The following is a 55,392-nucleotide window of genomic DNA, read 5'->3' as shown; positions in this document are numbered from 1 at the left end:
GGTCCCCCTGCCCACGGATTAGGATGGACGCCATGGCCAAGACCAGTACGACGACCCAGGGGCTGCGCGTCGCGATCGAGCGCAGCGGCTACTACCCGGCCCTCGTGGCCGAGGCGGTGGAGGCTGCCGTGGGCGGTGAGCCGATCCGGTCGTACCTGGTCCACCAGGAGACGACGTTCGACCAGAACGAGGTCCGGCGGCATGTGACCGTGCTGGTCCTCACCGGCAACCGCTTCATCGTCAGCCACACCGACGAGCAGGCCGCCGACACCACCTCCCCGACGCCGTACGCCACCACCTCGACGGAGTCGGTCAAGCTCGGCCGGATCTCGTCCGTCGTGGTGAGCCGGGTCGTCGCCAACCCGGAGCAGTACACGCCGGGCACCCTGCCCCGCGAGATCGTGCTGACCATCGGCTGGGGCGCCGTCTCCCGGATCGACCTGGAGCCCGCCGCCTGCGGCGACCCCAACTGCGAGGCCGACCACGGCTACACGGGCAACTCGACGGCGGACGACCTCAGCCTGCGCGTCAGCGAGGCCGGGGACGGCCCGGAGACGGTGCGCCAGGCGCTCGCCTTCGCCCAGGCCATCTCTGAGGCGACCGCGGACGTCACGCGCTGATGGCGTACGCCGCCTGGGACCACCCGGAACCCCTCACCCTCGCCTCCGCGCCGCTCCCCGAGTACGGCAGCGGCTCCCTCGCCGACCTGCTGCCCACCCTGGCCGCCGGCATGGCCGTACCCGGAATGACCGCGTCGATCACGGAACTGACGCCCGCCGACCGCAACTGCGTCTTCCTGATCGACGGCCTCGGCTGGGAGCAGCTCAAGGCCCACCCGGACGAGGCGCCCTACCTCACCGCGCTGCTCGGCAGCTCGCGCGGCGGCACGGGACGGCCGATCACCGCCGGCTACCCGGCGACCACCGCGACCTCGCTCGCCTCCGTCGGCACCGGCCTGCCGCCGGGCGCGCACGGCCTGCCCGGGTACACCGTCCGCAACCCGGCCACCGGCGAGCTGATGAACCAGCTGCGCTGGCAGCCGTGGTCCGACCCGGCCGCCTGGCAGCCGTACCCCACCGTCTTCCAGCTCGCCCAGGACGCGGGGGTGCACGCCGCCCAGGTGTCCTCCCCGCACTTCGAGCACACCCCGCTCACCAAGGTCGCGCTCAGCGGCGGAACGTTCCACGGGCGGTTGACGGGCGAGGAGCGCATGGACCTCGCGGCGGAGCAACTGGCCGCCGCCGACCGTTCCCTGGTGTACACGTACTATGCCGAGCTGGACGGCGCCGGGCATCGCTACGGCGTGGACTCCGACACCTGGCGCGGCCAGCTCATGCACGTCGACCGGCTCGTCCAGCGGCTCGCCGAGCAGCTGCCGCCGCGCAGCGCGCTGTATGTCACCGCCGACCACGGCATGGTCGACATCCCGTTCGACGAGCAGCACCGCATCGACTTCGACGAGGACTGGGAGCTGCGGGCCGGGGTCGCCCTGCTCGGCGGCGAGGGCCGGGCCCGCCATGTGTACGCGGTGCCGGGCGCCGGGAACGACGTGCTGACCTGCTGGCGCGAGGTGCTCGGCGAGCAGTTCTGGGTGGCCTCGCGGGACGAGGCGATCGCCGCGGGCTGGTTCGGCCCGCCGGACCGGTTCGAGGGGCGGGTGTACGACCGGATCGGTGACGTGGTCGCGGCCGCGTACGACGACGTGCTGATCATCGCCTCCGAGCGGGAGCCCAAGGAGTCGACGATGGTCGGCAACCACGGCTCGATGACCCCCACCGAGCAGCTCGTACCCCTGCTCGAAGTACGCTCCTGACGCCTCCCCCTCCCGACGACTCGCCGAAAGGTGCTCAACTCCTCATGCCCGAGCTGGTGTTCTTCTCCGGAACGATGGACTGCGGGAAGTCGACCCTGGCTCTGCAGATCGAGCACAACCGGTCGGCCCGCGGTCTCGTCGGCATGATCTTCAGCCGCGACGACCGCGCGGGCCACGGCAAGCTCTCCTCCCGCCTCGGCCTGGTCACGGACGCGGTCGAGGTCGAGGACGGCCAGGACCTGTACGCCTACCTGGTCGACCATCTCTCCCAGGGCGGCCGCGCCGACTACGTCATCGCCGACGAGGCGCAGTTCCTGGCGCCGGAGCAGATCGACCAGCTCGCGCGCGTGGTCGACGACCTGGGCATGGACGTGTACGCGTTCGGCATCACCACCGACTTCCGCTCCAAGCTGTTCCCCGGCTCCCAACGGCTGGTGGAGCTGGCCGACCGGGTCGAGGTGCTCCAGGTGGAGGCCCTGTGCTGGTGCGGCGCCCGCGCCACGCACAACGCCCGTACGGTCGGCGGCGAGATGGTCGTCGAGGGCGCCCAGGTGGTCGTGGGTGACGTCAACGGTTCGGTCGGGAAGGTCGGCTACGAGGTGCTGTGCCGACGCCACCACCGCAAGCGCATGACGAGCGCGACGGCCCGGGCGGCGGCGCTGTCCCCCGACGTACTGCCGGTCACATAAGCCCGTCCGGCACGCCTCCGCCCGGTCCGACACGACAGGGCGGAGGCGTCCGGGTCAGCCCAGTTGCCAGAATCATCGGCTTGAGATCGAGGACGACGGCCTGAACGTAACGGCACCTGACGTCTTCATCGGCTTCTGGAGGAGTGTCCTGCCCATGGGCCCGGATGGCGAGGCCGGGCGCTATTTCGAATCCGTCCTGGTGGCCGCCGACGAGGCATGGGACGGCGGCGTCCGCACCGTCCCACGCCGAAGCAGCCGCGGCTGACGGCTCACCGTGGGCTCTCGACGACCGAGAAGACCGCGCCCTCCGGGTCCGCCACCGTCGCGACCCGTCCGTGCGTGCTGTCCCGGGTCGGCTTCAGCACCTGCCCGCCGAGTTCGGCGACCTTGCGCAGGGTCGCGTCCGTGTCGGCCACCTCGAAGTAAGTCAGCCAGTGCGGCCCCCGGTCCCGGGGCAGTGAGAGGCCGACGCCGTGGATGCCGGCCACCGGGCGGCCTTCGACGTGCAGGGTCACGTAGTCGAAGTCGGCGGAGACCAACGGCTCCTCCGCGTAACCGAACACCGTCTCGTAGAACTTGGCGACGGTCGTGGTCTCGAAGGTCAGCAGCTCGTTCCAGGCGGGGGAGCCGGGGACGCCGGTGACCGCCGGGCCGAGGTGGGCCGAGGCCTGGCAGATGCCGAACACCGCGCCCGAGGGGTCGGAGCCGATGGCGAGCCGCCCCGCCTCGGCCGCGTCCAGCGGGCCGACGCCCACCGTGCCGCCGCACAGCCGGGCCGTCTCGGCCGTCAGGTCCACGTCGTCCGAGGCGAAGTACGGGGTCCAGGCGATCGGCAGATGGAGGTCCGGCGGCAGCTGTCCGACGCCCGCGACCTCCCGCCCGTCGAGCAGCGCCCGGACATAGGGGCCGAGCTGGTGGGGCCCGGGCTCGAACTCCCAGCCGAACAACGCTCCGTAGAACTCCTCGGTCGCGGTCAAGCCGTGCACCATCAGGCTCACCCAGCAGGGGGTGCCGGGCGCGCGCCGAGCGTGCGTGCCGCCGTTCGCGCCCGCCGATCCCCGTACCTCGGTCATCGTCACTCTCTCCTCGGCCCCTCGCGGTGGCCGTGTCGCTTCCGCTGCCCGGACCGGTTGTGCCGCAGTCGCGGACACGCCCCGTGCCGATGCTCGCACCCTGCGTGGCGAATGTTGTCCACGACTGTGGGGGCGGCTTCGCCGCGAGGATGCCTGGTCTGCCGCTTCTCGCCCGTTCCCGGTCGATTGCCGTCGGGTGTCCATCAGCCGTACAGCATGTGCCCGATCCCGTACGCCCGGTGATCGAGGCTGTCCGGCCGAGCAGAGTAGTCGTACCTGGACGATGCGGCCACCCCTGGCGTAAGGATGGGGCCATGGAAGCCATCATCACCGCAACCGAACTCGCCGAAGACCTGAGCGGGCCGAACCCGCCCGTCCTGCTGGACGTCCGCTGGCAGTTGACGTTGACCCCGCCCGGCACGCCGGCCTTCGACGGCCGGGCCGTGTACTCGGCCGGGCATCTGCCCGGCGCCGTCTATGTGGACCTGGACCAGGAACTGGCCTCGGCGCCCGGCGCGCGCGGCCGCCATCCGCTGCCCGACCTGGCCGTCTTCGGTGCGGCGATGCGCCGTGCGGGCGTGTCTGCGGGCCGGCCGGTCGTCGTGTACGACGGCGGACAGGGCTGGGCGGCCGCACGCGCCTGGTGGCTGCTGCGCTGGACGGGTCACCCGGACGTGCGGGTCCTCGACGGCGGGTTGCCGACCTGGGAGGGCGCTCTTTCGACTGACGTGACCGAGCCCGCCGAGGGTGACTTCGAACCGGTGCCGGGTGCGGAGCAGTTGCTGGACGCGGACGGGGCGGCCGCGCTCGCCCGCTCGGGTGTGCTGCTCGACGCCCGTGCGGGGGAACGGTACCGGGGTGATGTGGAGCCGATCGACCGGGTCGGCGGCCATATCCCGGGTGCGGTGTCGGCGCCGACCACCGAGAACGTCGGTCCGGACGGCCGCTTCCTGCCCGCCTCCGAACTCCACGACCGCTTCAAGGGCCTGGGCGCCTCGGAGGAGGCCCCGGTGGGCGTGTACTGCGGCTCCGGTGTCTCGGCCGCCCACGAGGTGCTGGCGCTGGCCGTCGCGGGCATCCCGGCGGCGCTGTACGTGGGTTCGTGGTCGGAGTGGTCCTCCGACCCGTCCCGCCCGGTCGCGGTCGGCCCGGACCCGCAGTAACGGCCCCCGGACGGCAGCCGGAAGAGGGGCACGCACGCGTGCCCCTCTTCCGTATGGATTCCTTGAACGGGTCGTACGGCCGTACGACCCGTTCTTAGTCCTGCTTCTTGCGCCGCGTACCGAAGACGATCTCGTCCCAGCTCGGCACGGCGGCCCGGCGGCCGGGGCGGACACCGTCGGCCTCGGCCTGGCGGTCGGTGGCGCCGATCAGCCGGTCGCGATGGCTGCCGACGGAGCGGGGCATGAGGACGTCCGCGTAGGCGGAGCCCGCGGAAGCCGCCGGAGCCGGAGGCTCCTCCGTCACCGGTTCGTCGACGGGCTCCTCCTGGGGCTCCACCGGGCGCTCCGGGACCACCATGTCGCCCCGGAAACTCGGCACCGCCTCCAGCAGGCTGGTCAGCGAGTCCCGTTCGGCGATGCTCTCCTCGGCAGGTTCCGACGACTGCGCGGGCAGGCTCGGCCGCTCGCGGTCCCGGTCGGCGGAGCGGTCGAGCGGGCGGTCGCGCGGCAGCCGCGCGATGCGCGGCACGAACGGAAAGCTCGGCTCCGGTACGGCGAGGTCGTCGGACTCGCCGATCAGGGAGCGGGCCTCGTCGTCGACCGCCTGGACCAGCCGTCGGGGCGGGTCGTAGGTCCAGCTCGCCGAGTGCGGTTCGCCCGCGACCCGGTAGACGAGGAGGACCTCCCAGGTGCCGTCGTCGCGGCGCCAGGAGTCCCACTGCACGGTGTCCTTCTCGGCACCACGCAGCACCAGCCGCTCCTGTACGGCCTCGCCGAGCAGCGGACCGGAGTTCTCGCCGGGCCGGCGGACGGGCGTCTTGCGGGCCCGCTCGGCCATGAAGGCGCGCTCGGCCAGTACCGGACCCTCGAAGCGCCGCACCCTGTCGACGGGGATCCCGGCGAGCTGGGCGACCTCTTCCGCGGTCGCGCCCGCCCGTATCCGCGCCTGGATGTCCCGGGGCCGGAGATGGCTCTCGACCTCGATCTCGATCTGTCCGAGCCGGGGCCGGTCGCCGCGCACGGCGGCACGGAGCCGTTCGTCGATCGGAAGGGTGTACTCCGTTGAGTCGGCAGCCTTGAGCACCAGCCGTGTGCCGTCATTGGAGACGGCCACGACACGCAGTTCGGGCATGGGGACCTCCCGGGTGGTGCCTGCCGACGTCACGTGCGTCGCTGCTTCCGCTAGTCGAGTGTGGCCTGCCCGGGTGCAGCCTGCCACAACCTTGCCGAGTTGCCCGGCGTGTCGGGCACGGGCCCTGGAACGCCGTTATGGCACGGTTACCTATTCGCAACGCTAAGTGACCAACTCTGTCACCCTGTGCAACTAGCCCCCTCCCGGCGGTCCTGCAAGGCCCCGGACGCCCTGGCGGGAGACCGGACCCAGGGCTCGAAACAGTACTCCATTCGGGCCACGTGCGTGGATTGGCGCGCCGCCCAACTTCTGGCAACAACCTTTCCCCGGCCGCGCTTTGCCCATGCCGACCGATCTTGAACGTGGCGCACTTCACGCAATCACCAGAAACGGAACTAATGGTTTCGTGCGTACGTCCCCTTCTTGCGCGGCCGGTCGAACAAGTAGGGGACGATCCGCGGCTACTGGCCCAGAACCCTCCGCAAGTAGTCGTTCTGGAACAGCCGGTTCGGGTCCAGCCGGTCCCGCAGCGCCGTGAACTCGCCGAAGCGCGGGTAGACCTCGGCGAAGTAGTCCGCGTCCCGGGTGTGCACCTTGCCCCAGTGCGGGCGGCCCTCGTGCGCGGTGAAGATGCGCTCGGCGGCGGTGAAGTACGCCTGGTAGGGCGTACCCCGGAACATGTGCACGGCCACATAGGCGCTGTCCCGGGCGGAGGCGGTGGACAGGGCGATGTCGTCGGCGGGGGCGGTGCGGACCTCGACCGGGAAGTTGATCCTGAGACCGGAACGGTCGACCATCGCCTTCAGTTCCCGCAGCGTGTCCACCAGCGCCTCACGCGGGACGGCGTACTCCATCTCCACGAAGGGCACCCGGCGCGGGGATGTGAAGACCTTGTAGGGAATGTCCGTGTAAGCCCGCGCGGACAGTGCCGTGCTGGAGATCCGGGCGATCGCCGGCACGGCGCCCGGCATCGCGCGGCCGACCAACTGGGCCGCGTGGAAAACCCCGTTGGAGAGGAACTCGTCCTCGAACCAGCCTGCCAGCTGCCCGACCGGCTGGGGCGGCCCCGCGCTGCGGTTGTTGCGCTTGGTGTTGGTGTTGTCGGTGTGCGGGAACCAGTAGAACTCGAAGTGTTCGTTCTCGGCCCGGAGTTGATCGAACTCGGCGAGCACCCGGTCGAGCGGCATCGGCTCCTCGCGTGCGGCGAGCAGGAAGACCGGCTCCACGGCGAAGGTGATCGCGGTGACGATCCCGAGGGCGCCGAGACCGACCCGCGCCGCCGCGAAGACCTCGGGGTTCTCCTTCTCCGAGCAGGAGAGCACCGAGCCGTCCGCGGTGACCAGTTCGAGCGCGGTGATCTGGGCGGCGAGCGAGGCGGACTCACGGCCGGTGCCGTGCGTACCCGTGCTGGTGGCCCCGGAGACCGTCTGCTCCATGATGTCGCCCATGTTGGTCAGCGACAGGCCCTCGCGGGCCAGGGCGATGTTGAGTCTCTTGAGCGGGGTGCCGGCCTCGACCGTGACGGTCATGGCTTTACGGTCGATGTTGCGTATGCCCGTCAACAGTTGAGGGCGGATCGAGACGCCGTCGGTCGCGGCGATCGCGGTGAAGGAGTGGCCGCTGCCGACCGCCTTCACCTTCAGGCCGTCCTCCGCCGCCTGCCGTACGGCCGCAGCCAGCTCGTCCACGGAGGCGGGCGTGACCTCCCGTGCGGGGCGGACGGTGACGTTCCCTCCCCAGTTACGCCACGTGCCGCTCTTCCCGCTCGCTGTGCTGCTCAACGGTGCCTCCCCGACGCGTGACCGGCCTGTTGAGCCGGCGGTACCCGAGGAAACCGACCGCGACCGCGACAGCCCCGGACACGGCCGGAACCCCGTACCCGGCACGGGCGCCGGCCGCGTCGATCACCCAGCCGGCGACCGAGGAGCCGAGCGCCACCCCGACCGCGAGGCCGGTGCTCACCCAGGTCATGCCCTCGGTGAGCTTCGCGCGAGGTACGTGCTCTTCGATGAGGGACATCGTCGTGATCATCGTCGGCGCGATGGACAGGCCCGCAACGAACAGTGCCACGGCCAGAAGCGGCAAGTTTCCGACCAGTAGGAGGGGGATCATACTCACGGCCATCGCACATATGCCCAGCAGCCACCTGCGTTCCGGCTTCCCCGCGAACCGCATCAGGCCGAAGATCACCCCGGCCAGGCAGGAGCCCGCCGCGTACAGGGCCAGGACGACGCTGGAAGCACCCTTGTGGCCGCGTTCGTCGGCGAAGGCGACCGTCACCACGTCCACCGCCCCGAAGATCGCCCCGGTGGCCACGAAGGTCGCCACCAGCACCTGGAGGCCGGGTGCGCGCAGCGCCGAACCGCTGCCGTGGTGGTCGCGCGGGTGCGGCTCGGGCTCGGTGGCGCGCTGGGCGGTCAGCCAGAAGACACCGGCGGCGAGGAAGCAGGCGGCCAGCAGCGGCCCGGCCTCCGGGAACCAGGTGGTGGACAGGCCGATGGAGAGGATCGGCCCGAAGATGAAACACACCTCGTCGACGACGGACTCGAACGAGTAGGCGGTGTGCAGCTGTGGGGTGCCCCGGTAGACGGCGGCCCAGCGGGCCCTGATCATCGCGCCCAGGCTCGGCACCGCGCCGATCCCGGCGGCGCACATGAACAGCACCCAGTCCGGCCACCCGTAGTGCGCGGCGAACAGCAGCCCGGCCGCGGCCACCAGTGCGAGCAGGGTCGCGGGGCGCAGGACGCGGCGCTGGCCGTACTGGTCGACCAGCCGGGACACCTGCGGTCCGATCGCCGCGGCGGACAGCGCCATGGTGGCCGAGAGCGCGCCCGCGAGCCCGTACCGCCCGCTGATCTGGGAGATCATCGTGACCACGCCGATGCCCATCATCGACAGCGGCATCCGGCCGACGAAGCCCGCGGCGGAGAAGCCCTTGCTGCCGGGTGCGGCGAACAGGGCGCGATAGGGGCTGGGCACGGAGGTCTCCGACGGCTGAGTAAGGCGTGAGTGCGGCTGATACAGCTTACGAGTAAGGGGAACCTAATGCACCCGCCCGGTGCTGGGGATAAACCTCCCGAATCCGACTCTTCACGCTCCTGTTTCCGGGCCGTCAGCGCCGGGTGGCAGGATCGGCACATGTCAGACGCGCTCGATGCCACCCCCTACGACGCCCTGCTCCTGCTCTCCTTCGGCGGCCCGGAAGGCCCGGACGACGTGGTCCCGTTCCTGGAGAACGTGACACGCGGGCGCGGTATCCCGAAGGAACGCCTCAAGGAGGTCGGGCAGCACTACTTCCTGTTCGGCGGGGTCAGCCCGATCAACGACCAGAACCGCGCCCTGCTGGACGCCCTGCGCAAGGACTTCGCCGAGCACGGCCTGGACCTGCCGGTCTACTGGGGCAACCGCAACTGGGCGCCGTACCTGACGGACACCCTGCGCGAGATGGTCGCCGACGGCCGCTGCCGCATCCTGGTGCTCGCCACCAGCGCCTACGCCTCCTACTCGGGCTGCCGCCAGTACCGCGAGAACCTCGCGGACTCGCTGGCCGCGCTGGAGGCCGAGGGCCTCGAACTCCCGAAGATCGACAAGCTGCGGCACTACTTCAACCACCCCGGTTTCCTCGACCCGATGATCGACGGCGTGCTGGCCTCGCTCGCGGATCTGCCCGAGGACGTCCGCGCGGGCGCCCACATCGCGTTCACGACCCACTCCATCCCGACCGCGTCCGCCGACACCTCCGGGCCGGTCGGGACGCACGGCGAGGGCGGCGCGTACGTCGAGGAGCACCTGGACGTGGCCGAGCTGATCGCCGACGCGGTCCGCGAGCGCACCGGCATCGACCACCCCTGGCGGCTCGTCTACCAGTCCCGCTCCGGCGCCCCGCAGATCCCGTGGCTGGAGCCCGACATCTGCGACCACCTGGAGGAGCTGCACGGCGCCGGGGTCCCGGCCGTCGTGATGGCCCCCATCGGCTTCGTCTCCGACCACATGGAGGTCCTCTACGACCTCGACACCGAGGCCACGGCCAAGGCCGAGGAACTGGGCCTGCCGGTACGGCGGTCCGCGACCGTGGGGGACGATCCGCGGTTCGCCGCCGCGGTCCGCGACCTGGTCCTGGAGCGCGCGGCGGCGGAGAGCGGGCGCGAGGTCACCCCGTGCGCCCTGGGCACGCTCGGCGCGAGCCACAACCTCTGCCCGGTCGGCTGCTGCCCGGCCCGCGCCGCCCGCCCGGCCGCCGCGGGCGCCGACAGCCCCTACGCGTGAGGAACCCCGTGACCGACACCCTGCACACCGACCTGCTGGAGCTCGCCCGGGAGGCGGCCGCCCTCGCGGGCGAGCTGCTGCGGGACGGGCGCCCGGCCGATCTCGCCGTGGCCCGGACCAAGTCCAGCCCGATCGACGTCGTGACCGAGATGGACATCGCGGCGGAGAAGCTGATCACCGACGTGATCTCCGCCCGGCGGCCCGACGACGGCTTCCTCGGCGAGGAGGGCGCGTCCACCGAGGGCACGAGCGGGGTGCGCTGGGTGATCGACCCGCTCGACGGCACGGTCAACTACCTCTATGGGCTGCCGACCTGGGCGGTCTCCATCGCGGCCGAGCAGGACGGGGAGACCGTGGTCGGCGTCGTGGCGGCCCCGATGCGCGGCGAGACGTACCACGCGGTGCGCGGCGGCGGTGCCTGGGCGACCGGGGCATGGGCGGGCGAGCGGGAGCTGACCTGCCGGCCGGCGCCGCCGCTGGACCAGGCGCTGGTCTCCACGGGCTTCAACTACGTCACCGCGGTCCGCACCCATCAGGCCGGGGTCGCCGCCCGGCTGATCCCGCTGCTCCGCGACATCCGGCGCAGCGGGTCGGCGGCGATCGACCTGTGCGACGTGGCCTGCGGCCGGCTGGACGGGTACTACGAGCGCGGGCTGAACGCGTGGGACTGGGGAGCGGGGGACCTGATCGCCCGCGAGGCCGGCGCACGCACGGGTGGCCGCCCCGGAGAGCGCCCGTCCCGCGACCTGACGATCGCCGGCACACCCGGCGTCTTCGAGCCCCTCCAGCGCCTGCTGGAGGACTTCGGAGCGTGGCACGACTGAGGAAGGGCCGCACGCGGGGGCTGAGCGGGCACGGCACCGCCGGAGACCGCCGTCGTGGCAGACCGCCGTCGCGGCGGGGCAGAACGTCGGCGGCGGCGTGCTGGGGTGCTGGTGGCTGGTGCGGCTGCGCACCGCCGGACGGCGCCGTCTCGGCCGGGCGCCGTGGCGGCGGGGAGAGGATCGGAAGCGGGGAGCGGGACAGAGCGGCGCGAGAGATCGACGGCGAGCAGTGGGACAGAGCGGCGAGCCCTGCCGCCTGCCGTTCGCCGGTCTGTGGTCCGTCGGTCTGTGGTTCTGCCTTTCCTGAAAAAGATCTCGTTCGTCGGCCGTCGGCTGGAATCGAACGCTGTTGCGGTGGGAAGGGATCAGGTACGGACAGGGCCCCGGCGCTGGATTCGCCGGGGCCCTGTCCGTGTGCAGGATCAGACGCTGGTCGCGCCTACTTCCACACCGTGTTCGGCGGCGAGACGACGCAGGTCGTCGAGTTCGGCCTGTTCCACCTCGACGAGGAAGTCGTCGCCCTCGTCAAGAGCTCGCGTGAGGTCGGACTCGGTCGCCTTTATGCGCTGCAGAAGTCCCGTCGTGAATGCGTCCATGCTGCGCCCCCTCGTCCTGGGTCGTGGGTCGGTGGCACGGGGGTGTGCCGTTGGGAAGGGGCGATCACGTCTCTCGCGGGTGCCCAGCGCTGCCCTGCCGGGCGGCGACGGTGCCGGACACCCCCATCGTCCACTCTGCTGTAGCGGCGAAGTACGTACCGCATGGTGCTGCGGCACATGCAGAGCGTGATCGCGGGGTGTACATGCCGTCCTCCCCCCGCTCCCCTCCGTGGAAACCTCAACCGGAAGAGAAAATCTCGCATTCCCCGCCCGGCACCGCCGATCCGGCCGTCCTTCCCCCGTCTTACTGCCGACTTATGGCCGAAAAGGGCAGGATGGAGGTCACACACCCCACGGAGACCCCTGCCCGCGTGCGCCGGTTCGCGCTGCGCGGGTGGACAGAGGAAGGACAAGCGACGTGCGCGTACTCGTCGTCGAGGACGAGCAACTGCTCGCCGATGCGGTGGCCACCGGACTGCGCCGGGAGGCCATGGCCGTCGACGTCGTGTACGACGGTGCGGCCGCCCTGGAGCGCATCGGCGTCAACGACTACGACGTGGTCGTTCTCGACCGCGACCTCCCCCTCGTGCACGGCGACGACGTCTGCCGCAAGATCGTCGAGCTCGGCATGCCCACGCGCGTGCTGATGCTGACCGCGTCCGGAGACGTCAGCGACCGGGTGGAGGGACTGGAGATCGGCGCCGACGACTACCTTCCCAAGCCCTTCGCCTTCAGTGAGCTCATCGCGCGCGTGCGCGCCCTCGGCCGCCGTACCAGCGTGCCCCTGCCGCCCGTCCTGGAGCGCGCCGGCATCAAGCTCGACCCGAACCGCCGCGAGGTCTTCCGCGACGGCAAGGAGGTCCAGCTCGCGCCCAAGGAGTTCGCGGTCCTGGAGGTGCTGATGCGCAGCGAGGGCGCGGTGGTCTCCGCCGAACAGTTGCTCGAAAAGGCGTGGGACGAGAACACCGACCCCTTCACCAACGTCGTGCGGGTGACCGTGATGACGCTGCGCCGCAAGCTCGGTGAGCCTCCCGTCATCGTCACCGTCCCCGGCTCGGGATACCGGATCTGATGACCGTGGCCACCACCCCCGCACCTCCGCAGGCACCGCCCAAGCCCACCTGGGACCCCCGGAGGCCGCAGCCGGTCTTCCCGTGGCTGCGGCCGACCATCCGGATACGGCTCACCCTGCTGTACGGCGGCATGTTCCTGATCGCCGGCATCCTGCTGCTGTCGATCATCTACCTGCTCGCCGCCCAGGCGATCAGCACCGGCAACCAGCCGCTGTTCAAGATCGTCAACTTCTCGGGGCTCAAGGTCTCCAGCGACAGCTGCCCCACGATCAACACGTCCAGCCTGCCGCTCTCGGACTTCAACGACGCGATCGCCCAGTGCGTGGACCACCAGCGCCAGGCGGCCCTGGACAACCTGCTCAGCCGTTCGCTGCTGGCCCTGCTGGGCCTCGCCGTGATCGCCTTCGCGTTCGGTTACGCGATGGCCGGCCGGGTGCTGTCCCCGCTGGGCCGCATCACCCGCACCGCCCGTGCGGTGGCCGGCTCGGACCTGTCCCGCCGGATCGAGCTGGACGGCCCGGACGACGAGCTCAAGGAGCTCGCGGACACCTTCGACGACATGCTGGAGCGGCTGCAGCGGGCCTTCACCGCCCAGCAGCGCTTCGTCGGCAACGCCTCCCACGAGCTGCGCACGCCCCTGGCGATCAACCGCACGCTCCTGGAGGTGCACCTCTCGGACCCGAACGCGTCCGCGGAGCTGCAGCAGCTCGGCAAGACCCTGCTGGCCACCAACGAGCGCAGCGAGCAGCTCGTGGAGGGCCTGCTGCTGCTCGCCCGCAGCGACAACCAGATCGTCGAGCGCAAGCCGGTCGACCTGGCCGAGGTGGCCTCCCAGGCCATCGACCAGGTGAACGGCGAGGCGGAGGCCAAGGGCGTGACCATCAGGGGGCAGCGCAAGCAGGCGGTCGTCCAGGGCAACGGCGTGCTCCTCGAACGGATCGCCCTGAACCTGGTGCAGAACGCGGTGCGCTACAACGTCCCCGAGGACGGCTGGGTCGAGGTCGACACGGAGATCCAGCACGGCCAGGCGGTACTCTCCGTCGCGAACACGGGACCGGTGGTGCCGGCGTACGAGATCGACAACCTCTTCGAGCCCTTCAGACGGCTCCGTACCGAGCGCACGGGCAGCGACAAGGGTGTCGGCCTCGGCCTGTCCATCGTCCGGTCCGTGGCGCGGGCACACGGCGGTCACATCGCGGCCCAGCCCCGCGAGGGCGGCGGGCTCGTGATGAGGGTCACTCTGCCGATTTGACCTGAATTCAAGATCGTGACACTCGCGGAGGATGTTCGCTTTGCGCGGAATTTTCGGGCGGCGTGGCGGGCTGACCCGTGTGTGATCGATCACATGGGCGGATTTCCGGCCATCTACTCTCTGTGATCATGGCCGGGGGAATAAAGTCGGGAAAATCCCTGTTTTCAGGGGTCTTGATCACGGGAAGTACAGGGTGAGGCGCCTTTGAGGTGCTTCAAGTGGACCGTGTACGGTCCCCATCGCCATTCAACCTGATCGCTCTTGAGGGGTCCGGTTGGGTGTCGATTGAGTAACAGACCTTGATGTGAGGCAAAATCTCCGCCTCGGGTCGGGCACAAGTCCGGCCTCTCACGCGTTACGTGCGCTGGAGACACCGCAGACACCCAGAGGGGGAGAGCGACATGGCAACCGACTACGACACTCCACGCAAGACCGACGATGACGTCGACTCGGACAGCCTTGAAGAGCTGAAGGCCCGGAGGAACGACAAGTCCACGTCCTCGGTGGACGTCGACGAGTTCGAGGCCGCCGAAGGCCTGGAGCTGCCCGGCGCAGACCTCTCGAACGAGGAGTTGGCCGTCCGGGTGCTGCCCAAGCAGCAGGACGAGTTCACCTGCATGAGCTGCTTCCTGGTGCACCACCGCAGCCAGCTGGCCCGGGAGAAGAACGGTCAGCCGATCTGCCGCGACTGCGACTGAGGACGGGTCGGGCATGACTGGCTCGACCCCACCTCGGAAGCGCCGCTTCCCCCTGCGGGGGGCGGACTCGGGGCCGTCCGACGGCCCACGTGCGCGTGATGACGAGCGAGGCTCGCCCGATCCGGGAGCCTCGCTCGAACCGGCGGCCGGCCGGGGTGACCTCCCGGTACCGGCGGACGAGCCCGCGCCCGTCGCCAGGCGACGGGCCGCGGTCATCCGCGGCAAGGCCGTGGACATGGCCCGGGAAGGCGCCCGTATGGGCGGCAGCCGGGCGAAAGCGGGGCTGGCCTACCTCGCGGACCGGATCATCGAGATCGCCCCGCGTGTTCCCGTACGTGACCTCGCGGCCCTGCGCCGGCAGTTCCCGGGCCTCGGGCCCGAGCAGCTCGCCGACAAGCTGGTGGCGGGTGCCGCGGGTGCGACCTCGGCGGTCGGGGCCGGGATCGGTGCCGCGGCGATGCTGCCGGTGCCGCCGGCGATGCCGACCGAGCTGGCCGCGGAGATCACCGGGGTCGCGGCGATCGAGCTGAAGCTGATCGCCGAGTTGCACGAGGTGTACGGCGTGCGGCCGCCGGGGAGCCTGAAGGCCCGCAGTACCGCGTACCTGTCCTCCTGGTCGGGGGAGCGCGGGATCGACGTGATGAGACCGTCGACGATCAACAACGCCCTCGGCGGGCAGATGAAGCGCGAGCTGCGCCAGCAGATCATGAAGCGGGTGGTGCGGGACCTGCCGAACCTGATGCCGTTCATGGTGGGCGCCGCGGTGGGGGCGGTCATGAACCGCCGGGACACCAGAAAGCTGGCCGCGCGGATCCGGACGGACCTGAGGAAGATCCAGGTGCCGTGGGAGGAACTGCCGGAGCTGCCGCCGCTGGAGAAGCCGGCGGAGCCGTTGCCGATCGCGGAGCTTCCGGAGGACTTCGGGGGCTGAGGGGCGCTCCGGGCGCACCCGGGTCCGGCACCGCCGAATCCCGCCGCCGTGGCCGAGCGCCGTCGCGGCGGACGAATGCGAAGATCAGCAGCTCAGATGAGTGCGCAGATCGGCAGATCAACCGCCGGGGTCGAGATCAGGTCAGCTGCCGGACGCGACGCGACCACGCGACGGGACCAGTCGTCCGGGAGCGATCGGACCGACCCTCGGTGCGCGGCGAGACCGGCCGTCCGTCGCGGCGAGTGCAGCTCAGCTGCCCCGCGGAAGCCCAGAAGGGTTCGCTAGGCCTTTGCCGCTGTCCTGGCCGCCTCGATCGCGGCCGCCAAAGCCTCCGGCTCGCGCGTCGACAGGTACAGGTACGGCGTCGGGTCGTCCGGGTCCGTGACCTCCACCCGCAGGGCCCTGGGGATGTAGGCGCGCAGCAGCAGGAAGGCGCGGACGTCGGCCTTGTACGTGCGCCAGGCGCGCGCCTCCTCGGGGTCCAGCACCTCGGACGCGCCGAGGGCCGACACCGGGATCTTCGCCTCCCCCGCGATCAGCGAGTCACCCACGACCCGGATGCGCGGGGAGCCGTACGAACTGGCCACCACGGCGGCCGCCGCCGTGCCGCCGACCAGGCCGCCCAGCGCCGGCAGAGTGCCGAAGGGCAGCAGTATCAGGGCGAACGAGACGCCGACCAGGAAGCTGATGAACCACCACGACCGGGGGGCGGTGAGGCGTTCTTCGTACGGGGTGGCGGAAAGCTGCATGGAGCCAAGCTTGGCACGGTGTCCGGATTCACTGGACGCGCGGGTAAGGTCTGCGGCTGTGAGTGGTAGTTCCGCAGCTCTTCAGCCTCCCGCCAGTGCCCGGAAACCGGTGCGGCACCCCGATGCGCCCGCGCCCGGGGAGCTCCTCGGCGCCCACTACGAACACTGTTTCGGGTGCGGTCATGAGCAGTCGCACGGGCTGCAGCTGGAAGCGCGGGCCGGTGACGGGGTCTCCCTCACCGCGGAGTTCACCGTTCGGCCCGCCCATCAGGGCGCCCCGGGCCTCGCGCACGGCGGAGTCCTCGCCACCGCCCTCGACGAGACGCTGGGTTCGCTGAACTGGCTGCTGCGGAAGATCGCCGTCACCGGACGCCTGGAGACCGACTTCGTACGGCCGGTGCCGGTGGGCACCACGCTGCACCTGGCGGCCGAGGTCGTGGCGGTGGCCGGCCGGAAGATCTACTCGACCGCCACCGGACGCATGGACGGTCCCGAGGGCCCCGTCGCCGTTCGCGCCGACGCCCTCTTCATCGAGGTCCCGGTCGAACACTTCGTCGACAACGGCCGCGGTGAGGAGATCCGGGCCGCCATGAGCGATCCGGACCAGGTCCGGCGCACCCGCGCCTTCGAGGTGAACCCATGAGCCCGATCGACGTCCTCATCCGCCGCGTCGACCCCGATGTACCGCTTCCGGCGTACGAGCACCCCGGCGACGCGGGGGCCGATCTGCGGACCACCGAGGCGTGCGAGCTGAAGCCGGGAGAGCGGGCCGTCCTGCCCACGGGTGTGTCGATCGCGCTCCCGGACGGGTACGCGGCCTTCGTGCACCCCCGTTCGGGTCTCGCCGCCCGGTGCGGTGTGGCCCTCGTGAATGCCCCGGGGACGATTGATGCCGGGTACCGTGGGGAGATCAAGGTGATCGTGGTGAATCTCGACCCGCGCGAGGATGTGCGGTTCGAGCGCTTCGACCGGATCGCCCAACTGGTCGTCCAGCAGGTCGAGAAGGTTCGCTTCCAGGAGGTGGCGGAGCTTCCCGGCTCGGCGCGGGCCGAGGGGGGCTTCGGGTCCACCGGCGGTCATGCCGCGGTGGGCGATGTGAGCGGCACAAGCGGTCAGGCCGCCGAGGGCGGTCCGACGGGTGGGAATCGATACGCTTCGGTCGTATCCGACCGGGAAGGACAGTGACGTGTTCGGACGTCGCAAGAAGAAGGGTGCCGCCGAGGACGCGGCCGGCGAGGCCGAGCAGGTCGTCGACAGCGTCGACACCGAGGCGGACGAGGAAGAGGGCGAGCGCGAGCGCGTACGCCTGGAACCGGAGCCCCGGCCCGACGGACCGTGGGACGACTCCGAGGTGCGGGAGCCGGGCGAGGGCCGGGTGGACCTCGGCGGTCTGTTCGTGCCCGGCGTCGACGGTATGGAACTGCGTGTCGAGGTCGCGGGTGACGCGATCGTCGCGGCGACCGTGGTGCTGCGCGACAGCGCCATCCAGCTGCAGGCCTTCGCCGCTCCCAAGCGTGAGGGCATCTGGGGCGAGGTGCGCGAGGAGATCGGCTCCGGGATCACCCAGCAGGGCGGCATCGTCGACGAGGTCGAGGGTCCGCTGGGCTGGGAGCTGCGTGCCCAGGTGCCGGTGCAGCTGCCGGACGGCACGGGCGGCTTCCAGGTCGTCCGGTTCGTCGGTGTGGACGGGCCGCGCTGGTTCCTGCGCGGTGTGATCTCCGGGCAGGGCGCGGTGCAGCCGCAGGCCGCCGGGCTCCTGGAGCAGATCTTCCGGGACACCGTCGTGGTCCGCGGCGAGGGCCCGATGGCGCCCCGCGACCCGATCGTCCTGAAGCTGCCGAACGACGCCCAGATGGTCCCCGAGGGCGTCCAGCAGGAGGAGTCCTCGCGCTTCTCCGGCGGCATGGGCCAGCTCCAGCGCGGACCGGAGATCACCGAGGTCCGGTAAGAACACACAGCAGGCGACAAGGGCCGCACCCCTCACGAGGAGTGCGGCCCTTTCATATGTGTGACCTCTTGACGGCGCATTGGTCTGTACCTACCGTCACGGCTCAACGCGCCCGTTCATAAAGGCGCCTCACGTTCACATGGAAGAACGGAAGGCCCTCAGGTATGCGCAGAACCGGACTCTTGGTGGCCGTCGTCGCCCTCGTCGCCACAGCCCTCTCCTGGCCCGCCCAGGCCGCCCCCGCCACCTTCGTGCACCCCGGAGTCACCGTCTCCCGGTCCCAGCTGGACTTCGCCCGCTCCGAGGTGCTGGCGGGCGCCCAGCCCTGGAAGACGGCCTACGACCAGATGATGGCGAGCAGGTACGCCGACCTGAACCGCACGCCCAAGCCATGGGCCACCGTCGAGTGCGGGCCGTACTCGGACCCGGACTACGGCTGCACCGACGAGCGCGAGGACGCGATCGCCGCCTACACCGACGCGCTCGCCTGGTACATCACCAAGGACGCCCGCTACGCCGAGAAGGCCATCCAGATCATGGACGCCTGGTCGGCCACCCTCACCGGTCACACCAACAGCAACGCGCCCCTGCAGACCGGCTGGGCCGGCTCCTCCTGGCCCAAGGCCGCCGAGATCATCAGGTACACGTACACCGGCACCTGGGCGAACGAGGCCCGCTTCGCCACCATGCTGCGCAACGTCTACCTTCCCACCGTCATCAAGGGCTCCAACTCCAACGGCAACTGGGAGCTGACGATGATGGAGGCCGCCGTCGGCATCTCCGTCTTCCTGGAGGACAAGGCGTCGTACGATACGGCCATGGCCAGGTTCCGCACCCGCACGGCCGCCTATGTCTACCTCGCCTCCGACGGCTCGGTGCCGAAGACCGTGCCCAGCCAGAACCTCGACACCACCGCCAAGATCGTCTCGTACTGGCAGGGCCAGTCCACCTTCGTCACCGGCCTCACCCAGGAGACCTGCCGGGACTTCGTCCACACCGGGTACGGGATCTCCGCGATCTCGCACGTCGCCGAGACCAGCCGGATCCAGGGCGAGGACCTGTACGGCACCGACGTGGGCGAGCGGCTGCGGCAGGCGCTCGGCTTCCAGTCCAAGTACCAGCTGGGCACCGCCGTCCCCAGCTGGCTCTGCGGCGGCTCCCTGAACCTCGGCCTCGGCCCCGTCACGGAGGTCGGCTACAACGCCCTCCACAACCGCCTGGGCATCGCCATGACCAACACCCAGACGCTCACCCTGGCCAACCGCCCCGCCGGCAGCAACAACCTCTTCGTCGCCTGGGAGACGCTCACCCACGGCGACAACCCCAACTGAACCCGGCCCGAACCCGACCGGATCCGACGAACGCTCGGACGGCCGGGCGCCGGCCCCCGATACCGGCGCCCGGCCGACCGGGGGAGCGGGGCATGAGCCGAGTGATCACCGAGACGATGGTGCGTGTCGAGGACGTCCACAGGTCCTACAGCCGCGGCACCGCCGCAGTGCACGCGCTGCGCGGGGTCTCCTTCGAGGTGGCACGCGGTGAGCCGGTCGCCCTCAAGGGGCGCTCGGGCTCCGGCAGGACCACCCTGCTGAACATCGTCTGCGGCCTCGACACGCCCGACCGGGGCAGTGTCACGGTCGACGGGCGCAACCCCGCCGAGCTGGGCGAGAACGGGCTGCTGGAGCCGCGCCGGGACCGGATCGGCTTCGTCTTCCAGTCCTTCGGGCTCATCCCGATCCTCACCGCCGCCGAGAACGTGGGCGTGCCGATGCGGCTGCGCCGGGCCGACGCCCGCGAGCGCGAGGAGCGCGTCGAAACGCTCCTCGGTCCGGTCGGCCTCGCCGAGCACGCGGCCCAGCGGCCCGGTGAGCTGTCCGGCGGCCGGCAGCTGGGGGTCCCCCCAGGCCCTCAAGGCACTGGGGGGAGCGTCGCCGTGGCCCGTGCCCTCCCCAACCGCCCCGCGCTGATCGTCGCCGACGAACCGACCGGCCGGCTGGACGCCGAGACCGGGCACGCCGTGATGGAGCTGCTGCGCGCGGTCGTACGGAGCGAGAACGTCACCGCGCTGGTGGCGACGCACGGCACGACCCTGCTCGACCTGGCCGACCGGGTGCCGGGACTGGCCGACGGGGAGATCGCCGAGCACTGACGACGTCGGACGATGCCATCCGCGCCGAACGCACCGGCCCGCGCCATCAGAGTTGCGTCAAAGATGCCCGCCGACCGGCCTTCCGCCCCGTTCGCCAGGATTGTTGGCCGTAAGGTCGACGCTGCGTAGGCGGCAGTTACGGGAAGACAATAGGACCATGGCACGCGGCAAGCTTCGGATCTATCTCGGTGCGGCACCGGGTGTGGGCAAGACCTACGCCATGCTCTCCGAGGCGCACCGGCGCGTGGAGCGGGGCACGGACTGCGTGGTCGGCTTCGTCGAGCACCACGACCGGCCGCGTACCGAGGTGATGCTGCACGGCCTGGAGCAGATTCCGCGCAGGGAGCTGGAGTACCGGGGCGCCACGTTCACCGAGATGGACGTGGACGCCGTACTGCGCCGCGCCCCCGCCGTCGCCCTGGTCGACGAACTCGCCCACACCAACATCCCCGGTTCCCGCAACGCCAAGCGCTGGCAGGACGTCGAGGAGCTGCTGGCCGCCGGGATCGACGTGATCTCGACGGTCAACATCCAGCACCTGGAGTCGCTCGGCGACGTCGTGGAGTCCATCACCGGCGTGCGCCAGCGCGAGACGGTGCCCGACGAGGTGGTACGGCGTGCGGACCAGATAGAGCTGGTCGACATGTCGCCCCAGGCGCTGCGCCGGCGCATGGCGCACGGCAACATCTACCAGCCGGACAAGGTCGACGCGGCCCTGTCCAACTACTTCCGCCCCGGAAACCTCACCGCCCTGCGCGAGCTGGCGCTGCTGTGGGTGGCCGACCGGGTCGACGAGTACCTGAAGCAGTACCGCAGCGAGCACCGGGTCTCGGCGATCTGGGGCTCCCGGGAGCGGATCGTCGTCGGCCTCACCGGCGGGCCCGAGGGCCGGACGCTGATACGACGGGCCGCGCGGCTCGCCGAGAAGGGCGCCGGCGGCGAGGTGCTCGCCGTCTACATCTCCCGCAGCGACGGGCTGACCTCCGCCTCCCCGAAGGAACTCGCCGTCCAGCGCACCCTCGTCGAGGACCTCGGCGGCACCTTCCACCAGGTCCTCGGCGAGGACATCCCCGCCGCCCTGCTCGACTTCGCACGCGGCGTCAACGCCACCCAGATCGTCCTCGGCTCCTCGCGCCGCAAGGCCTGGCAGTACGTCCTGGGGCCCGGCGTCGGCGCCACCGTCGCCCGCGAGTCGGGGCCCGACCTGGACGTCCACATCGTCACCCACGAGGAGGTCGCCAAGGGACGCGGCCTTCCGGTGGCCCGGGGCGCCCGGCTCGGGCGCGGTCGGATCATCGCGGGCTGGCTGGTCGGTCTGGTCGGCCCGGTCGTCATGGCGCTGCTGCTCAACACCGTCGAGCTCGGCCTCGCCAACGACATGCTGCTGTTCCTGACCTTCACGGTCGCGGCCGCACTGCTCGGCGGGCTCTTCCCGGCCCTGGCCTCGGCGGCCTTCGGCTCGCTGCTGCTGAACTACTTCTACACCCCGCCCCTGCACCGGCTGACCATCGCCGACCCGAAGAACATCGTCGCCATCGTGATCTTCTTCGGGGTCGCGCTGTCGGTCGCCTCGGTCGTGGACCTCGCCGCCCGCCGCACCCACCAGGCGGCCCGGCTGCGCGCCGAGTCGGAGATCCTCTCCTTCCTCGCCGGCAACGTGCTGCGCGGCGAGACCAGCCTGGAGGAAGTGCTCGAACGAGTCCGGGAGACCTTCGGCATGGAGTCCGCCGCCCTGCTGGAGCGGGCGGGCGACGTCGAGCCGTGGACCTGCGCCGGGCGGGCCGGCTTCGGACCCGCGCTGCAGCGCCCCGAGGACGCCGACGTCGACATGCCCGTGGGCGACCACATGGCGCTCGCGCTGACCGGCCGGGTGCTGCCCGCCGAGGACCGCCGGGTGCTCGCCGCCTTCGCCGCCCAGGCCGCCGTCGTACTGGACCGCAGACGCCTCCAGGAGGAGGCCGAGCAGGCTCGCGCGCTCGCCGAGGGCAACCGGATCCGTACGGCCCTTCTGGCGGCCGTCAGCCATGATCTGCGCACCCCGCTCGCCGGGATCAAGGCGGCGGTGTCGTCACTGCGCTCGGACGACGTGGCGTGGTCCGAGGAGGACAAGGCGGAGCTCCTCGAAGGCATCGAGGACGGCGCCGACCGGCTGGACCACCTGGTCGGCAACCTGCTCGACATGTCCCGCCTGCAGACCGGCACCGTCACCCCGATCGTCCGCGAGATCGACCTCGACGAGGTGGTCCCGATGGCCCTGGTCGGCGTCCCCGAGGGCAGCGTGGACCTGGACGTCCCCGAGACCCTGCCCATGGTCCGGGCCGACGCCGGGCTCCTGGAGCGGTCCGTGGCCAACCTGGTCGAGAACGCCGTCAAGTACAGCCCGTACGACTGCGCCGTGCTCGTCTCCGCCAGTGCCATCGCGGACCGCGTGGAGGTACGGATCGTGGACCGCGGGCCCGGCGTGCCCGACGAGGCCAAGGACCGCATATTCGAGCCCTTCCAGCGCTACGGCGACGCCCCGCGCGGCGCCGGGGTCGGACTCGGGCTCGCGGTCGCCAGGGGCTTCGCCGAGGCGATGGGCGGCACCCTCAACGCCGAGGACACGCCCGGAGGCGGGCTCACCATGGTCCTCAGCCTCCGCGCGGCAGGATCGGTCACCGCAGTGGCACATGCCGTGGCGGACGGCGTGGCAGAACCGGAAAGGCAGGCCTCATGACCCGTGTGCTCGTGGTCGACGACGAGCCGCAGATCGTGCGCGCCCTCGTGATCAACCTCAAGGCGCGCAAGTACGAGGTCGACGCGGCCCCCGACGGCCGGACCGCCCTCGAAATGGCCGCCTCCCGCCACCCCGACGTGGTCGTCCTCGACCTCGGCCTGCCCGACATGGACGGCGTCGAGGTGATCAGGGGGCTGCGCGGCTGGACCAGGGTGCCGATCCTGGTGCTCTCGGCCCGTCACTCCTCCGACGAGAAGGTCGAGGCGCTCGACGCGGGCGCCGACGACTACGTCACCAAGCCCTTCGGCATGGACGAGCTGCTGGCCCGCCTCAGGGCCGCCGTACGCCGTGCGGAACCCGTCGCCGGGGGCGACGAGGACGACGTCCTGGTGGAGACCGAGGGGTTCACCGTCGACCTGGCCGCGAAGAAGGTCAACCGGGCCGGCCGGGACGTCCGGCTCACCCCGACCGAGTGGCATCTGCTGGAGGTGCTGGTCCGCAACACCGGCCGGCTGGTCAGCCAGAAACAGCTGCTCCAGGAGGTGTGGGGGCCGTCGTACGGGACGGAGACCAACTACCTGCGCGTGTACATGGCCCAGCTGCGCAGGAAGCTGGAGGCGGACCCGTCGCACCCGAAGCACTTCATCACGGAGCCGGGGATGGGGTACCGGTTCGAGAAGTGAGCTGCAGGGCCGGCCGGGGGTCCGGGGGTTGTCCCCCGGGGGATGCGGCATCACCGAGCCGGGGATGGGCTACCGGTTCGAGAAGTGATCCGGGCTGTCGGTCCGGGAGGCGAGCTGGACTACGGCGGTGTCGGCGGGCCCCGGTACGCTTTCAGACATGAGTGCTGTTCCTCGTTCCGAAAGGCCGGTCGGCCGGTTCCGGCGCATGCTCGACCGGCTCTCCTCGTCCCAGGAGGACCTGGAGTCGGAGGAGCTGCGCGAGGATGCCGACATCGCGGGCTGTATCCGGATCGGCGACTGCCAGGACCGGCAGATCGTCACCGTTACTGGTACCTTGCGCACGGTCACCCTGCGGCCGCGGGCCGGAGTCCCGGCCCTGGAGGCGGAGCTCTTCGACGGCTCCGCCGCGCTGGACGTGGTGTGGCTCGGCAGGCGCTCCATCGTGGGCATAGAACCGGGGCGCAGGCTGATCGCATCTGGCCGGATCTCGATGAGCCGGGGCCGCCGGGTGCTGTTCAATCCCAAGTACGAACTGAGACCCCTCGGTAGGGAGTAGCCGGTGACGTCGCTCGACAAGCCGACCGAAGACACGCAGGCGCAGGCCGATGCGCGGGCGGTGACCGAGGCCGCGCTGTTCGAGGCGTTCGGCGGCGTGCGCGGCATGGTCGAAACCGTCCTGCCCGGCCTGCTGTTCGTCACGATCTTCACCATCAACAAGGACCTGCACTGGTCGGCGATCGCCGCCCTCGCGGTGTCCCTGGTGCTGGTCGTGGTCCGCCTCGTCATGAAGGACACCGTCAAGCACGCCTTCAGCGGTGTCTTCGGTGTCGCCTTCGGTGTCGTCTTCGCGATGATGACCGGCAACGCCAAGGACTTCTACCTGCCCGGCATGCTCTACACGCTGGGCCTGGCACTGGCGTACATCATCACGACCTTGTGCGGGGTCCCGCTGATCGGCCTTATCCTCGGCCCGGTCTTCAAGGAGAACCTCTCCTGGCGCACCCGCAACCCCGGCCGCAAGAAGGCCTACGCCAAGGCCAGCTGGGCCTGGGGTCTGATCCTGCTCGCCAAGTGCGCGATCCTCTTCCCGCTCTACTGGTGGGCCAACACCGCCCAACTGGGCTGGGTGCTGGTCGCGTTGAAGATCCCGCCGTTCCTGCTCGCCGTCTGGCTGACCTGGGTCTTCCTGGCCAAGGCACCGGCGCCGATCGACGTCTTCGCGGAGATGGAGGCGGCGGAGAAGGCCGAGGAGGAGCGCAAGGCGGCACTGGCCGCGGAGAGCGGCGAGGCCTCCGGCGGACGCCACCGCAGGTAGCACACGAGAGAAGGGCGCCCTCCGCAGCGGAGGGCGCCCTTCTTCCTTGCCTGCGTCAGCTGTCCCGGCGCTTGCCCGCGTCAGCTGTCCTCGCGCCGGACCGACAGCAGGTCCTCCAACTGCTCCTCTCGGGCCTGCGCGGCCACGAAGAGAAGTTCGTCACCCGCCTCCAGGGAGTCCTCCCGGGAGGGGGTCAGGACCCGGTTGCCGCGGATGATCGTGACCAGGGAGGTGTCCTGGGGCCACTCCACGTCGCCGACCTGGGTGCCGGCCAGGGCCGACTCCTCGGGCAGCGTCAGCTCGACGAGGTTGGCGTCGCCGTGGCTGAAGCGCAGCAGGCGGACCAGGTCGCCGACGCTCACCGCCTCCTCGACGAGGGCCGACATCAGACGCGGCGTGGAGACGGCGACGTCCACGCCCCAGGCCTCGCTGAACAGCCACTCGTTCCTGGGGTTGTTCACCCGGGCGACGACGCGCGGAACGCCGTACTCCGTCTTCGCGAGGAGCGAGACGACCAGGTTCACCTTGTCGTCGCCCGTCGCGGCGATCACGACGTTGCAGCGCTGCAGCGCCGCCTCGTCCAGCGAGGTGATCTCGCAGGCGTCGGCCAGCAGCCACTCCGCCTGGGGGACCCGCTCCACCGAGATGGCGGTCGGGGCCTTGTCGATCAGCAGGACCTCGTGGCCGTTCTCCAGCAGCTCGCCCGCGATCGAGCGACCGACCGCGCCGGCTCCGGCAATGGCGACCCTCATCAGTGACCGCCCTCCTCTTCCGGACCCCCGGCGAAGGCGGCCTCGACCTTGTCGACGTCGTCCGTCCGCATCATCACGTGCACCAGATCGCCCTCCTGCAGCACCGTCTGCGAGGTGGGCAGCATCGCCTCGCCGAGCCGGGTCAGGAACGCGACCCGGACGCCGGTCTCCTCCTGCAGCTTGCTGATCTTGTGGCCGACCCACTTCGGGGAGGCGTGCACCTCGGCGAGCTGGACCCCGCCGGTGGGGTCGCGCCACAGCGGCTCCGCGCCCGAGGGCAGCAGCCGGCGCAGCATCTGGTCGGCGGTCCAGCGGACCGTGGCGACGGTCGGGATACCGAGGCGCTGGTAGACCTCGGCGCGCCGGGGGTCGTAGATCCGGGCCGCGACGTTCTCCACCCCGAACATCTCACGGGCCACCCGCGCGGAGATGATGTTCGAGTTGTCACCGCTGGAGACGGCGGCGAAGGCGCCCGCCTCCTCGATGCCGGCTTCGCGCAGGGTGTCCTGGTCGAAGCCGACCCCGGTGACCCGACGGCCCCCGAATCCGGGGCCCAGCCTGCGGAAGGCGGTGGGGTCCTGGTCGATCACGGCGACCGTGTGCCCCTGTTGCTCCAGGGTCTGGGCGAGAGCGGAACCCACTCTGCCGCAGCCCATGATGACGATGTGCACGACCGTCCTTCCGGTGTCCCAAAGTTACTGCTCAGCCACATCAGGGTCTCAGACCGAGGCCCAAGCTACACACGCACCGTCCCCGCCGGGCACCCCTCGGCCAAGCTCATCTCCGAGTGATGCTGCGCACGCTCCAGGCGGTGAGGATTCCGAGGCCGACGAGGGCGACCGTGGCGCCGATCAGCTCTGCGGTCGCGGGCATGGGACCTCCGAAGTGCGAAGACAGGCGGGGTCTGCCATCTAGGCACGGATGGGGCGTAAGCTGCGGAATCCGCAGTTCCATCCGTCACCTTTTTCACTCGGGAGGCAGATCCGGCACTGCGGCTGGAGACCTGCCAGGTGGAAGGCCTACGATCCTCTCTCGTGTCCAAACTGACCGACGTGCCCAAACGGATCCTGATCGGGCGCGCACTGCGCAGCGACCGGTTGGGCGAAACGCTCCTGCCGAAGCGCATCGCACTCCCCGTGTTCGCTTCCGACCCGCTGTCCTCCGTCGCCTACGCGCCGGGGGAGGTCCTGCTGGTCCTGTCCATCGCGGGCGTGTCGGCGTACCACTTCAGCCCCTGGATCGCCGTCGCGGTCGTCGTGCTGATGTTCACGGTGGTCGCCTCCTACCGGCAGAACGTGCATGCCTACCCGAGCGGCGGCGGTGACTACGAGGTCGCCACCACCAACCTCGGCGCCAAGGCGGGCCTCACCGTCGCCAGCGCCCTGCTCGTCGACTACGTCCTGACCGTCGCCGTCTCCATCGCCTCCGGCATCGAGAACCTCGGCTCCGCGATCCCCTTCGTCGTCGAGCACAAGGTGCTGTGCGCGGTCACCGTGATCGTGCTGCTCACGCTGATGAACCTGCGCGGTGTGAAGGAGTCCGGCAAGCTCTTCGCGATCCCGACGTACGTGTTCGTCGGCGGCGTCTTCATCATGATCGCGTGGGGTGCGTTCCGGGGCCTGGTCCTCGGGGACACGATGCACGCGCCCACGGCGTCGTACACGATCAAGGCCGAGCACCAGGGCCTGGCCGGCTTCGCCCTGGTCTTCCTCCTCCTCCGCGCCTTCTCCTCCGGCTGTGCCGCGCTCACCGGAGTCGAGGCCATCTCCAACGGCGTCCCGGCCTTCCGCAAGCCCAAGTCGAAGAACGCCGCGAGCACGCTGGCCGCGATGGGCCTGCTGGCGGTCACCATGTTCTGCGGCATCATCGCGCTCGCCATGGCCACCAAGGTCCGCATGGCCGAGAACCCGGCCACCGACCTGATCCACAACGGCGTCCCGATCGGCTCCGGCTACGTCCAGAACCCGGTGATCTCCCAGGTCGCCGAGGCGGTCTTCGGCAAGGGCAGCTTCCTGTTCGTCGTGCTCGCCGCGGCCACCGCCCTGGTCCTGTTCCTGGCCGCGAACACCGCGTACAACGGCTTCCCCCTCCTCGGCTCGATCCTCGCCCAGGACCGCTACCTGCCGCGTCAGCTGCACACCCGCGGCGACCGCCTCGCCTTCTCCAACGGCATCGTGCTGCTCGCCGGCGCCGCCGCCCTGCTCACGGTCATCTACGGCGCGGACTCGACCCGCCTGATCCAGCTCTACATCGTCGGCGTGTTCGTGTCCTTCACGCTCAGCCAGACCGGCATGGTCCGGCACTGGAACCGCCACCTGGCGGTGGAGCAGGACCCGGCCAAGCGCAGCCACATGATCCGCTCCCGCGCGATCAACGCCTTCGGCGCCTTCTTCACCGGCCTGGTGCTGGTCGTCGTCCTGGTCACGAAGTTCACCCACGGCGCCTGGGTGGCGCTGCTCGGCATGTGCATCTTCTACGCGACGATGACCGCGATCCGTAAGCACTACGACCGCGTCTCCGAGGAGATCTCCGCTCCCGAGGAACCGGACGACGACCTCGTCCGCCCCTCCCGCGTCCACTCGGTCGTCCTGATCTCCAAGATCCACCGCCCCACCCTGCGCGCCCTGGCCTACGCCAAGCTGATGCGCTCGGACACCCTGGAGGCGCTCACCGTCAACGTCGACCCGGCCGAGACGAAGGCGCTGCGCGAGGAGTGGGAGCGGCGCGGTATAGACGTACCGCTGAAGGTCCTCGACTCGCCGTACCGCGAGATCACCCGGCCGATCATCGAGTATGTGAAGAGCCTGCGCGCCCAGTCGCCGCGCGACGCGGTCTCCGTGATCATCCCGGAGTACGTCGTGGGCCGCTGGTACGAGCACATCCTGCACAACCAGAGCGCGCTGCGGCTGAAGGGCCGGTTGCTGTTCACACCCGGTGTGATGGTGACCTCCGTGCCCTACCAGCTGGCGTCCTCCGAGGCGGCCAAGATCCGGGCCCGCAAGCGGCAGGAGTGGAACGCGCCGGGTGCGGTGCGGCGTGGTCCGGCGGAGGCACGGCCGAAGGAGCCCAGCGGCAGTAACTAGGGGTTTGCGGGACCACGTAGACTGGTGGGCTGTCGTCGGCCCACGCGCGGCCGCTCCCCCCTCTCTCTGATCTGGAGTCACCCCGCCATGCAGGCAGAACCGAAGAAAACGCTGGTGGGGACGGAGTACGAGGTCGAGGTCGGCCCGGTCGCGCACGGCGGGCACTGCATCGCCCGCACCGCCGAGGGCCAGGTCCTGTTCGTCCGGCACGCGCTGCCCGGCGAGCGGGTCGTGGCCCGGGTGACCGAAGGCGAGGAGGGGGCCCGCTACCTGCGCGCCGACGCGGTCGAGATCCTGGACGCGTCCAAGGACCGGGTGCCGGCTCCCTGCCCCTACGCCGGTCCCGGCCGCTGCGGCGGCTGCGACTGGCAGCACGCCAAGCCGGGCGCCCAGCGACGTCTCAAGGGCGAGGTGATCGCCGAACAGCTCCAGCGGCTCGCCGGCCTCACGCCCGAGGACGTCGGCTGGGACGGCACGGTCATGCCCGCCGAGGGCGACAAACTGCCGGCGGGCGAGGTGCCGCAGTGGCGCACCCGGGTGCAGTACGCCGTCGACGCCGACGGCAACGCGGGGCTGCGCCGGCACCGCTCGCACGAGGTGGAGCCGATCGAGCACTGCATGATCGCGGCGCCGGGGATCAGTGAGCTGGGCATCGAGGAACGCGACTGGTCGGGCATGGTCTCGGTCGACGCGATCGCCGCGACGGGCTCCCAGGACCGCATGGTGATCCTGGAGCCCCGCCCCGGCGCCCGCCTCCCCCTCGTCGAACTCGACCGGCCGGTGTCGGTCATGCGGGTCGACGAGCACGACGGCGGGATCCACCGCGTCCACGGCCGCGCGTTCGTGCGCGAGCGCGCAGACGGCCGCACCCACCGGGTCGGCAGCGGCGGCTTCTGGCAGGTCCACCCGAAGGCGGCGGACACCCTGGTGACGGCGGTCATGCAGGGCCTCCTCCCGCGCAAGGGCGAAATGGCCCTGGACCTCTACTGCGGCGTCGGCCTCTTCGCCGGCGCCCTCGCGGACCGCCTCGGCGAGAAGGGCGCGGTCCTCGGCATCGAGTCCGGCAAGCGCGCGGTCGAGGACGCCCGGCACAACCTCGCCGACTTCCCCCGGGTCCGCATCGAACAGGGCAAGGTCGAGTCGGTCCTCCCGCGCACCGGCATCACCGAGGTCGACCTCATCGTCCTCGACCCGCCCCGCGCGGGCGCGGGCCGCAAGACGGTCGAACACCTGACGTCCCTCGCCGCCCGCCGCATCGCCTACGTCGCCTGCGACCCGGCCGCCCTGGCCCGGGACCTGGCGTACTTCCGGGACGGGGGGTACCGCGTGCGGACATTGCGGGCGTTCGATCTGTTTCCGATGACCCACCATGTGGAGTGTGTCGCCATCCTCGAACCGGCCGGAAAGGCCGCCTGACCTGCGCGTTCGGGTGGTGTGCGGTGTGGGCTTTACGGGCGATGTCCTGACGCTGGAATGACGCTCTCCGAGGTGTCTTGACGCTCATTTGAGAGTGTCAAGGTGGCCAACTTCGATGGGCGCCCAGGGCAGGCGACGTTGAGCGCAGACCCACTGGCTCCTGCTGGTCAGATGCCCCCGGAAGAGACCGGCGGACGCGGTGACCTGCTGCGATGGACGGTGGCAGGTCGTCGACCTGGAGGAATGGTCTTTCGGCTGCTTCACATGCTTACTCGTCGATGCGGACGGAAGTCCCGTCAGCCGGGTGGCCCAGTAAGTCAGCGGCCTCCAAGGACTTTCGGATCCGACCACTCAATGCTCCGGAGACGGCCTGGAGGTCGAGCGGGTGGTGAACGGTTCGCCGGAGGTGTGCCGGAGGCCGGCAGCGATGTTCTGGCGGTCGGCTGCCTGGACGTGTTGATCGCCAGGTTGCGCAGCGTTGCCATGTTCTCGGGGCCGCGGCCGGTGCGGACCTGCGGACACCACGACCGCTGATAGCGCTTCAGCCCCGCTTCCTCGAACGCGCAGGACACGACCCACTTCATCGTCTGGGTTCCGACCAACGACGTTGAGGGGGGTTCTTCATGACGTCTTCGTGGAACAACAGCCTGCCCCTCATCGGTGTGGCTGCTGGGGCCATAGCCACCGTGGTCGGCCAGTACCTGCCCACCCGGGACTCCAAGGCACGCGCCAAGGAAGCACACGCGGCGGCAGTCCGTGCCGAACTGAAGGAACCGATCCTGGAATTCCTCAAGATTTGCCAGCAAGTCGAGCACGTTGCCGAGCGCTGCTCTCGTCATGACCGATACGTCGAGGGCTCTTCGGACCTGACGCATGAAATGGCGTTCCGCCAGAGGGCTCTTCAACTGGTAGCGGGTCGCGACCTCGTCAAAGCCGCCAGGAAGTACCAGGAGGGGTTGAACTTCGCCTGTTACAACACCACATCGCCTGGTAGTGGGGACGTCTGGGAGTACATGTCGAGCCTCCGGATTCCGTTCCTGGATGCAGCGAAGAAGGCCCTGGGCGTCCCGGAATCCGGCTGACCAGCCGCGTGGGGTGTGGTCCGGTCGGAGGTCGCTGCCATGTCAGGCTCCCTGCCCGGTGGCGGGGTCGGCCGCGGACTATGCGTGGACGAGGCGCTCCCGCCCGTATGGGGCGATGGTCAGGGTGCGCAGGCGTGAGTGGGGTCCGGTGGGGTTGTCGACGAAGCCGACGGCGGACACGTAGGGCTCGATGACGTGGATCTTCTGTAGGGGCGTGACGATGAGCAGGTGGAGGCCGAGGCGTTTCAGGAGGTCCACGGCGAAGCGGGCGTATTCCTCGGAGCCGCTTCCGAAGGCTTCATCGATGACGACGAACCGGAAGGTTCGGGGGCGGTCGTTGCCGAGTTTGAACTGGTAGGCGAGAGAGGTGGCCAGGATGGTGTAGGCGAACTTCTTCTGGCCGCCGGACTTCTCGGCGCATACGAGCAGGGCCTCCTGAACAGCTCGTCGGTGTCGAAGCAGCCCGGTCGCCTTCGGGGAGGCTGCGAGTTCCTCAGTGCATTCGAGCGAGCACTTCGTCAGTCGACAGCAACTCGTGGGCGAAGAAACGGTAGTTGATGATCGCCGCCTGATAGCCGTCGCCCCAGACCGGGTGTCGGGGTCCAGCGGTTGCGTCCCTTACTACGGCGACCTCAAATCCCTCCTCGATGAGGTGCCGCATATGGGACTCAACGCACATGTTCGCCAGCATTCCGCCAAGAATAATCTTTTGCATTCCCCGCTTGCGCAGTTGCAGTACCAAGTCGTTGGTTTCCGGTCCGAATACCTTGTGCGGGCTGGCGACCACCGTTTTGCCGTCTTCGATATAGGGCTTGAAGCGGTCCAACCAGTCTGCCCCGGAGTTTTGGAACCCGGTCAGATCGAGCTGCCCCGTCCGTGCGAACGTGTGCGTTTCGAGCTCGCTTGTCTCGAGTGGTCCGTTCATCTTCCATCCGTTGTCGGTCGGGTAGAAGTAATGGGGCGAGATGAAGACCTCGTATCCGCCCGCCTTCGCCGTCTCGAAGATCCTCTCCATATTCTCGACGGTCCTGTTCTCTGTGACGCTCGCTCCCACCGCGTCCCAGTTCGCTCCGTCCTCGCTCAGAACGTCGTTCTGAGGGTCGATGAACACAACCGCCGTGTCGGTATTCTTCATTTCCACCTGGTGCTCCTCACGAATAACAAACCACTGGTGCGACAAGTATCAGGTACGGTGGATGTCCTTCCGGAGCACATTCCGGTCCGGCGCGAGGCCTCTTCCTGGGCCGCTGCGGATTGGTCCGACACCAAGCGACATCAGTCGAGTTCCGTGCTCACCTTCGGTGTGTGCTCTGAGGAGGCACTGCCTCGGCCAGTCGACCCTACGTTCCACTTTGCCCCATCGTGCGCCGGTATGCATCACTTAACGCGCCGCACTGTTCGCGGGTTTGGATGCGGTGCTCGTGGAAGCTGACAGCATGTGCCCGGTGTGACGCGGGAGCAGGCGATTCGGCAGTGCGGGCTGCGAGAACAATCGAAGGAGAAGAATTGAACCGAGGACGCCGCTCCGCCCGCCGCGAGGAGACCTCCGGCGACGGTCAGCCGAAAGAGCCAATGCTGCGACGAGGTGAGCGGCGTCGGTCACTGGTCCCGTATCGAACGTCGATACCCGCGAGTCGTCGGCCGTACCTCGCTCAAGCCTACCTTCCGGCATGCGTAAGTATGTGATCAGTACACCACGTACAAAACGTCTGTCACTTCGGCGGTCCTAAGGTTTGACTGCTGGCGGATACGCGTCAGCGCACCTTCAGACATAAAGGGCCGTGGATAGGACATGATTTCCACCCGTGCTTTCTGGCTCGCCGGTCGCCCGGCCAGCGGTGAGACGACCTTGGCGGTTTCCTCTCCCTGGACCGGCCGGCTCATCGGCGAGGTCAGTATTCCCACCGATGAGCAGGTCGAGGAGGCGGTGGCGGCGGCATACGCCGTTCGCGATGAGTTCGCGGCTACACCGGCATATGTGCGTGCCGCCGCGCTCGACCATGTGAGCAAGCGCCTCGCGGAGCGTAGTGAGGAGATCGCGCAGGTCATTTCTGCGGAGAACGGGAAGCCGATCAAATGGGCTCGCGTCGAGGTCGGCCGTGCGGTGTCCGTGTTCCGGTTCGCCGCGGAGGAAGCCCGTCGCTTTAACAGCGGCGAGGCTCAGCGGCTGGACACTGACGCCGGCGGCCAGGGGCGGCTCGCGCTCACCCGTCGCTTCCCGAAGGGCGTTGTGCTGGGGATCACGCCGTTCAACTTCCCGCTGAACCAGGGTGCCCACAAAGTCGCGCCGGCTATCGCGGCCGGCGCCCCGATCATCCTGAAGCCGGCGCCCAATACTCCGCTGTCGGGTCTGATCATCGGTGACCTGCTTGCCGAGACCGAACTGCCGGCCGGTTCATGGAGCATCCTGCCGGTCGCCAATGACCGGATGCCGGGACTGGTGCAGGACGAGCGCCTGCCCGTCATCTCGTTCACCGGCTCCGAGAGGGTCGGCTACGCCATCATGGACTCGGTTCCCAGGAAGCACTGCACGCTGGAGCTCGGCGGGAACGGTGCGGCCGTGGTGCTGGCCGACTTCGCGCGCGACGAGGATCTCGACTGGGCCGCCCAGCGTATCGCTGTGTTCTCCAACTACCAGGGCGGACAGTCCTGTATCTCCGTGCAGCGTGTCATAGCCGACGCCGCGGTGTACGACCGGTTGCTGCCACGTATCGTCGCGGCCGTCGAGTCTCAGGTCACGGGGGACCCGTCGGATGACAGAACTGATGTGGGTCCGCTTGTCAGTGAGGAGGCAGCATGCCGCGTCGAGTCGTGGGTCGACGAAGCCGTCGGTTCCGGGGCCACGCTGTATTCGGGCGGTAAGCGGGAGGGCGCCTCGTACGCGCCCACGGTCCTCGCGGATGTTCCGGCAGACACGACCTTGGCCTGCGAGGAGGTCTTCGGGCCGGTTCTCACGGTCCTCAAGGTGTCCGGTGAGGCCGAGGCCTTCGCCGCCGTGAACGAGTCCAAGTACGGGCTGCAGACAGGCGTGTTCACCCGCGACCTGCAGGCTGCCTTCCGGGCGCATCGGGCTCTGGAGGTCGGGGGAGTCGTGATCGGCGACGTGCCCTCCTATCGCGCCGACCAGATGCCCTACGGCGGGGCCAAGCAGTCTGGTGTCGGTCGCGAAGGAGTGAAGTTCGCCATGGCGGACTACACCTACGAGCGCGTGCTGGTCCTCACTGACCTTGCGCTGTAGTCGCAAGGCACTCCCGTCGGATGCCGTGCTGCATGCCGGCCGCCGGTCGCGGAGGGCAGGTCGGCCGGCGGCCCCGAACCCGCCGTCGCCGGCCGACCTGCGGACCCGGCTGAGCACTTCGGCATCCTGCGGTCCGGTTCAGCGGGCTACGGACTCAAAGAGTCGCATCTGCGCAAGCGACGCAATCATGGCTTCCCTGCTGCTCGTTCTGCCTTCGCACGCGTCCCGTTCGGTGCGGGATTCGCCGTCAGGACCCTTCGGACCGGGGGAGCGGTGGCGATCTGACGCACACGGCACCACAGGAGTGTGGCCCGGCCGCTGACGGCCGGGCCACACGCACCCCGCTCACGCCGGTGCCGGCGCTCAGAAGCAGGCGTCTTTCCTATGGGCGCAGCGGCGGAGGGACTCGAGGTCGGTTGCGGGTGTCACCGTGTGCGTGCACACCGGAGGGGCTGTACCCGCCCGGACGTCCGCTGCGACTACCGGTGTGACCGCGACGTGGACACGCTCTTGTCTTCGCCGGGCGGGCACAATGCGTCCTCCTGCGGCGATCAGATCTGGTTGAGTCCGCCGTCGACGAACAGCTCGGATCCGGTGACGAAGCTGCTCTCACTGCTGGCGAGGAACAGTGCGGCAGCTGCGGCCTCGTCCGGGTGCCCCATCCGGCCCAGCGGAATCTGGCCGGCGAAGGCGTCCCTCATCTTCGCGGCCTGGTCGGCGTCCGCGGCCAGGCCGGTGATGCCCGGGGTGACGATCGGGCCGGGAACCAGGGTGTTCACTCGGATCGCGCGGCCGCTGAGTTCATTGGCCCAGGTGCGGGAGAAGGAACGGACCGCGGCCTTGGAGGCCGCGTATACGCCGAAGGCCGCGCCGCCCGAGGTAGCGGCAGTCGATCCGGTCAGGATCACCGAGGCGCCGTCGTTGAGCAGCGGAATGGCCTTCTGGACGGTGAAGAGCATGCCTCGTACGTTGATGTTGAAGGTGGCGTCGAAGTGCTCCTCGGTGACCTGCTCGAGAGCGGCGAACTCACCGCCGCCCGCGTTGGCGAACAGTACGTCGATGGACCGGCCTTGCTCGGCGACAGCCGCGTAGAGGCGGTCGATGTCCGCGAGGTTCGCGACGTCGCCCTGGACGGCGGTGGCTTCCCCACCGATCTCGACCAGCGCGGCGTCTAGAGCCTCCTGCCGGCGGCCGGTGATGAACACGTGCGCGCCCTCACGTGCGAATCGCATGGCGGTGGCCAGGCCGATTCCGCTGTTGCCGCCGGTGACGACCGCCGTCTTCCCGTCAAGCTGTCCCATGATCGTTTATCCCTGTCCGGTGCGGACTCCAGAAGTCGTGCACCAAGTGTCACTGCGGTGTTACGGCCCGAGCCGGACGGCTCCGAGCCTTCTTTATGGACCATACGGTAAAGAACCGAGTTATGGACCGAACGGAAAATAATGTGACTGCAGCCACGCCTCGGAGTGGCGGCAGGTCGGCCGGTGTCCGCCCGTCCGGCAGGGTGTCGGGAAAGCCGGAGGTCGAGCCGCGTGCCACGCGCCCCGCCGACGTGTGCCGCAGGCGCCGGACGGCTCGCAATCTGGACCGATAGGTCAAGAAGGGCGTATGCTGTTGAGCATGGGGCGACCGCGGAATTTTGATGAGAACCAGGTTCTGGAGTCTGCGCGCGAGCAGTTCTGGAATCAGGGCTACGCGGCTACGTCACTGCAGGACCTGACGAACGCCACGGGGCTGGGCAAGGGGAGTCTGTACGGGGCCTTCGGCGACAAGAGGCAGCTGTTCCTGCACGTGCTGGACGACTATCGCGGCGAACAGCTGAACGGCGTCCGGGCGGTCCTCGCCGGGCCCGGTACGGCCTTCGAACGCCTGACCCTGCTGGTTGAGGGGGTGGCCAAGGGATTCACGGAGGACCCGCAGCGGCGCGGCTGTCTTCTGGTCAACAGCACGTCCGAGCTGCACAGCAATGATCCGGATGTCGTCTCCCGGGCCCGCACCAGCTACCAAGAGGTCGAAGATCTTCTGATCGCCTGCGTGAAGGAAGCCCAGGACGAGGGGACGGTCGCACCGGGCGCGGACGCCCAGGAGCTCGGGCGACTGCTCCTCGCGGTCATGCAGGGCATCGAGTTTCTCGCGAAGACCGGCATGGGCGGCTCGGCTCTGCTGCAGATAGGCCAGGCCGCTCTCAAGCAGCTGTCCCGGTGCTGACTGGCCAGGACGGGATTCTTGGCCCCGCTTCCGGGCCTTCTCCGTGGTGAGTGCCGGAGCCGGCTGAAGTCGCCCCGGGGTGCGTCCGGTTCGAGCGGGGGCGACGCGAGTCTCCTCAAGGCGGGGCCGAGAATTCCGCTTGGCGGGCGAGCGTCCAGCGCGCCTGCCCTCCGAGCGCCCCCGCGGTCGTCCGGCCGTCGGTCTCAGCGCGGTTGGCGGTCTGACCCTTTCACCGTGCCTCTGGGCGGGCCGTCTCGGGCCGTACGGCTGCGCCATCGTCTGGGTCATCGACTGCGCCTCACCGCCGGCCGGACGATGCTCTGGCGGCCGAAGGTGCCGGACCGTGTCCCACGGAGCACCGGGGACAGGGCCTCGGTTCCCCAAGTCCGCGCGGGACCTTGTTCGCGCCTCTCATCCGCATGCGGGCGGCGAGCTGTCAATCGTCGCTTTGATGCACTGACTTCACAATGTCCCCGAAGGGGACATAAGTTCTTGACTGTGTGGTCCATAAGACTTATCTTTGGCTGCGACCCGCTGGTTCGCTACTGCAAGTAGACGTCGGGTCGGCGGTGGGCGGGCGCAGACTGTTCCGCTGCACGGCAGGGACAAGCCGGGCGGGACTACGCGAGGTTTTCGCGTGCCCCCACCGCAAACGACTGCATACGCCTAACGAAACGTGATCGCCATGAGCACCGTTGCCCAGCCGCCCTTCGTCTACAGCCTGCACAACGTGACGATTTCCGTCAGTGACCTCGACGCGTCGATCCAGTGGTGGAACCGGGTGTTCGGCCTCACCCTGGTGGCGAAGTCCCGCTTCGACGCCATCGGAGCGGACGTCGCCTTCCTGGAAGGTCCCGGGTTCCGGGTCGAACTCCTCCAGCCCGCAGACGGTGTGCGGATCCCTGAACTGACGGCAGAGCCCCCCGCCCACATCCGCCCGATCGGCAACAAGGCCCTGGTCTTCCGTGTCGAGGACCTGGCCAGCGTGACCCGCACCTTCCGTGATCTGGGCGTGACGACTGTCTGGGAGCAGATGGACCTCGGCGACGGCAGCATCTCGACCGCGATCCGTGACAACGACGGAAATCTCGTCAACGTCTTCCAGCAGGGCGCAAGCCCGATCGGCTGACACGGCGCATCGGTTCGCTGTTGCCGGGGTGATCCCGTGCCCGTGATGGGCGCTCTTGCCGACGTCAGACCTGCCGCCCGCGAGCGGCCGGGCACTGCGCCAGGCCGGGCGGTGGTCGGACCTCTCGTCCCGGAGGTCGGCGGTTCTCTTGCAGGACCGCCGCTAACTGCGCGCGAACTCGAGCAGGTCCTTGTTGAAGATCTCGGCGTATTTGGGCACCATCGCAAGGCCATGAGGTGCGCCCTCGTAGACCTTGTACTGCGCACCCTTGACAATTTTGGATGATTTGTCGCCCGCGGAGACGATGGGCACGATCTGGTCGTCGTCGCCGTGCACGATCAGTGTCGGCACGTCGACCTTCTTCAGGTCCTCGGTGGTGTCCGTCTCGGAGAACGCCTTGATGCAGTCGTAGGCGCCCTTGATGCCGACCGTCATGCTCCAGAGCCAGAACTCGTCCCGCGTTCCCTGGGAGACGGTCGAGCCCTCACGGTTTGCACCGTAGAACGGTGCGCTGAGGTCCTTGTAGTACTGGGATCGGTCCGTGAGCACACCCTGGCGGATCTCGTCGAACACCTCGATCGGCAGGCCCTCGGGGTTGGCTTCCGTCTTCAGCATCAGCGGCGGGATCGCGCCGAGCAGGACCAGCTTGGCGACCCGTGCCGTACCGTGCCGGCCGATGTAGCGGGTGACTTCGCCGCCGCCGGTGGAGTGCCCGACCAGAATGACATCGTGCAGGTCTTCGGCTTCGATGACCGCGGCCAGGTCGTCGGCGTACGTGTCGAGGTTGTTGCCGTCCCAGGGCTGACCGGAGCGGCCGCCACCGCGCCGGTCGTGGGCGATGGCGCGGAATCCGTTGTCCACCATGAGCTTCATCTGGGGGTCCCAGGCATCGGCAGTGAGCGGCCAGCCGTGGGAGAAAACCACGGGCTGGCCCGAGCCCCAGTCCTTGTAGAAGATCTGCGTGCCGTCCTCGGTGGTGGCCAAGGGCATGGTTGCGCTCCTCTCGAGTCCGCTTGCGGGTCCCTCACGCCACGCCCTCCGGGGACGTGACAAAAGCGGCACCCCGTGAAGTCAACATATGCGCGGGGCACGGATTCAGCGCGTCCGGAACCACCGCCCGGTACGAGTGAGACGACCTCTGCCTGACAGGCGAGGAAGCGACCTGTCTCGTACGGTGGTCCATACGATATTGGGGCGCATGCACGGTCAGGAGAAGCCGCACGGGTTGCGCTGCCCGAGCGGGACCTGCCCCCGAGCGAATCATCCGTCGTACTGCTCGTCCTGTGGCACGCGGAGGACATGAGTATGGGATCCGACGTTGACGTGCTGGTCGTCGGTGCTGGTCCAGCAGGGTTGCTGCTCGCAGGCGACTTGGCAGAAGCCGGAGTGCGCTGCACCGTCGTGGAACGGCGGGAAGGGGAATCCCAGCTGACACGCGCATTCGCCGTGCACGCCCGGACCATGGAGCAACTGGACGCCCGCGGCCTGGCCGACGACCTGCTGCTGACCGGCCTGCGCAACCCGATCCTGCAATTCCTCCGGATTGACCTCTCGCACCTGCCGACCCGCTTCCCCCACGTGCTCGTGACGCCCCAGTACAACACCGAGCGGCTGCTCCTGGCCCGCGCCCTGACACACGGCGTGAACATCATGCGAGCCCACGAAGCGACCGGCATCCAGCAGGACCCCACCGGTGTCGACGTCACCGTGAAGACACCAGCCGGCACCGAACACAGCCTGCGCGCGGACTACGTCGTCGGCGCGGACGGACGGAACAGCTGCGTGCGCCAGTCCCTCGGCCTCCCGTTCCCGGGCCGCTCCGCCGTTCGCTCCATGATGCTCGCAGACGTCCGGATGGCCGATCCGCCGAAGAAGCCGCCCACCGTGGCCGCTGTCGGAGATGCCTTCGCCATCGTCGTCCCGTTCGGCGACGGCTGGTTCAGGGTCATGGCCTGGAATCGCCACCACCCCATGCCCGACACCGCATCGGTTGACCTGGAAGAGATCAAAGAGGTCGCCGGCAAGGCGCTCGGCAGCGACTTCGGCATGCACGACCCTCGCTGGCTCTCCCGATTTCACAGCGACGAACGCCAGTCACCCCGTTACCGCGTAGGCCGCGTATTCCTCGTCGGCGACGCCGCACACGTCCACTCCCCCGCCGGCGGCATGGGCCTCAACACCAGCCTCCAGGACTCCGCGAACCTGAGCTGGAAACTCGCAGCCGTTCACCGCGGCCGCGCACCAGACACCCTGCTCGACAGCTACCAGAGCGAACGACATCCGGTAGGACACCGAGTCCTGCGCATGAGCGGCGCACTGCTCCGCGGCGTCCTCACCACACCACGGGCACTGTGCGGCCTCCGTGATCTGTCAGCGCGTACGGTGCTGCAAGCCCCGCCAGTAGCCGGACGACTGGCTCAGGCAATCTCGGGAATCGACATCTCCTACCCCGCCCCGGCCGGCGCAGACCCCCTCGTCGGCAAGCGAGCACCTGACATCCCCCTCGCCGACGGACGCAGACTCTACGAAGCCCTCCGCGCCCGACGGTTCGTCCTTGTCACCCCACCCGACACCGAACGCCTGCCCTCACTGATCACACAGTGGAACGGCGAGGTGGAGATCGTATCCCCCGAGGGAGCCACCAAAAGGAGTGTCCTGGTCAGGCCAGACGCCTACATCGCGTGGGCCGTCTCGGACGAATCGCCTGAACGTCACATCGACGCGGTTCGCCAGGCATTGGCCGAATGGTGCGGCACGGCCTGAGCGCCTTCGCCCGCGGCCTGGTGTGGGCGCGTTGGGGGTAGTCCTCGTACTTGGCGGAGCGCCAGATGCGTTCGATGTCGTTGAGCGCGGGGCTGCGCGGCGGGAGGTGGAACAGGTCGCCCCCGATCTCCGCAAGCTGGTCGCGGCGGCCCTTGAACGCCTTGGCGACGCGCGCAGAGGCGTTGTCCAGCACAACCGGCACCTGCGGTCTCGGTTTCGCCACGACCCGCGGCACCAGCTGCGCGTCCGCGTCGTGCGGATCCTCGATGACCTCCGTCTCGCCGGCAGGAGCCAGGACCACATCGCCCCGCATGCGGGCGATCGCCCACTCCTGCCATTCCTGCTCGGCCACGGCGAGTTCGGCCTGGATACGGTCGGCCTCCTCACGCAGTCCGTCGACTCGGTTGGGTAGACCTCGTCCGCGCAGGCGGATTCGATACTGAACCCGCCGATGCTGCTCACGACATGGCCGAATAGCACGCTCCCGGCCAGGCAGCGCGGTTCCGGGATGCCACCGGCGAGCAGATCGGACGCGAGGTCGTCGTACGCGCGAGCGCAGTGAAGCAGGAACCAGTTCGACTGGGCCTCCGCACTGACCGCAACGTTGTGGCGCTGTTTTTCGCCCAGGCAGCCGGGCAGCCCGGCTCCATCCGCCGGATCGTGCTCGGGCAGTACCTGGGCTTCGCCGCGATCCTTGCCGTGGCCGTGGCCGCCGCTTTCGGTGCCACCTTCCTGCCCGAGTCGGCCATCCCCTACCTCGGCCTGCTCCCCCTCGCGCTCGGCCTCAAGGCCGCCTGGCAGGCGTGGAAGGACCACCGCGACGGCGGCGAAGACGACGAGGCCGCACCGGCCGTGGCGGGCGGCCCCGGCCCGCTGGAGGTCGCCGCGGTCACCTTCGCCAACGGCGGCGACAACATCGGCGTCTACGTGCCCGTCTTCGCCACCGCCGGTATCGGCGGGACGACCGTCTACGCCGTGGTGTTCCTCGTGCTGGTCGCGGTGTGGTGCTTCGCCGGCCGGTTCTTCGCCACCCGCCCCGTCATCGCCGAGACCCTCGCCCGCTGGGGCCACATCCTGTTGCCCCTCGTGCTGGTCGCCATCGGCCTGCTCATCCTCGTCGAGGGTGGCGCTTTCGGCCTGTGACACGGCCGCCGCGGGGACGGGAACCGTTCGAACCTCGTGGCAGCCAGGTGCCTCCCGGGCAGGTGCACAAGTGCTGTCCCCAGCCGTCGACGAAGCCGGGGGGAGAGAACATCCCCGATGACGCGGCGGCAACGAAGACCGCACAGACCGGGCTGGCCCGGTTCGGTCGGGACAGGGGACGTAGCAGTCCGGAGCCGGGTGGTGGAGGGCCCGCCGGGTACGGTCCTCGACGACTCCGCTCTCCGGCAGCCCGTGGCAGAGGCAGGGCCGGTGGGTGGTCCCGCACCGTCGTGCGGGACCACCGCGGTGCGGCTATGCCGCGACGGGCCGCGGCTGTGGTGTGGTGAGGCGGCCGGTTCGGGCGAGGCCGGCGACCGAGGCGGCGCAGGCCAGCCCGGTCGCGGTGAGGGCCGTCCAGGGCAGCCAGGGCGCGTGGTGGCGGCGGGCGAAGTCCCACAGGGCGCCGGTGGCGAGGTTGCCGAGGGTGATGCCGAGGCCGGAGACGGTGTTGTAGAGGCCGTAGTGGGTGGCGACCAGGCGGTCGCCGGACAGGGCGACGACCGTGTCCATCTCGAAGGGGTAGACGACGGCGGAGCCGGCGGCCAGCAGGACCACGGCCACGACCAGGGAGACGAGCACGGCGGAGGAGGATCCGCGCGGGCTCAGGGCGAGCGGTACGAACGCGAGTCCCATCGCCGCCAGTCCGCGGACCAGGGCGTCGCCGGGCTGCCAGCGCTGCCCGGCCCAGCCGGTGAGCCGGAGCTGGCCGACGACGGCGACGGCTGCGGAGACGACGAACAGTCCGCTGGTGACCGTCGTGCCGTTGGCTCCGAGGGTGTCCGTCGCCGCGAGCGGCAGGGCGAGGTAGACCTGGAAGGTCAGGACGTACGAGCCGATCATCGCCGTGGAGAAGAGGAGGAAGGGGCGGTTGGCCGCGGCCGTTCGCCACTGGGCGAGGACGCTCTCGTGGCCCGTGGCAGCCGGGCCGGCGGTGCGTCCGGGGAGGGCCCGCCACTGCAGGAGGGTGAGTGCGGCGAAGACGGCTGCGGCGACCGTGCAGACCAGGCGGAAGTCGGCGGCCAGCAGGGCGAGTCCGATCAGCGGGCCGAGCAGCATGCCGGCCTGGTAGTAGACGTTGAAGGTGGCGAAGGCGTCGACGCGGCGCTCGCCTGCCTCGACGGCCAGGTAGGCGCGTACGGCCGGGTTGAAGAGGGCGCCGGCGAACCCGGTGGCGGCGGACGCGGCGATGAGCGCGGGCAGGTTGTCGACCCAGCCGAGCAGGGCGAAGCCGACCGTGCGCAGCAGGCAGCCGGTCATGATCGGGATCTTGTAGCCGAGGCGGTCGGCGAGCGTGCCGCCGATGAGGAACATGCCCTGCTGGGAGAAGTTGCGGACACCGAGGACCAGGCCGACGGCCCAGGCGGCCAGGCCCAGGCCGTCGGAGAGGTGGGCGGCCAGGTAGGGCATCAGCATGTAGAAGGCGAGGTTGATGGCGAACTGGTTGGCCATCAGCAGCCGTGCCGCGGGCGGGAAGGAGCGGGTCTGCTGCCACAGGCGCTTCATCGGGTGGCTCCCACCAGGTCGTGGCGGTCGGCGGGCGCGAGGGGGTCGGTGATGCGGGTGCAGCGGGTCCAGCGGGTGACCGTGCGTTCGCGGGGGTCGGCGATCTCGTCGGGGTCCTCGGCGGGCGCGTGCCCGAGGAGGTCGTGGTCTCGGCAGTACGCGTCGTCGAAGACCGTGCCGACGTAACGCTGCGGGCCGTCGGGGAAGACGGCGACGATCCTGTCCTCCGGGGGCAGGGTGCGGGCCAGCCAGCGCGCGACGAGGGTGACGGCCCCGACGCTCCAGCCGCCGGTGGCGTAGTGGTCGCGGGCCAGGCGGCGGGCCGCCCACACGGCTTCGGGGGCGGCGACCCAGTGGACCTCGTCGAAGAGGTCGTAGGCGACGTTGCCCGGGTAGATGCTGGAGCCCAGGCCGCGCATCAGGCGGGGGCCGGCGGGCTGGCCGAAGATCGTGGAGCCGGTGGTGTCGACGCCGACGACCCGCAGGCGGGGGAAGCGGCCGCGCAGGACGGAGGCGATGCCCGCGGAGTGGCCGCCGGTGCCGACGGAGACGACGAGGGCGTCGATACGGCCGAGCTGGGCGAGGAGTTCGTGGGCGAGCGGGGCGTAGGCGGCGACGTTGTCCGGGTTGTTGTACTGGTCCGGGCACCAGGCGTCCGGGTGATGGGCCAGGAGCTCCGTGACGCGCTGCCGGCGGGCCTCCTGCCAGCCGCCGTCCGGGTGGGGTGCGGTCACGACGTCGACCTCGGCGCCGTACGCGGTGAGCAGACCGGTCATCAGCGGTTCCATGCCGGGGTCGGTGACGACGGTGACGGGGTGGCCGTAGCTGGCACCGGCCAGGGCCAGGCCGAGGCCGAGGGTGCCGGAGGTCGACTCGATGATGCGGGCGCCGGGCGCCAATTGGCCGCGTTCGCGGGCGGCGCGGACCATGTGCAGGGCGGTGCGGTCCTTGATGCCGCCGGGGTTGTGGCCTTCGAGCTTGGCCCAGAAACCCCGCCCGGCGGCGGTGAAGGGCTCGCCGATCCAGAGCACGGGCGTGTCGCCGACGAGACCGGCGGGCGTGTGGAGGGGGTGTTTCGCGTCGGCGAGCAACTGGGACGCGGGCATGCGCGGGGTGGAGCGGACGGGTTGTTTCATGACGTGCTTCTCCTGCGGCCGGCGCACTGCGAGCGCAGCTGCCCGGCCCATGCGTGGGGGAGGGGAGCGGAGGTGATCGGTCGCACGTGCCCGCCCGGCTCGGGTGGGCACGGCTAAGGGCCGATCAGGTCCGCCACACGCCTAGACGGGCCCGGGTGTGCCCGGCGGAGAGCGGGGGCCGGGCCGCTGCTGGGCCGGGGGCCGGAAGTGACATGACTGCGTCGTCGCTGGAAGGCACGGCGGACTGTGCGTCCGGGGCGGGCGCTACGGCCGGGCGGTCGCAGGGACGCGGCGGCTGGACGGTCGGCCCGTCGAGGGAGCAGCAGTGGCCCTCGGGGTCCTGCGCGGGCGAGGACTGATCGGTCACCACCGGCTGCCGCGGTGTGGCGGCCGGGAGTTGCCCGCAGGCTGTGGGAGACGCCAGTAGCAGGCTGTCCACGCCTGCCCCTTCGGTCGTCGTCGGCCCATGGGCGCAGGCGAGGAGGTGCAGGAGCATGGCCAGCAACGCGACGACCACCGCTCCGGCCCATGGCCGGGAGCGGCTGCCTTGCGTGACTGATCCAACCCGCATGAACACAAAGCGTAATCGAGGGGCTGTATGGGACTCGTGCCGGAAAGGCGGGGCCCCGGGGTGGCAGGAGCCGGGGATTTCGGTGTCGGGGGCCCTGCGGAGCCGGAGGCGGCCGGTGTTCGGGCGGGCGGCTTTCCGTACCGACGACCACTGCATCGGGTGAGTTTCGGGGGCCGATCGGAGTCGTGGGCGGTCCGGATCCGGCCCCGTGGCCCCAAGGTGCCGACGGACGGCGTCGGACCGTCCGCTTGCCGTGTTCACCGTCTCCCTGCTTCCGGCAAGCCCGCCGAACCGGGTGATCGCTCATGCAACGAGGGGTCTTGTGTTGCTCAAATCACCTGGCATGCCTGTGCGTTCGGTGTGGACGCGGGAGGTGGGCAGGTAGCGTTTTGGCGTCCCGCGCACGGCGAGAGACGCCTGGAGCCCTGCCGCGGCCCGCACCTCCGACGCCTCCGCTCTGCAGGCGTTCCGCTGCTGACCGGCAGCGTGCGGCACGCGCTCCCCGCGCCGTCCCACGGGCTCTTGCCCCTCGTGACGCGCTGAACACCCGTCGGTGTTCAGCCGTACCCCCTTCGCAGGGTTCCCTTCACCCGTGCAACCGCGATGATTCGGAGCCGTCCCGTGCCCCAGCAGCAGCGACGTACACACACCGGCCGCCTGGTTCGCGGTGCGGCCGTCCGCGGCAGTCCGGCTCTTCTCCCGCCGGCCGTGGCCCACAGCGGTGACGCCGACGACAAGTCCTCCAGGAAGCAGGCGATACCGGGCGCCTGTCCGGCCGGGACGCGCCCGCTGGTCGGTGCCCAGCCGTCCTGACGCGGGTGGGCGGCCGACTGCCGCCTTCTCCGTCGCCCGATACGGCCGAATCCCGGATGCCGTTGCCGCCGCTCCCGCCCGCTGCCCCGGAGGCTGCCCACATGTACCCAGGACCACGTTCCGCCCGCACTCCGTTGACCGTCCTGGCACTGGTCGGCGCCGTACTGGCCCTGCTCCTCGGCGGCGCCGGAGCGGCGAGCGCGCACGCGAGTCTGACCGGCTCCGACCCGGCCGACGGCTCGGTGGTGAAGAGGGCACCGAAACAGGTGACGCTCACCTTCACCGAGGGGGTCAGCTTTCCCGACGGGGCGCTGCGCGTCCTGTCCCCCGACAACGAGCGCGTCAACCCGCGCACCGCCGAACACGCGAACGGCAAGGCGAACACCGCCCGGGTGGCGCTCGCGGGCAAGCTGTCGGAGGGGACGTACACGGTCGCCTGGCGGGTCGTGTCCGCGGACAGCCACCCCATCAGCGGCGCGTTCACCTTCTCCATCGGCAAGCTCTCCGAGACCTCCGTCGTGGTGGCGCCCGAGTCCTCCGACGACACCGCCGCAAGCCGTCTGTACGACGCCTTCCGGTACGTCGCCTACGGCGGACTGGCACTCCTGATCGGTGCCGCCGCGTTCGTCCTCGTGTGCCGGCCCGAGGCCGGCGCCCTCCGGTCCGTACGCAGGCTGCTGACGGCCGGATGGGGGACGTTGCTGGCCGCCACCGTCGCCCTGGTACTGCTGCGCGGCCCGTACGAGACGGGCGGCAGCCTCACTTCGGCGCTCGACCCGTCGCAGCTGTACGCAACGCTCACCGGGAGGTCGGGCACGGCGCTGGGTGTCCGGCTGGTGTTGCTGGCGGGCGTGGCGCTGTTCGTGCGGAAGTGGGTCGCCGTCGGTGACGACCGTCCCGTGGTTGTGGGGCGGCGCGTGGTCGGCGGGGCGCTGGCCGCGGCCCTGGCGGTCACCTGGGCCGCCGCCGAGCACGCCTCCGCCGGGCCGCAGGTGCCCCTCGCCGTTCCCGTCGCCGTGCTGCACCTGCTGGCCATGGCCGTCTGGCTCGGCGGACTGGTCACCCTGGTGGCCGTGCTGCGCCGCCCGGCCGCGACCGGCGCCGGACTCCCCGTGTCCGCGATCGTGCGCTTCTCCGCCGTCGCCTTCACCGCCGTGGTCGTCCTGGTCCTCACCGGCCTCTACCAGTCCTGGCGGCAGGTCGCTTCCTGGGACGCGCTGTCCCTCACCTCGTACGGACGGATCCTCACGTTCAAGCTCTTCGGCGTGATCGCGGTGCTGTGCGTGGCCGCGTTCTCCCGTCAGTGGACGGCACGCCTCGTCGACCATGACACTCAGCCGGCCGGACTCGCCCGGCCGGTGCGGGTCGCGCAGGCCGTGGGCGGCGCTGCGGCGGACGTGCCCGCGGAGAGCAGCGGCGGGGACGCCGACACCGTGTCCGCCCCGGAACCCGAGCGGAACCGGCGCGGTCTGCGCCGTATGGTCACCGTCGAGGCAGTGTTGGGCGTCGTGGTACTGGCGATCACCACCGTCCTCACCGGCACCCAGCCGAGCCGCGCCGAGGCCGAGAACGCCGCGGCGGCAGCCGCGCAGAAGCCGCCGGCCAAGGTCGTCATGGTCCCCTTCGACATGGGGACCCCCGGCGGGCACGGCAAGGTACAGATCACTCTGGCCCCCGGACTCGTCGGCGACAACACGGTCCAGGCCGTCGTCTACGCGGCCGACGGAGGTCTCTCCACCGTCCCCGAACTGCGCCTGACGCTCACTCAGAAAGCCCAGGGGATCGGCCCGCTGGACGCCAAGCTCAAGGACCAGGGCGGTTACTGGGCCACCTACGACCTGCGGATGCCCATCGCGGGGACCTGGACGATGAACGTCACCGTGCGCACGACGGACGTCGACCAGGTCACCGTCCGCAGGAGTGTGGAGATCGCCACGGTGCCGGGCAGGTAGCCCGGCAGGAGACGGGGCGGCGCGAAAGCGCCGCCCCGTGGTCCATGGATCAGCGGATCAGCTCCGGGACGCGGACGAGCGTCGCTTGGCCAGCCACCACGCCCCGCCGCCGACGACAACGACCGCCGCCGCCACTCCGGCAACGACCGTCCCTGCCGAGGTGCCGCCACCGTCGTTCCCGGCCGCCTGGTTGGCCGCGGGCGCGGACTGCGATGCAGTGACGGAAGGAGTCGGACTCGGCGTTGCGCTCGCACTGGGGCTGGGGCTGGGGCTGGGGCTGGGGGTGAGCGAGGTGGCGCCTGCCGCGGCGGGCTTGAGCTTGAGGACCGGTGCGGGCTGCTCCGGCTCCTTGTCTCCGGTGGGCAGTTCGATCCAGCGGGAGATCTCGCCGTCGCTGTAGGTCTCGACGGTCTTGAAGGCGAGTTCCCTCGCGCCCGGGAGCTGCTTGACCTTGATGCTGTGTTCGGCGTCGACACCGGGCTCGAGGGCCGGTCCGCCGACGGTGTAGCCGTCGCTCGCCGCCGTCATTTTCCAGCCCTTGGGGGCGTCGTCGAGGCTCACGTCAGCGGGGGCGATTCCCTCGGGCAGGACCACCCGCAGCTTGGTGAAGCCGGCCGAGTCGGACTCGGCTTCGGAGACGAAGGTCAGCGTGACGTCGGTGGCGAGGGCCCGCGGGGTGTCGGCCTCGACCTCGGCGTGCGCGGACGCGGGCCCGGCGAGGGCGAGGGCGGCCGTCAGGGCGGCGGCGCCGACGAGCGCGGCACGGCGGGCCGTGTGGACGGGTGGACGCAGGACAGCGGACAGGTGGGACACAGGGGAACTCCTTGCTGGTACGGGAGGATCCGGACCGGCGGATGCCGGATCCGGTGACGGACTGGAGTCGCTCCCGAGCCGGTGGGCCCCTGCGCACCACCGTGTGCTCCAGTACCTCTCCCTGTGCGTGTGCGTCCTCGACCGCTCCCGGCGCCGAGCGCCAGACGGGCAGCCGCAACACCGTCGCGCCGGGCCGGACGACCGGTCGCGGCAGCACGCGCGCCAGCATGTTCGCGGCGGTCCGGCCCAGCGTGCGCAGTGCCCGCAGGGCGGCCGTCAGCCGGGCGTCGGCGCGGTGCAGCAGCCAGGCCACCACCAGTGCGGCGACCGTGTGCACCACCGTCATCGCCGTCCCGGCGTGGTGCCAGGCATGCCCGTCGCCGGACATCGCGTGCATCGAGTGGGCCGGCATGCCGCCCGGCACGTCACCGTCCGCGTACGACAGTGCCAGGTGCAGCAGGCCCTGAGTCCCGAGCGTGAAGACGACGGTGGCGACGGCGGCGTAGCGGCGCCTTGCCAGTGGCCACACCGCCGTGAACTGGACGGCGGTCGAGACGGCGACCAGCCGCCAGGGCACGGCCGTCTCGGCGACCGCGTGATGCCCGAACGTGGCCAGCACGGTACCGAGCACGGCGAACAGACCGGCCCGCGCGCACGTCCCGGCGCGGCTGGCCCGGCCTGCTGCGGCACCGCTGTCGTGCCCGGTCACCTCGTCGTATACGTCATGCCGGGTGCGGGCGTTCAGTCGGACAGCCGGTCGTCGACGAGGGCCTTGAACGCCTCGTAGGAGGCGAGGTCTGCATCGAACTTCGTCAGGTCCAGGCCGAGTTGCCCGGCGTAGCGGCGGAAGACGTCCTGCTTCCCCTCCCGCGACTCGCCCCACTCCTTCTGCGTGCTGAAGACCTTGGTGTACATCTCCTCGAACTTGCCCTGCCGGGCGGCGAGTTCGCCGTTGTGGTGGCCGGGCAGGGGCCGCGCGAACGGCAGCAGCCGGCGGACGGCCGCGACCACGGCCGGAAGAGCCACGCCTACCAGCACATCCTCAACGACCTGTTCGCCTTCATCGGCCCTGTCCGCGCACGTCCTGGGCGAACCCGGCGGGGACTGTCACGCGGTCCGCCGCGACCTCGAAGAGCTGCTGCGCCACGAGTACGGCATCAGCCACACCACTCTCCAGGTCGACCACCTCGGCCAGGACGCCGAAGCCGGGGCCCTGTTGCAGATCACCACGCCCGGCCCGGACACCGCCGGTCCCGTGCACCGGCCGGGTCCGCACGAGCACTGACCTCGGGCGCCGGAGGGCGAGGTGGATCAGGCCGCCTTTCCTCCGGTGCAGGCCGCGCCCGGTTCGGGGGTCTGCGCGCCCTGCACGTACTTGTCCAGGAACTTCTGCACGCGCGGATCCGAGGCCGTCTTCACGGTGAGCTGACGGCCCCAGGCCGAAAGCGTGATGGGCGACGGCTGGCCGGCGTAGGGGCTCAGCAGCGTGTACGGGGTCTGCGCCACCCGCTTCTCGAGGGTCTGGACATCGCCGTCCGTGGCCTTGGTGCCGTAGGTGATCCACACGGCACCGTGTTCGAGGGAATGGACGGCATTGCTCTCCTCGATGTCGCGCCCGTAGACGTCGCCGTTGCAGTTCATCCAGGTCGGGGCGTGGTCTCCGCCCACCGCCGGGGACGTCTTGTAGTCGACCGGCGTGGTGACGTGGTTGCGACTCAGGTTCTTCCAGGACTTCTCGCCGCTGACGGGGGCGGCCGCGGCACGCTCCCTCGCCGCGTTCTCGCGCTCGTTCTTCTCCACGTAGTACCAGCTGCCGGCCGCCAGACAGGAGACGATCGCCAGGGCGACGCTCCAGGTGATGAGCTGGTTACGGCGGTCACGGGCCGCCTGCGCGCGACGCGTCTCCTCCAGCTTCGCCCGGCGGGCGGCGCGCTGTGCTTTGGCTCGTGAGGAACCCATGGCATGTCCTTCCGTGCCGCGCTCCGGGCGCGGCGGTGCGTGTCGAGCGGGTTGGAGGCGCGCCGCGCCCGCGAGGCGCGGGGGCAGGCCGACCGGAGTGCGCGTCGGTATCGCGTACAGCGCGCGGCAGCCGGTCTAGATCCGCTGGACCTGCAGTCGGTGAATGCCCGGTGGTCGCCCACCCACCCGATGAGCCGTGGATGTGGCTACGGCACTCGGCGACGCCGTGATCGTCTGCTCCGCCGCCCTGACGGGAGCGGCGGGGGCGGGGGTCGCCGTACGCACGAGGCCGGGCTGCCGACTGTGGCAGTCGCTGCTCCCGGGGGTGTGCTCCGGGTCGGAGCACGCTCCCGACAAGGCAGGTTCGGCGGCAGCGGTCGCTGACCCGGCCACCATCGTGGCCGAGGAACCCGAGCGCACCGCAGCAGTCTCGGCGGGGTGCAGGCATGCCGGAACGAGGGACAGCACCATGACGAGCAACGCGGCGCAGCGCACGACGAGAAGCGAGGCCATGTGCCCCGCCGCGCTCCGGATACCAGGGTGCCGGTGTCTCATCGCGACAGATCGTAATCGCTGCCCGGCGGCCATGGGATCACTTGGCAATTGATTCACCAGATCCTGAATTCAGGATTTCATGTATCGTCACTCCATGCTGTCCGCCGCCCTCGACATCGACGCCCTGGCCCGCTTCGGCCGGGCGCTCGCCGACCCGATCCGCTGCCGCATCCTGCTCACCCTGAACGAGGCTCCCGCCTATCCGGCCGACTTGGCGGAGAAGCTGGAGATCTCCCGCACCCGGCTCTCGAACCACCTCGCGTGCCTGCGGGACTGCGGCATCGTCGTCACCGTCCCCGAAGGCCGGCGCACGCGCTACGAGTTGGCCGACGCCCGCCTCGGTCACGCCCTGGACGACCTGCGCGGCATCGTCCTCGCGGTCGAGGCCGACCGCACCTGCGTCGACGCGGACGAGAAGGGCTGCTGCTGATGACGACCCTGCACATCACCCCCGGTCCGACCGCCGACCGCCGCGATCAACTCGCCCGCCGCGTCCGGCTGCTGACCGCCGCGACGATCACCTACAACCTCGTCGAGGCCGTCGTCGCGATCACCGCGGGCACCGCGGCCTCCTCCACCGCCCTCGTCGGCTTCGGCCTGGACTCGATCATCGAGGTCTCCTCGGCCGCGGCCGTCGCCTGGCAGTTCTCCGCCGCCGACCACGCGGTGCGCGAAGCCCGGGAGAAGAGCACGCTGCGCGTCATCGCCCTGTCTTTCTTCGCGCTGGCCGCCTACGTCACCATCGACTCCGTTCGGTCCCTGACCCGCACCGGCGAGGCCGGGCACTCGACGCCGGGCATCGTGCTGGCCGCCCTCTCGCTCGCGATCATGCCGTTCCTGTCCGCCGCGCAGCGCCGGGCAGGCCGTGAACTGGGCTCCGCCTCGGCCGTCGCGGACTCGAAGCAGACGTTGCTGTGCACCTACCTGTCGGCCGTCCTCCTGGTCGGCCTGCTCGCCAACTCCCTGCTCGGCTGGAGCTGGGCCGACCCGGTCGCCGCCCTGGTCATCGCCGCCGTCGCGGTCAAGGAAGGCCGGGAGGCGTGGCGTGGCGACAGCTGCTGCGCGGTGCCGGTCGTTGTCATGGACGGCGAGGGGCCCGGGAGTTGCGGTGCGGACTGCGCGTGCTGTGCACCGCGCCCGACAGGGAAGGCATAACGGTCGGCGTACCTGTCCGCGCGGCATCGCGACCCGTGTGCGGCTCGCAGAGCCAGGACCAGGCCAGTGGCGTGCTCCAGTGCGGCGAGCAGGTGGATCTTGAGGCGGTTCGCTCTGGCCGCACCGCGCAGACTCCTGCCGTCCGCCGCGAGGCCGCGCAGCCCGGTCGCCTTCGGGCAGCGTTCGACGAGCCGGCTCCCGACCGCCCGGTCCAGGGCGTCGCCGTCAATGCGGGCCAGCAGTCGGCGGACCGTGCTCTCGGCGGGCAGGACCCTCATGGGCAGAAGCGGATCGGGGTCCGCACCGACCTGTTCCAGAACTCACCCGGGGGCGTCGGCGATCCATTCGCCGACCGCCGGCAGTGAGGCTGCTCCGGCCGGTACCGCGCACGTGGTGAGAGCGAGTACGACAGCCAGGCGATGGCGCACCCCGCGTGGGTCACGCGGGTCCGGCACCTCGGCCAGCCGCTCCAGCAGGCCCGGGACTCCGCAACGCTCGCGACCCCCACCGCCCCTCGCGCTCCTTGGCCTCGCATGATCACAAAACGGGCGTCACACAACTACGCCGAAGCCCTGACCGGAGGGGTCGGAGGTCACCGCAGTATTCAGCGGGGCCGCCACCAGTCAGAGTTTCCCGATGTCCGCCGACGGCTGCGCCGGCATTCGGCGACCTGAAGCCGAAGCAGGGCATACCGCGCACCAAGTTCACGATCAGCGGATCCCATTTCGGTGACACTCAGGGACTGGGCACGGTCCGTTTCGGATCGACCTACGCCGAAATGGACAGCTGGTCGGACACGAGCATCAGCGCCTACGTTCCGAGCGGACTCTCCGTGGCAACGTTCAAGGTCTCGGTGACCGGAGCCAGCGGAACCGATGCAGGTGGATCCTCGTACGACGTCATGGACCCGGGTCCCGCGCTGTCACGGACGGGTTGGACAGCAACAACCTCGGACACAAGTCCGTACAACGATGGTCCCGGAGACATGCTGGACGGAAATTCCGGCACCCGGTACAGCTCCGGAACGGGCCAGTACGAAGGCCTTTGGATCCAGGCGGACATGGGGCAGACGCAGACGTCCACGTGTCCACGGACGGAACCGACTGGACCAAGGGTTCTTCCATAACGGACGGTCGGCGAGTGGAACTGGTGTCCTTCCCGACGCGGACAGCCCGTTACATCGAGGTCGTCAACACCGACGATGTCGCGGGTAACCGGTGGTCGATCGCGGAATTCACCGTGTACGACTGATCTCCGGCCATGAGCCCGTCTCCGTGTCGCAGGAACGCGAGTTCTTGACCGGCTGAAGCTGCTGCGGAGTCGGGCTGTCCGTGCCTGTCCGGTCGGTGAAGGCCAGGTCCGTCACCGCCAGGGGTGTCTGGGCGGACCGGTGCGGGCGGGGCAGGGCGGTGGGCGGGTCGGCGCCCAGGCGCTCGCAGGTCAGCGCGGAGACGAGGACCGCGTCGTCCACGACGATCGTCAGCACGTCCGGGTCGGCCGTGGCCAATGTCCCCGGCGTTTCCAGTCCGTGGCGCAGCAGCGCACCGAGCAGCCCGGCGGTGAAGGCATCGCCTGCGCCGACGGTGTCCACCACGGCGACCTTGCGGCCGGCGCGGCTGAAGTTTCCCGCGCCGCTCGGGAAGACGTGGACTCCGTCGGGGCCGTCGGTGATGACGACGAGCAGTGCGCCGAGGTCCGTCCAGTGGGCGGCGATCTTCTCGATGGGTGTGCCCGGGTAGAGCCACTCGACGTCCTCACGGCTGGCCTTGACCAGGTGGGCGAGGCCGACGCTGCGCTCGACCGCCTGCCTGCCGTGTTCCGGATCGCCCAGGAGGAGGGGGCGGATGTTGGGGTCGTAGCTGATCAGGGTGGTGCCGGCGGCGCGCAGTCGTCGGACGGCGGAGTGGATGTGGTCGTCGGCCGGCGGGGTCCAGGAGGCGACCGAGCCGAAGTGGAGCACGGCGGTGTCCGGCGGGACGAGGGCGGTCTCCGCCTCGGTCCACTGCCAGTCGGCGGTGCCGTCGAGGTAGAAGTCGTAACTTGCCCGCCCCTCGGTGTCCATGGAGACCACGGCGAGCGTGGTGGGTTCGGCGGCTGAGGGGGCGTACGCCAGGTCGATGCCCTCGGCGGCGGCGTGGGCGCTCAGCATGCGGCCGAAGGAGTTGTCCGCCAGGCGGGCCATGAGCGCGGTGCCATGCCCGAGGCGGGCGAGGCCGACGGCGACGTTGAAGGGACTGCCGCCGGGCCGGGCGCGGTAGTCGCCGGGGGTGTCGAGCTGGACCAGGTCGACGAGGGCTTCGCCGATCACGGTCACGGCCGGGGGCTGCCCGAGGGCTCGTGTCGCTTCAGTCATGGCGGGGTCCTTCGGGAGCTATCTCACCGGAGCCCCGCTCGATGAGCCGGGTCGGCACGGTGACGGTGTGGGTGGGGGAGCCGTCCCCGTCCAGTCTGCGGAAGAGCATCTCGGCGGCTGTCCTGCCCAGTTGCTCGACGTCCTGGGCGATGACGGAGATCCCCGGGTTGAGGATGTCGGCCAGCGGAAAGTCGTCGAAGCCCACCTGGGCGACGGTGTCCTGCCGGCCGAGGGTGCGCAGGGCGCGCAGGACCCCTATGGTCACGAAGTTCTGGCTGGTGAACAGCGCCGTCGGCGGGTTCGGCAGTGACAGGAGTTCTTGGGTCGCGGCGACGGCGGCCTGTTCGCTGGACCCGACGTGGCGGACGATCCCGTCGTCGTACGCGATGTGCGCGACTTCCAGAGCGTGCCGGTATCCGTCGAAGCGCTGGGCGGCGGTCGGGATGGATGCCCGGTCGCCGAGGTAGGCGACACGGCGGTGACCGGCCTTGAGCAGGTGGTTGACGGCGCTGACGGCACCCTGCCGGTTGTCGGAGACGACGGCGTCCGCATCCAGCAGGCCGGCCTCGCGGTCGACGAAGACCAGGCAGGTGCCGGAGCGCTGCTCGCTGATCAGGTAGCTCTGGTCACGTCCTGCG

Annotated in this window: 54 protein-coding genes and 1 pseudogene (1 of these 55 cut by a window edge); 34 read left to right on the top strand and 21 right to left on the bottom strand. The window is 70.2% G+C overall.

From position 1 onward, the window contains the following. The first annotated feature begins 32 nt into the window (after window positions 1-32). From ACIRR9_RS34330 to ACIRR9_RS34320, 3 genes are read left to right on the top strand one after another with little or no spacing between them, the layout of a single operon-like run. On the top strand, window positions 33-620 hold the full coding sequence (locus ACIRR9_RS34330; protein ID WP_365348259.1) for a DUF5998 family protein: 588 nt from the start codon (window positions 33-35) through the stop codon (window positions 618-620). Next, the gene (locus ACIRR9_RS34325; protein ID WP_384558104.1) at window positions 620-1,813 is read left to right on the top strand and encodes an alkaline phosphatase family protein; all 1,194 of its coding nucleotides are present in this window, start codon (window positions 620-622) and stop codon (window positions 1,811-1,813) included. The genes ACIRR9_RS34330 and ACIRR9_RS34325 overlap by 1 nt, the downstream gene beginning before the upstream one ends. Window positions 1,814-1,857: 44 nt before the next feature. Further along, a complete protein-coding gene (locus ACIRR9_RS34320; RefSeq protein ID WP_123973538.1) occupies window positions 1,858-2,502 on the top strand; it encodes a thymidine kinase in 645 nt (214 codons plus the stop codon). A gap of 269 nt (window positions 2,503-2,771) precedes the next feature. On the opposite strand, the gene ACIRR9_RS34315 is transcribed toward ACIRR9_RS34320, so the two are convergent. Then, window positions 2,772-3,575, bottom strand: a complete 804-nt coding sequence (locus ACIRR9_RS34315; protein WP_403759998.1) for a VOC family protein — start codon at window positions 3,573-3,575, stop codon at window positions 2,772-2,774. A gap of 314 nt (window positions 3,576-3,889) precedes the next feature. Between ACIRR9_RS34315 and ACIRR9_RS34310 the strand changes: the two genes are divergently transcribed. Next, window positions 3,890-4,738 (top strand): sulfurtransferase, encoded by an 849-nt coding sequence (locus ACIRR9_RS34310; RefSeq protein ID WP_403759995.1) that lies wholly within the window; start codon window positions 3,890-3,892, stop codon window positions 4,736-4,738. Window positions 4,739-4,832: 94 nt separating this feature from the next. Here ACIRR9_RS34310 and sepH read toward each other — a convergent pair whose 3' ends face one another. The 3 genes from sepH to ACIRR9_RS34295 all read right to left on the bottom strand — a co-directional run bounded on the left by sepH (window position 4,833) and on the right by ACIRR9_RS34295 (window position 8,849). Continuing rightward, complete coding sequence (gene sepH, locus ACIRR9_RS34305; protein ID WP_403759992.1) at window positions 4,833-5,870, bottom strand: septation protein SepH; 1,038 nt, start codon at window positions 5,868-5,870, stop codon at window positions 4,833-4,835. Between the two features lie 461 nt (window positions 5,871-6,331). Further along, on the bottom strand, window positions 6,332-7,651 hold the full coding sequence (locus ACIRR9_RS34300; RefSeq protein WP_403759989.1) for a D-arabinono-1,4-lactone oxidase: 1,320 nt from the start codon (window positions 7,649-7,651) through the stop codon (window positions 6,332-6,334). Further along, entirely contained in the window at window positions 7,611-8,849 is a 1,239-nt protein-coding gene (locus ACIRR9_RS34295; protein ID WP_403759987.1) for an MFS transporter, read from the bottom strand. The genes ACIRR9_RS34300 and ACIRR9_RS34295 overlap by 41 nt, the downstream gene beginning before the upstream one ends. Window positions 8,850-9,008: 159 nt before the next feature. Between ACIRR9_RS34295 and ACIRR9_RS34290 the strand changes: the two genes are divergently transcribed. Further along, on the top strand, window positions 9,009-10,136 hold the full coding sequence (locus ACIRR9_RS34290; protein WP_403759984.1) for a ferrochelatase: 1,128 nt from the start codon (window positions 9,009-9,011) through the stop codon (window positions 10,134-10,136). A gap of 8 nt (window positions 10,137-10,144) precedes the next feature. After that, a complete protein-coding gene (locus ACIRR9_RS34285; protein WP_403759981.1) occupies window positions 10,145-10,960 on the top strand; it encodes an inositol monophosphatase family protein in 816 nt (271 codons plus the stop codon). Between the two features lie 422 nt (window positions 10,961-11,382). Here the strand turns inward: ACIRR9_RS34285 and ACIRR9_RS34280 are convergent, their stop codons facing one another. Next, window positions 11,383-11,556: a hypothetical protein gene (locus tag ACIRR9_RS34280; protein WP_185149105.1), complete on the bottom strand. Its 174-nt coding sequence runs from the start codon at window positions 11,554-11,556 to the stop codon at window positions 11,383-11,385. Between the two features lie 418 nt (window positions 11,557-11,974). On the opposite strand from ACIRR9_RS34280, the gene ACIRR9_RS34275 reads away from it, so the two are divergent. From ACIRR9_RS34275 to ACIRR9_RS34260, 4 genes are all read left to right on the top strand, one after another. Continuing rightward, window positions 11,975-12,628 carry a response regulator transcription factor gene (locus ACIRR9_RS34275; protein WP_003993508.1) on the top strand — a complete coding sequence of 218 codons (654 nt, stop codon included), beginning with the start codon at window positions 11,975-11,977 and terminating at the stop codon, window positions 12,626-12,628. Window positions 12,629-12,633: 5 nt separating this feature from the next. Continuing rightward, window positions 12,634-13,881, top strand: a complete 1,248-nt coding sequence (locus ACIRR9_RS34270; RefSeq protein ID WP_365352684.1) for a HAMP domain-containing sensor histidine kinase — start codon at window positions 12,634-12,636, stop codon at window positions 13,879-13,881. Between the two features lie 401 nt (window positions 13,882-14,282). Further along, entirely contained in the window at window positions 14,283-14,579 is a 297-nt protein-coding gene (locus ACIRR9_RS34265) for a DUF4193 domain-containing protein (protein ID WP_003997302.1), read from the top strand. 13 nt (window positions 14,580-14,592) lie between these two features. After that, entirely contained in the window at window positions 14,593-15,510 is a 918-nt protein-coding gene (locus tag ACIRR9_RS34260; protein ID WP_403759977.1) for a hypothetical protein, read from the top strand. Between the two features lie 281 nt (window positions 15,511-15,791). Here the strand turns inward: ACIRR9_RS34260 and ACIRR9_RS34255 are convergent, their stop codons facing one another. Continuing rightward, window positions 15,792-16,259: a DUF3093 domain-containing protein gene (locus tag ACIRR9_RS34255; protein ID WP_123973529.1), complete on the bottom strand. Its 468-nt coding sequence runs from the start codon at window positions 16,257-16,259 to the stop codon at window positions 15,792-15,794. Window positions 16,260-16,317: 58 nt separating this feature from the next. On the opposite strand from ACIRR9_RS34255, the gene ACIRR9_RS34250 reads away from it, so the two are divergent. The 9 genes from ACIRR9_RS34250 to ACIRR9_RS34210 all read left to right on the top strand — a co-directional run bounded on the left by ACIRR9_RS34250 (window position 16,318) and on the right by ACIRR9_RS34210 (window position 25,070). Further along, window positions 16,318-16,902, top strand: a complete 585-nt coding sequence (locus ACIRR9_RS34250; protein WP_123973528.1) for a PaaI family thioesterase — start codon at window positions 16,318-16,320, stop codon at window positions 16,900-16,902. Further along, window positions 16,899-17,444, top strand: coding sequence for a dUTP diphosphatase (dut, locus tag ACIRR9_RS34245; protein ID WP_316780677.1), 546 nt, complete (start codon window positions 16,899-16,901; stop codon window positions 17,442-17,444). The genes ACIRR9_RS34250 and dut overlap by 4 nt, the downstream gene beginning before the upstream one ends. A 1-nt stretch (window position 17,445) precedes the next feature. Further along, window positions 17,446-18,207: a DUF3710 domain-containing protein gene (locus ACIRR9_RS34240; protein WP_316780679.1), complete on the top strand. Its 762-nt coding sequence runs from the start codon at window positions 17,446-17,448 to the stop codon at window positions 18,205-18,207. Window positions 18,208-18,371: 164 nt separating this feature from the next. Then, complete coding sequence (locus ACIRR9_RS34235; RefSeq protein ID WP_403759973.1) at window positions 18,372-19,538, top strand: alginate lyase family protein; 1,167 nt, start codon at window positions 18,372-18,374, stop codon at window positions 19,536-19,538. Window positions 19,539-19,630: 92 nt separating this feature from the next. After that, the gene (locus ACIRR9_RS34230; protein WP_403759970.1) at window positions 19,631-20,356 is read left to right on the top strand and encodes an ABC transporter ATP-binding protein; all 726 of its coding nucleotides are present in this window, start codon (window positions 19,631-19,633) and stop codon (window positions 20,354-20,356) included. 157 nt (window positions 20,357-20,513) lie between these two features. Next, window positions 20,514-23,072 carry an ATP-binding protein gene (locus tag ACIRR9_RS34225; RefSeq protein ID WP_403759967.1) on the top strand — a complete coding sequence of 853 codons (2,559 nt, stop codon included), beginning with the start codon at window positions 20,514-20,516 and terminating at the stop codon, window positions 23,070-23,072. After that, window positions 23,069-23,755 carry a response regulator gene (locus ACIRR9_RS34220; RefSeq protein WP_365347136.1) on the top strand — a complete coding sequence of 229 codons (687 nt, stop codon included), beginning with the start codon at window positions 23,069-23,071 and terminating at the stop codon, window positions 23,753-23,755. Before ACIRR9_RS34225 ends, ACIRR9_RS34220 begins: the two co-directional genes overlap by 4 nt. 157 nt (window positions 23,756-23,912) lie before the next feature. Then, window positions 23,913-24,311, top strand: coding sequence for an OB-fold nucleic acid binding domain-containing protein (locus tag ACIRR9_RS34215; RefSeq protein ID WP_123973521.1), 399 nt, complete (start codon window positions 23,913-23,915; stop codon window positions 24,309-24,311). A 3-nt stretch (window positions 24,312-24,314) separates the two neighbouring features. Beyond that, the gene (locus ACIRR9_RS34210) at window positions 24,315-25,070 is read left to right on the top strand and encodes a DUF3159 domain-containing protein (protein WP_403759963.1); all 756 of its coding nucleotides are present in this window, start codon (window positions 24,315-24,317) and stop codon (window positions 25,068-25,070) included. Between the two features lie 80 nt (window positions 25,071-25,150). Here the strand turns inward: ACIRR9_RS34210 and ACIRR9_RS34205 are convergent, their stop codons facing one another. Further along, window positions 25,151-25,822, bottom strand: coding sequence for a TrkA family potassium uptake protein (locus tag ACIRR9_RS34205; protein ID WP_365347142.1), 672 nt, complete (start codon window positions 25,820-25,822; stop codon window positions 25,151-25,153). Continuing rightward, a complete protein-coding gene (locus tag ACIRR9_RS34200) occupies window positions 25,822-26,493 on the bottom strand; it encodes a TrkA family potassium uptake protein (protein ID WP_089104280.1) in 672 nt (223 codons plus the stop codon). Before ACIRR9_RS34200 ends, ACIRR9_RS34205 begins: the two co-directional genes overlap by 1 nt. Before the next feature lie 363 nt (window positions 26,494-26,856). Here ACIRR9_RS34200 and ACIRR9_RS34195 point away from each other — a divergent pair, with 363 nt between their 5' ends. The 3 genes from ACIRR9_RS34195 (at window position 26,857) to ACIRR9_RS34185 (ending at window position 31,403) form a co-directional block, all read left to right on the top strand. Then, window positions 26,857-28,905 carry an APC family permease gene (locus ACIRR9_RS34195; protein ID WP_403759959.1) on the top strand — a complete coding sequence of 683 codons (2,049 nt, stop codon included), beginning with the start codon at window positions 26,857-26,859 and terminating at the stop codon, window positions 28,903-28,905. Between the two features lie 87 nt (window positions 28,906-28,992). Then, window positions 28,993-30,321 (top strand): class I SAM-dependent RNA methyltransferase, encoded by a 1,329-nt coding sequence (locus ACIRR9_RS34190; RefSeq protein WP_403759956.1) that lies wholly within the window; start codon window positions 28,993-28,995, stop codon window positions 30,319-30,321. A 623-nt stretch (window positions 30,322-30,944) separates the two neighbouring features. Then, on the top strand, window positions 30,945-31,403 hold the full coding sequence (locus ACIRR9_RS34185) for a hypothetical protein (RefSeq protein WP_403759953.1): 459 nt from the start codon (window positions 30,945-30,947) through the stop codon (window positions 31,401-31,403). Window positions 31,404-31,481: 78 nt separating this feature from the next. Here the strand turns inward: ACIRR9_RS34185 and ACIRR9_RS34180 are convergent, their stop codons facing one another. Both ACIRR9_RS34180 and ACIRR9_RS34175 read right to left on the bottom strand, forming a co-directional pair. Further along, the gene (locus tag ACIRR9_RS34180; protein ID WP_403760129.1) at window positions 31,482-31,832 is read right to left on the bottom strand and encodes an SbcC/MukB-like Walker B domain-containing protein; all 351 of its coding nucleotides are present in this window, start codon (window positions 31,830-31,832) and stop codon (window positions 31,482-31,484) included. 64 nt (window positions 31,833-31,896) lie between these two features. Continuing rightward, window positions 31,897-32,538, bottom strand: a complete 642-nt coding sequence (locus ACIRR9_RS34175) for a cysteine hydrolase (protein WP_403759950.1) — start codon at window positions 32,536-32,538, stop codon at window positions 31,897-31,899. A 657-nt stretch (window positions 32,539-33,195) separates the two neighbouring features. On the opposite strand from ACIRR9_RS34175, the gene ACIRR9_RS34170 reads away from it, so the two are divergent. Then, window positions 33,196-34,641 (top strand): aldehyde dehydrogenase family protein, encoded by a 1,446-nt coding sequence (locus tag ACIRR9_RS34170; protein WP_403759947.1) that lies wholly within the window; start codon window positions 33,196-33,198, stop codon window positions 34,639-34,641. A gap of 551 nt (window positions 34,642-35,192) precedes the next feature. On the opposite strand, the gene ACIRR9_RS34165 is transcribed toward ACIRR9_RS34170, so the two are convergent. Further along, window positions 35,193-35,942, bottom strand: a complete 750-nt coding sequence (locus tag ACIRR9_RS34165; protein ID WP_403759944.1) for an SDR family oxidoreductase — start codon at window positions 35,940-35,942, stop codon at window positions 35,193-35,195. 319 nt (window positions 35,943-36,261) lie between these two features. Between ACIRR9_RS34165 and ACIRR9_RS34160 the strand changes: the two genes are divergently transcribed. Together ACIRR9_RS34160 and ACIRR9_RS34155 are read left to right on the top strand one after the other, a co-directional pair. Next, on the top strand, window positions 36,262-36,849 hold the full coding sequence (locus tag ACIRR9_RS34160) for a TetR/AcrR family transcriptional regulator (protein WP_403759943.1): 588 nt from the start codon (window positions 36,262-36,264) through the stop codon (window positions 36,847-36,849). 685 nt (window positions 36,850-37,534) lie between these two features. Further along, window positions 37,535-37,978 (top strand): VOC family protein, encoded by a 444-nt coding sequence (locus ACIRR9_RS34155; protein ID WP_403759940.1) that lies wholly within the window; start codon window positions 37,535-37,537, stop codon window positions 37,976-37,978. Between the two features lie 162 nt (window positions 37,979-38,140). Here ACIRR9_RS34155 and ACIRR9_RS34150 read toward each other — a convergent pair whose 3' ends face one another. Beyond that, entirely contained in the window at window positions 38,141-38,968 is an 828-nt protein-coding gene (locus ACIRR9_RS34150; protein WP_403759937.1) for an alpha/beta fold hydrolase, read from the bottom strand. 333 nt (window positions 38,969-39,301) lie between these two features. Between ACIRR9_RS34150 and ACIRR9_RS34145 the strand changes: the two genes are divergently transcribed. The 3 genes from ACIRR9_RS34145 (at window position 39,302) to ACIRR9_RS34135 (ending at window position 41,884) form a co-directional block, all read left to right on the top strand. Further along, on the top strand, window positions 39,302-40,741 hold the full coding sequence (locus tag ACIRR9_RS34145; protein ID WP_403759934.1) for an FAD-dependent monooxygenase: 1,440 nt from the start codon (window positions 39,302-39,304) through the stop codon (window positions 40,739-40,741). 106 nt (window positions 40,742-40,847) lie between these two features. Beyond that, complete coding sequence (locus ACIRR9_RS34140) at window positions 40,848-41,153, top strand: hypothetical protein (protein ID WP_403759931.1); 306 nt, start codon at window positions 40,848-40,850, stop codon at window positions 41,151-41,153. Window positions 41,154-41,347: 194 nt separating this feature from the next. Beyond that, window positions 41,348-41,884 carry a cadmium resistance transporter gene (locus ACIRR9_RS34135; RefSeq protein WP_403759928.1) on the top strand — a complete coding sequence of 179 codons (537 nt, stop codon included), beginning with the start codon at window positions 41,348-41,350 and terminating at the stop codon, window positions 41,882-41,884. Window positions 41,885-42,196: 312 nt separating this feature from the next. On the opposite strand, the gene ACIRR9_RS34130 is transcribed toward ACIRR9_RS34135, so the two are convergent. From ACIRR9_RS34130 to ACIRR9_RS34120, 3 genes are all read right to left on the bottom strand, one after another. Continuing rightward, window positions 42,197-43,447 (bottom strand): MFS transporter, encoded by a 1,251-nt coding sequence (locus ACIRR9_RS34130; protein WP_403759925.1) that lies wholly within the window; start codon window positions 43,445-43,447, stop codon window positions 42,197-42,199. After that, window positions 43,444-44,583, bottom strand: a complete 1,140-nt coding sequence (locus ACIRR9_RS34125) for a PLP-dependent cysteine synthase family protein (protein WP_403759922.1) — start codon at window positions 44,581-44,583, stop codon at window positions 43,444-43,446. Before ACIRR9_RS34125 ends, ACIRR9_RS34130 begins: the two co-directional genes overlap by 4 nt. Window positions 44,584-44,707: 124 nt before the next feature. Further along, entirely contained in the window at window positions 44,708-45,154 is a 447-nt protein-coding gene (locus tag ACIRR9_RS34120) for a hypothetical protein (RefSeq protein WP_403759920.1), read from the bottom strand. Between the two features lie 914 nt (window positions 45,155-46,068). On the opposite strand from ACIRR9_RS34120, the gene ACIRR9_RS34115 reads away from it, so the two are divergent. Then, window positions 46,069-47,919 carry a copper resistance CopC/CopD family protein gene (locus tag ACIRR9_RS34115; RefSeq protein ID WP_403759917.1) on the top strand — a complete coding sequence of 617 codons (1,851 nt, stop codon included), beginning with the start codon at window positions 46,069-46,071 and terminating at the stop codon, window positions 47,917-47,919. A 57-nt stretch (window positions 47,920-47,976) separates the two neighbouring features. Here the strand turns inward: ACIRR9_RS34115 and ACIRR9_RS34110 are convergent, their stop codons facing one another. Both ACIRR9_RS34110 and ACIRR9_RS34105 read right to left on the bottom strand, forming a co-directional pair. Next, the gene (locus ACIRR9_RS34110; protein ID WP_403759914.1) at window positions 47,977-48,732 is read right to left on the bottom strand and encodes a DUF1775 domain-containing protein; all 756 of its coding nucleotides are present in this window, start codon (window positions 48,730-48,732) and stop codon (window positions 47,977-47,979) included. A 741-nt stretch (window positions 48,733-49,473) separates the two neighbouring features. Continuing rightward, a complete protein-coding gene (locus ACIRR9_RS34105) occupies window positions 49,474-49,758 on the bottom strand; it encodes a DsbA family protein (RefSeq protein WP_403760140.1) in 285 nt (94 codons plus the stop codon). Between the two features lie 28 nt (window positions 49,759-49,786). Between ACIRR9_RS34105 and ACIRR9_RS34100 the strand changes: the two are divergent. After that, window positions 49,787-50,017, top strand: a pseudogene (locus ACIRR9_RS34100) (cation transporter); the annotation flags it as partial. A 26-nt stretch (window positions 50,018-50,043) separates the two neighbouring features. Here ACIRR9_RS34100 and ACIRR9_RS34095 read toward each other — a convergent pair. Next, window positions 50,044-50,691, bottom strand: a complete 648-nt coding sequence (locus ACIRR9_RS34095) for a DUF3105 domain-containing protein (RefSeq protein WP_403759911.1) — start codon at window positions 50,689-50,691, stop codon at window positions 50,044-50,046. Between the two features lie 649 nt (window positions 50,692-51,340). On the opposite strand from ACIRR9_RS34095, the gene ACIRR9_RS34090 reads away from it, so the two are divergent. From ACIRR9_RS34090 to ACIRR9_RS34080, 3 genes are read left to right on the top strand one after another with little or no spacing between them, the layout of a single operon-like run. Then, window positions 51,341-51,676 (top strand): ArsR/SmtB family transcription factor, encoded by a 336-nt coding sequence (locus tag ACIRR9_RS34090; RefSeq protein ID WP_403759908.1) that lies wholly within the window; start codon window positions 51,341-51,343, stop codon window positions 51,674-51,676. Next, window positions 51,676-52,401 carry a cation transporter gene (locus tag ACIRR9_RS34085; protein WP_403759905.1) on the top strand — a complete coding sequence of 242 codons (726 nt, stop codon included), beginning with the start codon at window positions 51,676-51,678 and terminating at the stop codon, window positions 52,399-52,401. Before ACIRR9_RS34090 ends, ACIRR9_RS34085 begins: the two co-directional genes overlap by 1 nt. Beyond that, window positions 52,368-52,766 (top strand): hypothetical protein, encoded by a 399-nt coding sequence (locus ACIRR9_RS34080; protein WP_403760138.1) that lies wholly within the window; start codon window positions 52,368-52,370, stop codon window positions 52,764-52,766. Before ACIRR9_RS34085 ends, ACIRR9_RS34080 begins: the two co-directional genes overlap by 34 nt. Here ACIRR9_RS34080 and ACIRR9_RS34075 read toward each other — a convergent pair. Beyond that, the gene (locus tag ACIRR9_RS34075; RefSeq protein WP_403759902.1) at window positions 52,722-52,829 is read right to left on the bottom strand and encodes a hypothetical protein; all 108 of its coding nucleotides are present in this window, start codon (window positions 52,827-52,829) and stop codon (window positions 52,722-52,724) included. The genes ACIRR9_RS34080 and ACIRR9_RS34075 overlap by 45 nt on opposite strands. Window positions 52,830-52,834: 5 nt before the next feature. Here ACIRR9_RS34075 and ACIRR9_RS34070 point away from each other — a divergent pair, with 5 nt between their 5' ends. Next, window positions 52,835-53,527 (top strand): IPT/TIG domain-containing protein, encoded by a 693-nt coding sequence (locus ACIRR9_RS34070; RefSeq protein WP_403759899.1) that lies wholly within the window; start codon window positions 52,835-52,837, stop codon window positions 53,525-53,527. 108 nt (window positions 53,528-53,635) lie between these two features. Here ACIRR9_RS34070 and ACIRR9_RS34065 read toward each other — a convergent pair whose 3' ends face one another. Then, window positions 53,636-54,754, bottom strand: coding sequence for a carbohydrate kinase (locus ACIRR9_RS34065; protein WP_403759896.1), 1,119 nt, complete (start codon window positions 54,752-54,754; stop codon window positions 53,636-53,638). Further along, on the bottom strand, window positions 54,747-55,392 hold the 3' portion of the coding sequence (locus tag ACIRR9_RS34060) for a LacI family DNA-binding transcriptional regulator (protein ID WP_403759893.1). 413 nt of this gene lie beyond the right edge of the window; the window shows 646 of its 1,059 coding nt (coding positions 414-1,059); its start codon lies off the right edge, out of view — the gene reads right to left on this strand; it ends in the stop codon at window positions 54,747-54,749. Before ACIRR9_RS34060 ends, ACIRR9_RS34065 begins: the two co-directional genes overlap by 8 nt.

The organism is Streptomyces sp. NPDC101234 (assembly GCF_044767525.1).
Lineage (GTDB): Bacteria > Actinomycetota > Actinomycetes > Streptomycetales > Streptomycetaceae > Streptomyces > Streptomyces sasae.
Note: the sequence above shows the minus strand (reverse complement) of the source record. Positions and strands in the feature narration are given on the sequence as shown.

Bases quoted from the DNA above. Each gene is read 5' to 3' on its own strand.
- ACIRR9_RS34225 (WP_403759967.1), top strand. From the start codon at position 20,514: ATGGCACGCGGCAAGCTTCGGATCTATCTCGGTGCGGCACCGGGTGTG.
- ACIRR9_RS34310 (WP_403759995.1), top strand. From the start codon at position 3,890: ATGGAAGCCATCATCACCGCAACCGAACTCGCCGAAGACCTGAGCGGG.
- ACIRR9_RS34170 (WP_403759947.1), top strand. From the start codon at position 33,196: ATGATTTCCACCCGTGCTTTCTGGCTCGCCGGTCGCCCGGCCAGCGGT.
- ACIRR9_RS34185 (WP_403759953.1), top strand. From the start codon at position 30,945: ATGACGTCTTCGTGGAACAACAGCCTGCCCCTCATCGGTGTGGCTGCT.
- ACIRR9_RS34125 (WP_403759922.1), bottom strand. From the start codon at position 44,583: ATGAAACAACCCGTCCGCTCCACCCCGCGCATGCCCGCGTCCCAGTTG.
- ACIRR9_RS34255 (WP_123973529.1), bottom strand. From the start codon at position 16,259: ATGCAGCTTTCCGCCACCCCGTACGAAGAACGCCTCACCGCCCCCCGG.
- ACIRR9_RS34120 (WP_403759920.1), bottom strand. From the start codon at position 45,154: ATGCGGGTTGGATCAGTCACGCAAGGCAGCCGCTCCCGGCCATGGGCC.
- ACIRR9_RS34160 (WP_403759943.1), top strand. From the start codon at position 36,262: ATGGGGCGACCGCGGAATTTTGATGAGAACCAGGTTCTGGAGTCTGCG.
- ACIRR9_RS34175 (WP_403759950.1), bottom strand. From the start codon at position 32,538: ATGAAGAATACCGACACGGCGGTTGTGTTCATCGACCCTCAGAACGAC.
- ACIRR9_RS34130 (WP_403759925.1), bottom strand. From the start codon at position 43,447: ATGAAGCGCCTGTGGCAGCAGACCCGCTCCTTCCCGCCCGCGGCACGG.
- ACIRR9_RS34115 (WP_403759917.1), top strand. From the start codon at position 46,069: ATGTACCCAGGACCACGTTCCGCCCGCACTCCGTTGACCGTCCTGGCA.
- ACIRR9_RS34325 (WP_384558104.1), top strand. From the start codon at position 620: ATGGCGTACGCCGCCTGGGACCACCCGGAACCCCTCACCCTCGCCTCC.
- dut (WP_316780677.1), top strand. From the start codon at position 16,899: ATGAGCCCGATCGACGTCCTCATCCGCCGCGTCGACCCCGATGTACCG.
- ACIRR9_RS34315 (WP_403759998.1), bottom strand. From the start codon at position 3,575: ATGACCGAGGTACGGGGATCGGCGGGCGCGAACGGCGGCACGCACGCT.
- ACIRR9_RS34235 (WP_403759973.1), top strand. From the start codon at position 18,372: ATGCGCAGAACCGGACTCTTGGTGGCCGTCGTCGCCCTCGTCGCCACA.
- ACIRR9_RS34320 (WP_123973538.1), top strand. From the start codon at position 1,858: ATGCCCGAGCTGGTGTTCTTCTCCGGAACGATGGACTGCGGGAAGTCG.
- ACIRR9_RS34230 (WP_403759970.1), top strand. From the start codon at position 19,631: ATGAGCCGAGTGATCACCGAGACGATGGTGCGTGTCGAGGACGTCCAC.
- ACIRR9_RS34085 (WP_403759905.1), top strand. From the start codon at position 51,676: ATGACGACCCTGCACATCACCCCCGGTCCGACCGCCGACCGCCGCGAT.
- ACIRR9_RS34265 (WP_003997302.1), top strand. From the start codon at position 14,283: ATGGCAACCGACTACGACACTCCACGCAAGACCGACGATGACGTCGAC.
- ACIRR9_RS34205 (WP_365347142.1), bottom strand. From the start codon at position 25,822: ATGAGGGTCGCCATTGCCGGAGCCGGCGCGGTCGGTCGCTCGATCGCG.
- ACIRR9_RS34190 (WP_403759956.1), top strand. From the start codon at position 28,993: ATGCAGGCAGAACCGAAGAAAACGCTGGTGGGGACGGAGTACGAGGTC.
- ACIRR9_RS34215 (WP_123973521.1), top strand. From the start codon at position 23,913: ATGAGTGCTGTTCCTCGTTCCGAAAGGCCGGTCGGCCGGTTCCGGCGC.
- ACIRR9_RS34280 (WP_185149105.1), bottom strand. From the start codon at position 11,556: ATGGACGCATTCACGACGGGACTTCTGCAGCGCATAAAGGCGACCGAG.
- ACIRR9_RS34290 (WP_403759984.1), top strand. From the start codon at position 9,009: ATGTCAGACGCGCTCGATGCCACCCCCTACGACGCCCTGCTCCTGCTC.
- ACIRR9_RS34260 (WP_403759977.1), top strand. From the start codon at position 14,593: ATGACTGGCTCGACCCCACCTCGGAAGCGCCGCTTCCCCCTGCGGGGG.
- ACIRR9_RS34090 (WP_403759908.1), top strand. From the start codon at position 51,341: ATGCTGTCCGCCGCCCTCGACATCGACGCCCTGGCCCGCTTCGGCCGG.
- ACIRR9_RS34150 (WP_403759937.1), bottom strand. From the start codon at position 38,968: ATGCCCTTGGCCACCACCGAGGACGGCACGCAGATCTTCTACAAGGAC.
- ACIRR9_RS34095 (WP_403759911.1), bottom strand. From the start codon at position 50,691: ATGGGTTCCTCACGAGCCAAAGCACAGCGCGCCGCCCGCCGGGCGAAG.
- ACIRR9_RS34165 (WP_403759944.1), bottom strand. From the start codon at position 35,942: ATGGGACAGCTTGACGGGAAGACGGCGGTCGTCACCGGCGGCAACAGC.
- ACIRR9_RS34065 (WP_403759896.1), bottom strand. From the start codon at position 54,754: ATGACTGAAGCGACACGAGCCCTCGGGCAGCCCCCGGCCGTGACCGTG.
- ACIRR9_RS34155 (WP_403759940.1), top strand. From the start codon at position 37,535: ATGAGCACCGTTGCCCAGCCGCCCTTCGTCTACAGCCTGCACAACGTG.
- ACIRR9_RS34330 (WP_365348259.1), top strand. From the start codon at position 33: ATGGCCAAGACCAGTACGACGACCCAGGGGCTGCGCGTCGCGATCGAG.
- ACIRR9_RS34220 (WP_365347136.1), top strand. From the start codon at position 23,069: ATGACCCGTGTGCTCGTGGTCGACGACGAGCCGCAGATCGTGCGCGCC.
- sepH (WP_403759992.1), bottom strand. From the start codon at position 5,870: ATGCCCGAACTGCGTGTCGTGGCCGTCTCCAATGACGGCACACGGCTG.